This window comes from Caldanaerobacter sp. (assembly GCF_049701115.1).
Classification (GTDB): domain Bacteria; phylum Bacillota; class Thermoanaerobacteria; order Thermoanaerobacterales; family Thermoanaerobacteraceae; genus Thermoanaerobacter.
Genome location: NZ_JBNATX010000014.1, coordinates 1 through 43,213, shown reverse-complemented (window position 1 = coordinate 43,213; position 43,213 = coordinate 1). Strand labels below are relative to the sequence as shown.

Below are 43,213 nucleotides of genomic sequence, written 5' to 3'. Positions count from 1 at the left end.
TTTAGTTACCGCTTTGACAACAAGTCGCATTTACACACAAAATGCCACTTCTTTAAGTTTGTCAACAGCCTGAAGCGCGCTAAAAAGCGCACTTTAAAAGGCTACAAATTTTTCTTTTGGCACTCCGCAGATAGGACATTTTTCTGGAAGCACGTCTACTGATGTATATCCACATACAGGACATATGTACACTTTAGAAATTTTTAAGTCTTCCCCTTTTAATGCTGCCTCTTTTGCCTCAGCATAAAGTTTTGCATGTATCTTTTCTGCCTCAATAGCATAATGAATGCTTTTTTTGGCCCCCGACTCCTGCTGAAGTTCTGCAACAGCGTTATACGCAGGATACATCTCTTCAACTTCAAAAGTCTCCCCTTCAATTGCCTTATCCAGGTTCTTTACTGTATCTCCTACTTCCCCCAGCGCCTTATAGTGATTGGTAGCATGTACTAGCTCTGCATAGGAAATAGCCCGAAAAAGTTTGGCAATATTAGGCTTACCTTCCTTTTCTGCCACATCAGCAAAAATTTGATATCTCATGTGAGCCTGACTTTCTCCTGCGTAAGCATCCAGTAAGTTTCTTTTTGTCATCTCTCTCATAAAAATTCCCCCTTGCAAAAATTTATCATCAAAAAATGGATTTCTAAAAAATATTATACTACTTTCATCTTCGAAGTCAATGAGCCAAAATAAAAAAGACCTTAAAAGGTCTCACAAAATAAAAAATGGTGGAGGGAGATGGATTTGAACCATCGAAGGCATACGCCAGCAGATTTACAGTCTGCCCCCTTTGGCCGCTTGGGTATCCCTCCACGCTTCTATTTAGTTTAGAAATGGTGGTCGCGATAGGACTCGAACCTATGACCCCCTGCTTGTAAGGCAGGTGCTCTCCCAGCTGAGCTACACGACCACACTGGTCGGGATGGGGGGACTTGAACCCCCGACCCCATGCTCCCAAAGCACGTGCGCTACCAGCTGCGCTACATCCCGACCGCAGTAGCAAAATAAATTATAATAAAAAATTCGAATTTAAACAACAGGTATAAAACCTGAAAAATAGCTGTTTTCTTCGGTTATACTCGTTTATTCTCCGTATTTTTAAAGAATGCGCCAAATTTAATTAAATCTTAATATTTGTGTAACACGGCTGTAATATAGTCGTGGTATAATCCTCCTGTAAAAGAAAATATAATCAACAAAGGAGGAAGAAAATTGAAATTGTCTTCAAAAAGATTAGCCGCTTTTTTCGCATTTTTATTAATATTTTTTGTATCTTTAGCAGAAGTTACAAATGCCGCCTACAAAATTCTGGATCAAAAACAAGAAACAGAGGTAATTTCACGAGGAGTTACTCATACACATCTTCTTTACTTTACAGACGAAGGTTTTATAAACATAAATGTTTTAAAAATTGACTTAGAAAACCCTTACGTGGACCTTTCCACCATTTTTAGCCCTTTCGGCATAAAAGAGAGAATGTCTATACGGGAACTGGCAAACTCTTATGGAGCCGTTGCCGCCATAAACGGAGATTTCTTTGATCCAAAAACAGGATTTGTCATAGGAGCTACGGTCAAAGATGGAAATCTAATAACCGATCCTGCTTCAAATGGAAAAATGGCAACTTTTTATATTGACAAAACAGGCACACCCTATATAGATTACTGGGCAAAAAATATGTCAATAACTTTGCCTGATGGAACCACTATACCCATCGCCGCGATAAATAAAATAAGCAGTACTTTTCAGTACATGGTAATGTATACCAGAGACTGGTATGGATTTTCTCCAGGTGCTAACGAAAATGTGCCACAGCTTGTAGAGGTAGTATTAGATCAAAGCGATACCGTGTTAGAGGTTCGTCTGGGACAGCCTCCCAGTGAAATACCTGAAGGAGGATATATTCTAGCTGCATCAGGTGATATAGGTAATCTCCTTCTTAAACTCAATCCGGGAGACAAAATTCAAAAAAACATAACAACTAATCCTCCCTTTCAGGACATAAAAATGGCTGTAAGCGGTGGAACAATACTGTTAAAAGAGGGAAAAATATACCCTTTTACTCACGAGATAAAGGGATATGCCGCCAGAACATCAATCGGTTATACAAAGGACAAAAAGTATATATTTATGGTTACAGTGGATGGTCCTCCTTACAGAGGTATGACTCAAGAGGAACTGGCAAACCTAATGCTTTCATTAGGAGCACATGAAGCTTTAAACTTAGATGGAGGCGGTTCTACACAGATGGCTATAAGACCCCTAGGAGAATCAAAAACTGTACTTTACAATTACTCTCCTAATTCTTATGAAAGAAAGGTTCCAAATGGAATTGCTGTTTTAAACACGGCACCTCCAGGAAATCTTTACGGGATCAAATTAGAGGTAGAAGATGAAAAAATATTCAAGGGACTTCATCGGTTAATAAAAGTAAAAGGATATGATGAAAACCTCAATCCTGTGACTTTAGACCCAAATGAAATCCAATTTTCTGTAACAGGAATTGACGGAAAATTTGAAGGAAACTATTTCCTTCCATTGAACGCAGGAAAAGGGTTTATTACTGCAAGAATAGGCGCTATATCTTCTACTTTGGAAGTAAATGTTTTAGAAAATCCTGTTATATTAGAATTTGAACCCTCTACAATAGAGATAGACAAGAGCCAAAAAACTAAGATAAAACTTTTCGGCAAAGATGCAAAAGGATATAGAGCTCTGATAGACCCTATAGATATAGAATACCAAATCTATGGTAATGCAGGCACTATAAATACGCTAGGCACCTTTACATCTGCCAATTTTGATTCAAGCGGTGCAATAATGGCAAAAGTTCTGGATAAAATTGCTTTTCTTACCGTCAAAGTAGGAGAAGGATCTTATTTTGATTATTCTACTTTAAAGCCTCAGGAGGAGTTTTCTCAATACGATCCAGCCAACAGAGAAATTACTGTTAATGACACGGATAATTCTTTTAGATTCATGGTCTTTGGTGACACTAAGTATAATACCCTTTTAAAACTTCAAATCTCTCTAAAAGCTGTTGAAATCGCCAACAAAGAATATAAATTAGCGGTATTTCTGGGAGACATAAACGAAAGGGCCCTGGCTAACCTGAAAACAAAATACATTGCTGTAGGAGAAAAATATCAAAGATACGATTACGGAAACTCCACGTTCATAGTCTTAAACAACAAAAATGGGACTTTTGTAAAACCAGATCCAGACCAATGGGTATGGTTTAAAGATCAACTTAATAAAATACAAAAAGACAATCTTTTTATACTATTACCTAGACCTATATGGGGAGAGGAAGGACTTAACGATAAAAAAGAAGCAAAGCTATTTGAAGAGACTTTAAAAGAATTTTACAGGAATACAAGTAAAAATATATGGATAATATCAAATGGAAATAAAAAATTTTACACCATTTTGGAAGATGGTATAAGATATACAGAAACATATGGAGTGAATGCCATCGGTACTGATATATACAATGATTTTGGGTTTCTTTCTGTAATGGTAAACGGAAAAGAAATATATTACAAATTTAAACCTGTCATAAATCCCCCTTCCAATTGAGGGGGGATTTGTTATTTAACTGCAAAGTATTTTTTAGCCAGCTTCAATATATATTCTATCTCATCATGCCCCAGCTTTTCACTTAAAATCGCCAATATTTTACCCTTTCCTTTCTCATCCATTTCCTTTTCTATAATTTCGGATATCTCTTTTATCTTATCGTCCCCTAACTTATTTAGAATACTTTCTACCTTTTTTCTATCTTCCAAATCAAGGTTTTTTAAAATCCCCTCCAGCTCATATATTTTTACGTCTTTTTTAGCAATCTGCCTTGCCGTTAGTTCTTTTTTTATCAAAGCAACTTCTTCTATTTCCCAATCTCTCTCTGAAGGGAAAAATTTCGCCTCTTCTTTATGTACCGAAATATTCTCTTCAATATTCTCTTCCTTTTTCAAATTCTCCGGTTCTTTAAAAGGTTTTTCCCACATAAATATTGTAATAGCAATCAAAAGAGACAGCATAAAAGCCCATACTACCGCTTTTTTAAAGAAAACCATCGAAATACCTCCCGAATCTTTTGGATATATCTATTATTCCCCGCTATTTTAATATTAATTCAAAGTAAAGGAGGAAATGGATGGAGGAATTAAGAATTAAATATGATGAAGAGAGAGCACCTATTCAAATAGCGGATTTTCTCTCTCACCACCTTATCCCGGAATCAATTTTTTTATGCATAGGTACAGACAGGTTTATAACCGATTCTTTAGGCCCTATAGTTGGAAGCCTAATATTAAAAGCACTTCCTCCCATTTACTACGTATATGGCACTCTAAAAAATCCCGTACACGCTGCAAATCTTGAAGAAAATTTACAATACATAAAAAAGAAGCATCCTTACAGCAAAATAATTGCCGTGGACGCTTCTTTAGGAGAGAAAGAAAACATAGGGAAAATACTCATAAAACCTTCTCCTATATATCCTGGAAAAGGGGTGGGAAAAAACCTTCCTCCTGTAGGCAATCTTTCTATAGTAGGAATAGTAGAGAGCTTGACATCTAGAAGACTTAATTCCGCAAGGTTAGGATTTATATATGAAATTGCAGAGACCATAGCTACAGGAATAATAATGGCTTCCCACAAAAAAATGTTATTTTAAAGTAACAGGTATAGATACAAGGTTTTGAATCGATCCATCCTGTGGACTTATTGAAAACACCTGTAAAAGGCCATTCCTTGGTTCTCCTAAGGGTTTATAAGTAATAACAGCTTCAAAATCTCCCCAAGAAGGAGCTGCATTGTTTGCCTGAACAAAACTCTCATTGAGCACATTTCCTCTGCTATCTACAAGCCTTATATTTACTCCTCCTTCGGTTACCCTGGCTTTCCCTATCACTTTAAAAGGGCTCGACAAAACATCATTTTTCGATGGAGAAAGAACTTTTATATTGGGTTCATAAGGAATTGGACTTATATCAAATATTATTACGGCTCTAGCTTCTTTATCCTTAGTAAGTATTATCCCAAGTTCATCCCCTACTTTGATTTTATTTATTCCGACATCTCTTTCGGCATACTTTACACCAGAATCAGGGTTATAACTCACTTTAGCCATAAAATGAATCACTGCATCTGGCAGAATTTTTATATCCGGGCCGACTTCATTCCTCAAATCTTGTGCATCTTGATATTCCCTTTCTATTGTAACTATACGGGCTTCATAATCGATATTCTTTACTTTGCCGTATATGAAGGACTCTCCCCTCGTAGGGTCTGCCTCCTTAATAGGGGTAAAAAGAGGCAAAACTCTATCGATAACCCAGATATAATTACTGCCTTTGCCAAAAGGCTGTACAAGGTTTACCTGATATACCTTACCATCATGAATAACTTCTGCAACAGCCGTACCCGAAAATTCTTCTTTCAAGGTTATTTCATCCTGAGGCCCAATGCCAACGATTCCTCCCTCTCTTCTCAGCACTTGGAGAGGGTCGAACCTCCAGGCTTCCTTTCCAAAATCGGCCCTTTCCTGCATCTTTTTTATTTTCTCTGGACTGTAGTATACCTCTCCTACTATCATCGTCCTTTTAAGAGGATCAAGACCTATCTTGTACTTTCCTATCTGATCCACTTTATTGCCTTCGACAAGTATCTGTACATTGTTTACCCCAGGAATCTCTGTTAAAGTATTAACTAATGCCGCTACCCTTAATTTGTCTATTTTTTCCTCCGATCCTTCCTGCAAAAATTCCTTAGAAAAATTCACGAATACCGTATCTGCCTGCATATCTATGGACAAAAGCTTTGTACCTGTTGGAAACACTGGAGAAGCGTATTCTTCACTCGGCCCCTTTAAAATTTCAATCACAATCTGTTTCAGCACATCTGCATCTTTGGGTATAAACCGTTTTTCCATCGTAAGACTATTCTGTTTATCATTTAAAAAGTAAAGAGTCACTTCCCTGCCGTGGACATTTGCAACCTCCTGTTCTAAAGGCTTAGGATTTATAGGCGGATTATCATCTTTAGCACTTAAACTTTTAGTACATCCAGTAACTGATAAAATTAAAAACAACAATAAAACGCCTAAAAAAAATTTCTTCACCCTTCCCCACCTCTTTTATATCTTTTCCCTCTCTCTTTAACTATATATTAACACTTTTTGAAACAAAAAATATTAAAAAAACATAAACAATTTCTTAAAAAAAGTTAATATCTTTTACCTTTGCTTTTTGGAAGTTCTATCTCAAAAGTAGTTCCCTCCCCTACTTTGCTTTTGACATTTACCCTTCCTTCGTGCATGTCTATTATTTCCTTGGCAATGGCAAGGCCTAATCCAAAACCTCCGCTCTTTTTGGACCTTGCTGTATCTCCTCTAGCAAATCTGTCAAAAATCTTCGGAAGGACTTCATCGCTTATTCCAATTCCATTATCGCTTATAGTAAGGTATACTTTTTCTTCATCCTCATACAGCCCAACAATCACGTATCCCCCTTCATGAGTATACTTTATCCCATTTTCTACAATATTGTACACCATTCTGTAAAACCTATCAGGGTCAATTTCTGCGAAAATTCTCCCTTTACCATTAAAAGAAAGGTTTACCCCCTTTGAACGAGCAAGAGGCACAAGGCTTTCCACTACCTCTTCAATAATTTCAGAGACTTCCACTTTTTTTATGCGGGGCGACTTTATCTTGTCGAGCCGCGCAAGCTCTAGGAGGTCATTTACAAGCTTGGTCATCCTGTCTATTTCCCCATTAACGTCCTTTAAAATCTCCTTATAGAAAGAAATATCCTGATTTCTGCTATTTATAAGGGATTCAATTAAAGCTTTTACAGAAGCAAGAGGTGTTTTTAATTCATGAGAAGCATCTGATACAAATCTCTTCCTCTCTTCGTCCAGCTTCATGAGGCTAAAGCTCATCTTATTGAAGGCATTTGCCAATTTTCCAATCTCATCTTTGCTTTTTACATCCACTTTATAGTCCAGTTTACCCTGCGACAAAATGTTGGCAGCCTCTGTCAACCTTTTCAACGGATTTGTTATAAAAGAAGCAATCCCAAGGCTTACGATGCCTATAAGCACTCCAATTGCCGAAAAAGTGTATATCATTCTATACTTTATGGAATCTAAAAGTTCAATAACATTGTCTATAGAAGAAGAAATTAGTATAGCACCTACTATCTTGTTTTTCGAAGTGACAGGTACAGCAGCATACATCGCCCATCCCACGCCGTTTATGTTATGAATACTTGTGGAACTCTTACCGTTCAAGGCCTCTTTTATATCTGGATAAGACAACAAATTCTTTCCCTCAAAATCTTTAGAAGGAGCTGAGTCAACAATAACCTTTCCATCAGTATTTGTGAATAGAATCCGGGCATTTATCTGTTTTGCATATTCTGATATAGTAGGTTCAATGAGATATGAAGAGGGAGTCCCAACAAACCGTGAAACAAAATTAGAGACCATATTAGCCTGCACTAAATTATTTATTTTCACATTATCTAAATAACTTTTTTCTATATAACTGTAAAGATAAAATCCCGTAACGGCTAGAGAAGTCACCATCACTATGAGGTATAGATAAAAAATCTTCCACCTTAAGCTCATTATATCACCTATTTCATGTAATATCCTGCTCCCCACTTGGTGAAGATATACTGGGGATTAGCAGGGTCTTCTTCTAACTTCTCTCTAATCTTTCTTATATGAACAGCGACTGTGTTAGCATCACCGTAAAAATCATCTCCCCAAACAAGGTCTAAAAGCTCATCCTTTTTATAGACCTTTCCGGGATTGGAAGCCAAAAGGACAAGAAGTTCAAATTCCTTATTTGTCAGTTCTATCTTTTTACCCTTTTTATAAACCGCCCTTTGAGGTACGTTTATATATAAGTCACCTCTTCTTATCTCCTCCTTTTTTTTCACATAGGGATTTGAAGCTCTCCTTAACAGGGCTTTTATTCTAGCAATAAGCTCCCGAGTATTAAAGGGTTTTGCCAGGTAGTCATCTGCACCTATCTCTATTCCAACAATCCTATCTATATCGTCTCCCCTTGCAGTGAGCATTATTATTGGGATGTTTGAAAATCTCCTGATTTCTCTGCAAACAGTAAAACCGTCTATCTTGGGAAGCATTATGTCCAAAATCACAAGGTCATAATTTCCTTCCCTGACTTTTTCAAGGCCTTCTTCTCCATCGTAAGCCGCATCTACTAAAAATCCTTCTTCTTCTAAAGAAAGTTTTAGCCCCTTAACAAACATCTCCTCATCATCTACAATTAGCAATCTCTCCATGAATTTCACCTCCCAACTTTTACTATACCATAAAATTGGATAAAAAAAATAGCCTCATCGGCTACTTGCTTCTTTAAATCCTGTAGATTCCCTTACAATAAGCTGATGAGGCAGTATAACATGCATTTCATCTATAGGCTCTTTACCCAAAAGCTTTGTCAAAAGCCTCATGGCCACAGCTCCTATGTCGTAAGCCGGCTGCAGTATTGTGGTTATTGTGGGTCTGAATATGGTGGAAATATAGGTATTGTCAAATCCAACCACATGTATGTCATCAGGCACTTTTAAATTTGAATCGAATATCGCGTTGATAGCAGCAGCAGCCATATCATCTGAAGCTGCAAATACAGCCGTCACATTGTGCTCTAAAAGTTTAAGCATTGCAAGATATGCTTTCCTTGTCTTAAATTCTCCCTCTACCACTAACTCAGGGTCATACTTTATGCCATGTTCCTCTAAAGCCCTCTTATAGCCCTCTATCCTTTGAAGGCCTGCTATCGGGTCCTGCATCGAACCCGCAATCATTCCTATTCTCTTGTGTCCAAGAGAAATTAAGTATTTTACTGCATCATAAGCTGCTTTTTCATTGTCAATCATTACACTTGGAAATCTTTTCTCTTTGTCCTGCGTCCCCGCCAACACTACAGGCACTTTAAACTCGTTAAAAACCTGAATAACACTGTCCCTTACCATATCCCCCATGAATATGATGCCATCTACTTGTTTCTCACCAAGAATTTCTATATATTTTATCTCTTTGTCTTCCTTCTGATCTGTATTGCAGAGAAAGATATTATAATTATACATAGCTGCCACATCTTCTATCCCCCTCACTACCTCGGGATAGAAGGTGCTCGATATGTCAGGTATGATAAGACCAATAGTGTGAGTTTTTTGAATCTTTAGGCTCCTTGCAAGAGCATTAGGTTTATATCCTGTCTTTTTTATTGCTTCTAAAACCCTCTGCCGCGTCTCTTCAGTCACAACAGCACTGTTATTTAAGACTCTTGAAACAGTGGCAATGGAAACTTTCGCCTCTCTCGCTACATCCTTTATAGTCGCACCCATTCTTATCACTCCCAAGTTTAATCGTTTTCGCCTTTATGTTATTTTACTTGTTCTTAGAGATTTTGTCAATAGATTTTTCAATTTTTTTCATTCATTTTCATGAATTTTTTTGAAGGTTCTTCGTACAAAGAAGAATTCAAATCTAAAAAAATAGGTAAAAAAGAAAGCATGCAGTATAACACCCCAACAAATATTATTGTCAAATAAATAAATTTTATAACCATATCTTCCATAATTTATCACCCAAGGATAAAAAAATATATTACCGCCCTGCGGTAATATATCATATTCCATGGATAAAGTTTTTGTTACTGTACGGCTACTGTTTTCCTGTTAAGAAAAAACTTATCTATGACATGAGCTACTCCATCCTCATCGTTTGAAAAAGTGACAAAAGAAGCCTTTATTTTGACTATATCAGGTGCGTTACCCATTGCAACCCCCAACCCAGCATATTCTATCATAGAAAGGTCATTCAAATTGTCACCAATAGCTACTACCTCTTCTCTCTTTATGTTGTACATATTCGCAAGAGTTTTTAAAGCATTTCCTTTGCTTACTCCCTTGGCATTTATCTCTAAATGACCGCCTCCGGAAGTAGAAATTGTAAGCTTTTTTGCAATTTCATCATACATTTTAGTATTAAGAGAAATTGGATCTTTTAAGTCATTTAGGGCATATATCTTGGCTGTCACACTACAAGTATCCAAGAGAAACTCCACTAGATCTCCTACAGGATTAACTTTTATGTTGTTATTAAAAGAGATATACCATTCAACTCTATCGGTAATCTCTTCTACATAAAGTTCATCGTCAATATAAAGATTAACGTGGTATCCATTTTCTTTTAAAAGCTTTATAGCAAAGACAGCATCTTCTGAAGGAATGGGATTGTAATAGTACACCTTCTTCGTGTACACATCTTTTATAAGAGCACCATTATATGAAATAACAGGAGCATTTATTTTAAGCTCCAAAGCGTAGGGCAAGATAGAGGAAAACATACGACCTGTAGCTATTGTAAAAATGACTCCCCTCGATATCACCTCTCTCACAACTTCTTTAGTTCGATCAGAAATCTCAGAATTGCTGTTTAGCAAACTTCCATCTGCATCACTGACAAGAAGTTTGTACATCCCTCTTCAACCCCTATTCTTTTATCTATCCCTCATCTATATTATAACAGTTTGTAAATTTACATTCTATATCATAATTTGTTATAAAACGTTACCACTGAAAATTTTACATTGCGAAAAAAATTTTAACGAATTTTCTTACCATAAAATGAAGTAAATGTAAGTGAATATTTCTGAAAAATGCCATAAATACTATATATGAAAAGGAGGAAAGGGTGAAAACATGCTGATTCTTTTTTTCCGCACATTAATCTTATATGCTCTAGTGGTAATATTTATGAGAATTTCTGGAAAACAACAGATAGGGCAGCTTCAGCCTTATGAACTTGTAGTTGCGATAATGATAGCAGATTTAGTAGCAATACCAATGCAAAACAAAGGAATTCCTCTTGTCGCTGGTATAATACCTGTACTCACCCTTTTAATATCCCAACTCATCCTATCTTATATTTCTATGAAGAGCCTAAGAGCTAGAGCTATAATATGTGGCACGCCTACAATTCTGATTGAAAAAGGCAAAATTTTAACTTCTCAGCTCCAAAAAGAAAGGTATAGCATAAATGACTTACTGGAAGAACTAAGGATAAAAGGATATCCAAATGTGGCAGATGTAGAATATGCTATCTTAGAAACAAATGGAAGTTTAAGTGTAATACCGAAAAGCGATAAGAGACCTGTAACACCAAAAGATTTGAATATAACCCCCCAATATGAGGGACTCCCCCTTCCCATAATAATAGATGGCAGAATCATGCATCAAAACATGCAAAAGGCAGGTATTGACCTTCCATGGCTTGAGGACCAACTCAAAATATGGAATATAAAAGATTTAAAAGAAGTATTATTTGCATCCATTGATCCCAATGGAATACTGTCAGTGTATAAAAAGGAGGGATAGGATGCGGTATGTAATTCCACTTGTGATATTTCTTTTGATGTTTATAATTTTTTTAGACATAATGTCAATTAAATATTTAGAAAGCACTTCACAGAAAATTGAACGGATTCTCGCAATGGCTGAAGAAAGTATAAAAAAGGGAGACTGGGAAAAAGCAAAACTTTTAGTAGAAAAAAGCGAAAGCGAATGGAAAAAAATAGATAAAAAGTGGGCTCTCTTAGTAGAACACAGGGAAATAGATGAAATTGAAATAAACATGGAAAAGCTCAAAAGCTTTGTGGAATCTAAAAATAAAGACCACAGTATGGCACAACTTAAAACAGTGAAAATGCTTCTTAAATACGTACCAGAAAATGAAAAGCCCACTCTCGAGAATATATTCTAATTATATTTTATGTTATAATATAAACATGCAACCCTTTGAAGAAATAAGGGGGGAAAAACGTGACATCAGTACACAACAAGCGCATCATAATTGGCCCTGGCAATTTTAAAAAAGTAATAGACATAACCTCATCCGGAAAAGTGGGCCTCCCAAAAGGGCAGGTAGACATTAACTTTTTAGCCACTCTTACACCCGGCACAAGCTTTGAAATTCAAGGCGAAAAATACTACATCCTGGAATGCGATACTTTTGATTATATCATGTACTCTTTAAAAAGACACACCCAAATTGTATATCCAAAAGAAGGAAGCTATATCGCCATGCGACTAGATATCTTCCCGGGCAAAAGAGTTGGAGAAGCTGGAACCGGTTCCGGTGCTTTTACCGTTTATCTCTCAAGGCTGGTAGGTCCTCATGGAAGAGTCTATACCTATGAACAAAGAGAGGAATTTTTTAATCTCGCTCGAAAAAACATAGAGGAATTCTCTGAATTTGACAATGTGGTAATGCACAATAAATCCATAAATGAAGGTATAGAAGAAAGAGAACTAGACGCATTTTTTTTAGATGTTAGAAAACCTTGGGAAGTGTTAGAACAAATAAGCGTAGCTTTAAAGCTTGGCGGGCATTTAGGAATATTAGTCCCGACCACAAATCAAGTTTCAGAAGCGCTTGTAGCATTAGAAAAAAGCGGATTTTATACCATTGAAGTCAGTGAAATCTTACTTAGAAAGTACAAAATAAACCCTGAAAGGCTAAGGCCAGAAGACCTCATGATAGGGCACACAGGATATTTAATCTTCGCAAGAAAAATATCAGACATAGGGGACGGTTCCTCTCATCTGATTTAAAAAATAGGTACCCCGTTGGTGAGGTACCTCAGTTTGTTGATAAATTTTTCTTAACTTAAAGGGGCATTTCGTGTTAATGCTTATAAGGTGTATTTACACACGAAATGCCCCTTTCTCTCTTTTTTAATAAATTAATTAGCAAAACACCTATTTTGTCCTGTTCTTGCTCTTTACATAATTTATCATTCCACCTGCAATGAGGATTTCTCGATTTCTATCAGAAACTTCCAGTTTAACCTCAAAGCTTTTTCCTTTAGTCAAATTCTTTACAATGATGTTTCCCCCACTTCTCACCTGCTCCACTGCATTCTCTATCTTTAGTACATCTCCCATATCAATATCTTCATAGTCCTCTTCCCTTACAAAAGTAAGAGGAAGAATCCCGCTGTTTATCAGGTTTGCCTTGTGTATCCTTGCAAAAGACTTGGCTATGACCGCCTTAACCCCCAAGTAAAGAGGCGCCAAAGCTGCATGTTCGCGGCTTGAACCCTGACCATAGTTATGCCCTCCTACAATTATCCCCCCACCCCATTCAACCGCTCTTTTTGAGAAATTTTCGTCTATTATTTCAAAACAATGTTTCGAAAGCTCTGGTATATTAGACCTCAAAGGAAGGAGTCTAGCATTTGAAGGCATTATGTGGTCTGTTGTAATGTCATCTCCTACCTTTATCAACACCTTCTTTTCTATATCGGAAAGGGGCGTATTCAATGGGAATGGCTTTATATTTGGCCCTTTTATCACTTCTACGTTTTTCCCATCCTCTGGCGGCTTTACAATCATATTGTCATTTACTTCAAATCTCTCAACAAGTGGCACATAAGGTGGTTCTCCCAGTTCTCTAGGGTCAATGAGATACCCTGTAAGCGCGGCTGCCGCCGCTACTTCCGGACTTGCCAAATAAACATACGCAGATTTTGTACCACTTCTTCCATAGAAATTTCTATTAAAAGTCCTCACAGAAACGGCGCCTGTAGCAGGAGCTTGCCCCATTCCTATGCAGGGCCCACAAGCACTTTCAAGTATTCTCGCTCCAGCCGCTATAAGGTCTGCTAAAGCACCATTCTTCGCAAGCATAGTCAAAACCTGCCTAGAACCTGGTGCAATTACAAGGCTCACATGTTCTGGTATAGTTTTCCCTTTTAAAATAGAAGCGACTTTCATCAAATCCATATAAGAAGAATTGGTGCAGGACCCTATCGCCACCTGATCTACCCTGGGCCTTCCAGCATCTTTCACTTTGACCACATTGTCCGGGCTGTGAGGAAGTGCCACCATGGGCTCCAATTCAGAAAGGTCTATTTCTATGACTTCATCATATTCCGCATCTTCATCCGCACTCAAAGGCACAAATACATTTTCTCTACCCTGAGCCTTTAAAAATTCGTAAGTCCTTTCATCAGAAGGAAAAATGGATGTAGTCGCTCCCAATTCTGCACCCATATTCGCTATTGTAGCCCTTTCTGGCACTGAGAGAGTCTTTACTCCATCCCCTGAATATTCAAAGATTTTACCTATGCCTCCTTTTACAGTAAGCCTTCTTAAAAGCTCTAGTATCACATCTTTTGCCGAAACCCATGGACTTAATTTACCTTTAAGCCTCACATTTACAATAGCAGGCATTATAATTCTATAAGGCTCTCCTGCCATTGCCAAAGCCACATCGAGTCCTCCTGCTCCTATCGCCAGCATCCCCAACCCACCAGCAGTGGGCGTATGACTGTCTGAACCCAAAAGGGTTTTCCCTGGCACTCCAAATCTTTCAAGGTGAACCTGGTGACATATTCCATTTCCCGGCCTTGAAAAGTATATTCCGTACCTTGCAGCAACTGTCTGTAGGTATTTGTGGTCGTCAGCATTTTCCGGCCCCTGCTGCAAAGTATTGTGGTCAACATAAGAGACAGAAAGTTCTGTCTTTACTCTATCTATTCCCAAAGCCTCAAGCTGAAGGTAAGCCATTGTTCCAGTAGAGTCCTGTGTAAGAGTTTGGTCTATTTTTATCGCTATTTCTTCTCCTTTTGCTATTTTTCCTTCCACAAGATGCGCTAAAAGTATTTTCTGCGTCAAATTCATCCTCTTCACTCCTATTTTTAGATTGCTTTGGCTTTCCCTTTCACAATCACATCTTCATAAAGGTACATTAGCTCCTTATCAAATAAAGGCCTCTTTAATTGAATCGCCATTTTTCTAACATGAGGGAGCAGCAAATTAGCCTCCTCTTCAGTTAAAACTCTCCCGTACTCTTTAAACTTGTTTATTAAAGCCGCAGTGCCAGAATGTTTTCCTATCACTATCTGCCTCTCAAGGCCTACTTCATGAGGGTCAAACACTTCATAAGTATAGGGATTCTTAAGAGCTCCATCCACGTGAATTCCTGACTCATGGGCAAACACGTTTTTACCTACAATAGCCTTAGAAGGAGGTAGTGGTCTACCTGATGCTAAAGCTACATACTCGGATATCTCTCTAAAGCGGCTGGTGTCAATACCTAAATCCATTTTGTACACATACTTTAACGCCATGACTACCTCTTCTAAAGCCGCATTTCCAGCTCTCTCCCCTAGTCCATTAACTGTAACCCCCACAAATTTAGCTCCAGCCTTAACTCCTGCAAGAGCGTTTGCCGTAGCCATACCAAAATCATTATGGGTATGCATTTCAATCTCAATATCTACTGCATCTTTAATGGCTTTTACCATTTCATAGGTTTTGAAAGGATCCAAAAAACCTACAGTGTCGCAAAATCTTAATCTATCTGCCCCTGCTTGTTTTGCACACCTTGCAAACTCAATCAAAAAGTCCATATCACTCCTGGAAGCGTCTTCCGCATTAACAGAAACATAAACGCCTTCTTTTTTAGCAAATCTCACCGCTTCTGTCATGCTGTCCAATACCCATTGCCTTGTCTTTTTCAACTTGTGCTCTATGTGAATGTCTGATGTAGAAATAGAAATGGCCACTGCATCTACACCGCACTCAAGAGATTCCTGAACGTCTTTTACAACCGCTCTGTTCCATGCCATTATACTAGCCTTTAATCCTAATTTTGCAATCTTAGCTACCGTTTCCTTTTCATCTCCTCCCATCGTGGGAATGCCAACTTCCAGCTGGTCTATGCCAATCTCATCTAACATTTGCGCAATTCTGATTTTTTCGTTATTTGCAAATACAACACCTGCAGTTTGCTCACCATCCCTTAAAGTAGTGTCAACAATGTAAACAGGTTTGTCTTTTTTGAAAGCCATATATGATCCCCCTTCAAATACTCTTTTACATCCTATTTTACAAAGAAGCTTTATCAAAGTCAATAGCATTTTGCAATTTTTATTATAAAAAATTGCAGCTCCCAAACTATTTTTTCAGTTTGGGAGCAAACGTTGAATATGAATTGCAAGATAACCTTTTTCTTCTTCCGGAACTTCTTTCCCCAGTTCCTTTTCAATTTCATTAGCCACTTCTTCAGCAATCCTATAAGCTTTCTTGAATTTCCTCTTTATTGTGGGAAGAAGTTCATTTGCAACCTCCATCCCTTTGGCTACTCTATCCACAGCAAACCTCAAGTGAGTAACCAGCCTCAGGTAATCCAGAGAATCTCTGTCTATTTTCCTTGAGAGATTTTTCTCTATTATTGATACCAACAAAGAAACCAATCTAGTGTTTTTTAATGTCACAGAAAGTCCTGCATTTTCTACAGCGGCATGGAGGTGCAACGCTATAAAGCCTGCCTCATCCTCTGGCAGATAAACTCCTAACCTTTCTCTCACCATTTCTAAAGCTTTTTCAGCAACAGCAAAGTCTTCTTTGTACAAAGCTTTTATTTCGGCTATAAACGGATTCTTAATGTCTATACCCATGCCTATTCTCTCGATAGCAAAAGCAAGGTGATCAGCTAAAGCGATGTGAACATGTTCGTTTAATTTTTTGCCTTTTATTTTTTCCGCCATCGCAATTATTTCTTCAGAAATACCAACAACATCAGTTCTTACTTTTTCCATCAAGTCAGAAAACTTAATTTTATTTTCTGTATCTTTTACATAAAACACTTTTTCTACGCTTTCTTCCTTTATTAAATCTCCTTGCCTTTTCGCAAATCCAATCCCCTTTCCGACCAGTATGCACTCAACACCATTTTTGTCATGGGCCATGCACACATTATTATTAAGCACCTTAACTACCCTATACATCCCCATACCCCTCTTTTTTCTATTTAAGGTACACTCTCATCACTCTGCTTTCTCCCGCTTTAACCTCTTTTAAGTCTTCCACTTTTTCAATTTTATCAACTATATCGCCGTTAGTAATTATAACAGGCGAAGTCAACGGATGTTTTTCCTTTACCTTTTCTATGTCAAAAGCTATCAATTTATCACCTATTTTTACTCTATCTCCTTCTGACACAAAACTTTCAAAACCATCCCCCTTCATCTCTACTGTGTCCATACCTATGTGGATGAGTATTTCCAAACCTTCCTTTGTTTTGATTCCCAAAGCATGTTTTGTTGGAAAAAGCTGTATAATGGTACCTTCTACCGGTGAGAGAACTTCTCCTTTCATAGGTTCTATCGCAATGCCATCCCCCACCATTTTTTCTGCAAAAACAGGATCTGGTACTTCTTCAATTTTTACTAACTTTCCATCCATAGGTGAATACACATCTACATATTTTTTCTTTTTAAAGAGTCCAAACATCACTACCATCCCTTTCTCCATTTTCTAAAACTTTGATGGCGGCCCCCATCGGCCGCCAGAATTGTCATTAAGATTTTTTCTTCATGTACTTTTTCATTTCTTGAGCAATCAAATCCGCTTTAGTACCCACAATAACTTGAAGGGCGTTTTTGCCCATTCTCATTACACCAGTTGCACCTAATTTCTTTAACTTTTCGTCATCTATTATTGTATCGTCTTTTACAGCAAGACGCAACCTGGTAATGCAGGCTTCTAAAGATTCTATATTATCAGATCCCCCCAATACCTCCACATACTGTGCTGCTACATCACTTATTTCTGATTTAGACATGTCTTTGTATTGGTCTTGGGCCTCTTCCTCTAGTCTTCCAGGTGTTGGTAAATTGAATCTGGTTATGGCATAGTAGAATATCACATAGTACAAACCTCCATAAATAACACCTATTGCCAAAAGGAGTAAGGGTTTTGTAGCTATTCCATAGCTTAAAATGTAGTCAATGAGTCCTGCTGAAAAGCCAAATCCATCTTTTATCCCGAGCACGTAAGTTATAGCGAGTGAAAGACCCGTTAAAAGGGCATGTATCACATAAAGTACGGGCGCTAAAAACATGAAAGAAAATTCAATGGGTTCTGTAATACCTGTTAAGAAAGATGTCAAAGCGGCACTTATGAAAACTCCTGACACAGCTTTCTTCTGGTCTGGTTTAGCCGCCGCCCACATAGCCAATGCTGCTGCCGGGAGTCCAAACATCATTATCGGGTAAAAGCCTGCCATAAAAATTCCTGCCGTTGGATCTCCTGCAAAGAATCTGTTTAAATCGCCTGTCACAATTTTACCAGCAGGCGTCTTAAAGGTCCCAAACACAAACCACACAAGGCTGTTTATAACGTGATGCAGTCCAAAAGGAATCAGCAATCTGTTCAATACTCCATATACGAATACTCCCAAAGCTCCTGCTCCTATAATCCATTCACCTACGGCATAGATGCCATTCTGTATAGGCGGCCATACATATCCCATTATGAGAGCTAGTATAATAGCTGCAAATGCTGTGACAATAGGTACAAACCTTTTTCCACCAAAAAATCCTAAGAAATCCGGTAACTTTGTATCATGGTACCTATTATAAAGGTATCCAGCTATTATACCCATTAAGATACCGCCTAAAACTCCCATGTTTATATCTTTGTTTATTGTAGTAGCTCCTTTTGTCAATACGAAATACCCTACAGCTGCTGCTAAAGCCGCTACTCCATCGCCTTCTGCAAAACCTATAGCAATACCAACAGCAAATATTAAAGGCAAATTATCAAATACCGCTGCACCTGCCTGCATGATGAATGGAATATTAAAAACATCAGGCGCACCAAGTCTTAAAAGCAAAGCTGCTGCAGGCAATACAGCCACTGGAAGCATTAACGCTTTACCTAGTTTCTGAAGGCTTCCCAGCCATTTCATATAATACCCTCCTTTTAATTTATTTTCAGGCATTAAAACAAAAGAGCCGGCAAGGCCCTCTTGACCTTTACCGGCTCATGCCTGCTTACGCAGTAACACGCCGCATAGTATTCGTTTTCGCTTTTATTATACCCTTTGTATTAAACTTTGTCAATAACCGTTTTTTTGCATTTAAAAGACTTTTTTAAAACCAGGTAAAAAGGTCTTCACTTGTTCAGTGAATAAGCCATTCTCCTGTAAGTATGCCTTACCCCTCTTATAGCTATGGAAAGAGCCATTATATTTTCTGGAAACGCAACTCCTGAATACCCTGCATCGCCTATGTGCTGTATATCTGCCCCTGCCATTTTAGATTGAATAGCTATATACTCTATTACGCTTTTTTGAGCTCCCTCCTGGGAGGTACCTATGGCAGTCATTGCCAGTGCACCTTCTTCATGGATGGCATCAATCTGCTTTTTAGCGAGATCTAAATCAATACCAGGAACAGTACCAGGAGCTGGAATTAGCACGCAATCTGCACCGGCCTTTACAAAATCTCTTAAAACTTTGTCATCGTATATATTGCCTGAACCTGCCCCATGCATTTTTCCCGCCACAATCATCAATTTGTCTCCTAAAATTTTTTTGGCTAGTTCTATCCCCTGTATTACAGTAGTCTCATTGACACCTGTATTAGGATTTCCTGTAATTACTACATAGTCAAAACCGTATTCTTCCGCCCTCTCCAGATTCTCTCTTGTAAGCTTCCTGCCTTCAACATATTTTATTCCTTCAGGCACTGGTTCTAAATTAACCCCAATAAACCTTCCCACAATCTTCTTTAACTTTTTTACATATTCTTTGTCCTCAGCATTTTTCAAGGCGATTTCTTCCATCATACTTAAAACACTAACTCCCTCCGAAAGATTTATTCCGATATCGTCTATGCCGAAGATAAAAGGTCTTTGGAAATCAAAAAGATTTAATGTAATCATGTCGCTTCCAAAAGCTGCAGCTAATTCCAAATTAGAAACCCCGTAAATAAGCGGTGGAACTGTCACTACAGTTTCGGCCATTACCGTCCTTCCTTCTGAACTTTTAATTGTTTCGATTAGAGTATTTTTCCCCATACCCTCAATATCTTTTAATGTAAGCTCAAAGATTCTTTTCACAATCCCCACTCCCTTTTATTTAAATTAAAAGCTGGCAAGGATCTCCCTGCCAGCTCATGCCCTTTTTAAGGTAACACGCTGTCTAATAAAATTTTAACCTATGTGTATAATAAATGTCAACTTTAAAGCTGCAAAGCAATGTTGGAAATTTTTTGCATGTTTTCTTCCTGGGTCTTCGCATATCTTACTTGCTCTTTTATGCTTTCAAGATTTTTTAAATTATTCTCATTTACTTCATTTATTTCTGAAAGCAGCTGTTCTGAGGAAGCAAGTAGTTCTTCCACCTGTCCAGAAATGTTTTGAGAGGCTTCCATCACGCTTTTTACAGCTTCCAATGCCTGATTAGAGCTTAAAGCCGTCTCCTCTGCAGCAACAGATATCTCACTTATAATATCAGCCATTTGTTCAAACCCTTCTTTTGTACTTTCAAAAATTTCTAATACCCTATTAACATCCTGTGAAGCCTTTACAGATTCGTTTATGTTTTCTATGACATTTTCTACCGTTTCTTTTGTAAACAAAGTTAAAGGCTCGATTATCTCACTTATCTTGTCAACACTTTCCCTCGATTGAGAAGCCAATTTTCTTATCTCCTCCGCTACAACCGCGAATCCTCTTCCATTCTCGCCAGCCCTTGCTGCCTCGATCGCTGCATTCAATGCTAAAAGATTCGTCTGTTCAGCTATATTAGAAATTGAGTAAAGTATATTTTTAATTCCACTCATTTTCTCTTCCAACTCATTAAGTTGCCATGACACCTGTTTAGAAATCTCGAGCTTTGTCTCAAGCCCTTTAATCAACTGTTTTATTTCTTCTCCCTGTTTTGATACTGTACCCTCCATTTCCTTTATCTTTGTCATGGCTTCATTCATGTCCTTCATCAACTTATCCGAAACCCTTGACAAAGATTCGCTTACTTCGGAAACTTTATTCATGGAATCAGCTACGTCAGTTACACTTTCAGCAATCACATTTATTCCATTCACAAGCTCCTCTAAACCTTTCCTGGAAGAATCTATATTCCTCGCGCTCTCCTCAGATTTTTCTTGAACATAAGAAGCGTACCTCACAACTTCTTCCGAATGTTTTTCAGCATTCAAAATTTCCGAATTGATAAACTCAGCATATTTCTTCAATTTCCTTATAATTGAAATAGCGTATACAAAAAGTATGAGTAAAATAACTCCACTTATAGCAAGTGACACATAAAAATTTTTCTTGTTATCCTGTATTATTTTATTAAAATATGGCAAAAAACCCTGAGAATATGTAGAACTAAAGTCATTCAAAGCACTTTGAAGATGATTAAGATGATAGCTCACCATTGTAATTTTATCGCTGTCCTCAGCAGGATTATACTTTTCCGGAAGATCTGATATAACTTTTTTTAAGTCTTCGACTGCTTGTTTTATGTTTGATAGATTCTTGTTTAGCGAATCGTACACTTTAGTATTTTTATAATCGCTCAAACTGTTCTGAATATTATTCACATACGTCTCAATAGAAGTTAAAGGAGAACCAACAGAAAAGTTTGTAACATTGCCATTTATATACTCATTTAGGGTTTCTTGAATGTTTCCGCTTAATACAGCTATTTGCACCTGGGCACTTGACACATTGATAACCTGATTTACTACATAGGTTCTCAGCCTTTCAATACTGTTAAGGGTATTTATAAGACCTAAATTCACTATAAAAGATAAAAACAGCATCAACATACCAATTACCACAAAAGATCGTACTATCTGTGCTCTGATGGTTTTTCCCATTAAGCTCTCTCCCCTTTATGTAGAGTCTTTCAAAAGTTCCTATTTATTTATCGGTTTAAACCGAAAAATTTTTAATAAAAAATGAGGGGATTATGCCCCCCAACTTATTCGTATATTAAAACTGGTCTTTCTACTGGTTCATCTGAAAGCAAAATGTATTTCTTTATCTCTTCAAGTGCCCAGTCCGCCTTGCTTTCGTCATTAGCGTATATAGTAGCAATAGGTTCACCTTTTTTAACTATTTCTCCAACTTTTCCGCCCAGCATTATTCCAACTGCTAAATCGATCTTGTCTTCTTTTTTCTCCCTTCCTGCTCCCAATTTCATTGCCAAGAGCCCCAAATCCAGTGCCATCTGGTCTTTTATATATACATCCCTGTCAGCAAGCCACGGCCTCACATATTTAGCCTGTGGTAAAAGGGACGGATCATCTACTACTCTGTCGTCCCCTCCTTGTGCTCTTATGAACTCTTTAAATTTCTGAAGTGCTTTACCACTTTCTAGGGCATCTTTTAATTTGGCTCTCGCTTCGCTATCATCTTTGGCAATCCCCGCAATCTGCAGCATATCCGAACCTAATAACATGCAGACCTCCAGAAGGTCTTGCGACCCATGACCTTTTAATACCTGTATGGCCTCCAAAACTTCAAGAGCGTTACCTATAGCAAGTCCAAGAGGGTAATCCATATTAGTAACATGGGCTACCGTCTTCCTACCAACGGAATTTCCAATATCAACCATTAGCTTGGCAAGCTTCTTGGCGCTATCTAGATCTTTCATAAATGCTCCTCTTCCTACTTTCACGTCAAGTACGATTCCGTCAGCTCCTGCCGCAATTTTTTTACTCATGATAGAACTTGCTATAAGAGGAATAGAATCTACAGTTGCAGTAACATCTCTTAAAGCGTACAATTTTTTGTCGGCAGGAGTCAAATTTTTTGTCTGACCGATAATTGCAATTCCGTATTTATTCACATTATCAATAAATTCCTCTTCAGAAAGCTCTACTCTCATTCCAGGTATGGATTCCAGCTTATCTATCGTTCCTCCAGTATGCCCTAAACCTCTTCCCGACATCTTGGCAACAGGCGCTCCGCAAGCAGCTACCATGGGGGCCAACACTAAAGTAGTAGTATCCGCCACTCCACCAGTTGAATGTTTATCCACTTTTATTCCTTTTATTCTAGATAAATCAAGTACATCGCCAGAGTAAGCCATTGCCATTGTAAGGTCGGCAGTCTCCTCAGGAGTCATTCCTCTAAAATATATGGCCATCAAAAGAGCGCTTATCTGATAGTCAGGAATGTAGTCTTTTGTGTAGCCCGAGATTATAAAATCTATTTCCTCTTTGGTGAGTATACCGCCATCCCTCTTTTTCAGTATAAGGTCGTACATCCTCATGGATTTATACCCCCACTTTCAAAGGTAATTCCTTTAAAAAAGATGTCCCTGTATTAATAGCGCCAACACCAAAAAGCTCCGCTATTGTTGCTGCTACATCAGCATATGTTTCTCTTAGTCCAAGGTTTACACCCTTTTCCATAGAAGGACTATAGACTAAAAGAGGTACATATTCTCTCGTATGGTCTGTTCCCGGAGTTGTGGGATCGCAGCCATGGTCAGCAGTTATGATTAGTAAGTCCGTTTCTTTTAATTTTGCGATTATCTCGGGAAGTCTATCATCAAAATGTTTTAGAGCCTTTGCATATCCCTCGATATCATTTCTATGGCCATAGAGCATGTCAAAATCTACTAGATTGGTGAAAATGATTCCCTTTTTCACTATATCCATTGCATCGAGCGTAGCCGTAATACCTTCATCGTTATTTGCAGTATGGACACTTTCCGTAATACCCTGTCCTGCAAATATATCTTCTATCTTCCCTATAGCATAGACTGTATACCCCGCTTCTTTTAATATATCAAGTAAAGTAGCCCCAAAAGGTTTCAAGGAAAAATCCTTTCTATTGGGCGTCCTCACAAAATTGCCCGGCTCCCCTTTAAAAGGCCTTGCAATAACACGCCCTACGGCATGGTCTCCCTTTAATATTTCCCTGGCAATTTCACACATCCTGTAAAGTTCTTCTAAAGGTATCACTTCTTCGTGAGCAGCAATTTGAAAAACACTGTCAGCTGAAGTATAGACAATGGGATAGCCTGTCTTCATGTGCTCTTCCCCAAGTTCTTTTATTATCTCTGTGCCTGAAGCTGGTTTATTGCCTAAAACTTTTCTTCCAATTCTTCTTTCAAATTCTTCGATGATTTCCTCTGGAAAACCTTCAGGATAAACAGGAAAGGGCTTTTTTAGTATAAGCCCAGCAATCTCCCAGTGCCCCGTCGTAGTGTCCTTCCCAGCCGATTTTTCTGCCATTTTACCATAGGCACCTATAGCCTTGGGATTTGGCCTTACTGTCTTCAAAGGAATGATATTACCTAATCCCAATTTTTCCATCGTAGGAAGTTCAACTCCGGTCCTTTCTACCACATGCCCCAGAGTATTAGTCCCTTCGTCACCAAACTTGTATGCGTCTGGAAGCGCTCCTACTCCAACGCTATCCAGGACTATAAGTATAACTCTTTGCAGCATCTTATCACCTCTTTTGTTAGTATAGAATTATTATTAATTTTCCATATCTTTAGACGTGAAAGCTCCTGGCAATAAATCTTTTACAGTCATTATAGCATGGTCACCCTTCATATTGCTTAATATAACGACCATATCTTCTCCGCCGAGTTCCATCATAACTTGCCTGCAAGCACCACAAGGAGACACAGGTCCATCAGTATCAGCCACAACAGCAATAGCTTTAAGCTTCCTCTCTCCTGCACTGTAGGCATTGAACATGGCAACCCTCTCTGCGCATACGGTAAGGCCAAAAGATGCATTTTCAATGTTACACCCTTTATATATATTTCCATCTTCTGTGATTACGCAAGCCCCTACTTTAAAATTAGAGTAAGGAGCATAAGCATTTTCTCTTGCTTCTTTCGCAATTTCTATTAATTTTTGGTAATCTTTGTACTCCATTTTTTCACCTACTTTCACACTGTTCTTTTTCTAACTATATAAAAATCGAATTTAGAGGCATTAAAATAGTTTGATGACAGAAGAATAGGTGTGTTATTTTCGTCATAATGGACCTGCTCTAAAAGGAGGATAGAATCATTTTTGTCCATCATAAGCTTTTTCTCTACTACAGGGTCATGTTTTATAACCCTGATATTAGAAATGGCATAAGTAATCCTTATAGAATGCTCTGCCTCAAGGTAAGCAAAGATTGACTGTTCAAATCCTGTAAACGACTCTCCCACAATGCTTTCCGGCAATCTATCGATGCAGTAGACAACAGGGACATTATCGGCTGTTCTGATTCTTTCCACCTTGTATATCACATCTCCAGGCTTTATTCTCAAATGTTTTGCTTCATTCTCGGTTGCAGGAAGTTTATACACCGTAAAATCTTTTGTTCCTGGTACCATTCCCTGCCTTTCAATCAAAGTTGTAACACTAAAGAGTTCTTCCAAACCGCTTTTTATAAGGGGTTTTCTTCTCACAAAAGTGCCTACACCTTGCTGTTTTACAATTAGCCCTTCCTCTTCCAAAATTCTCATGGCCTCTCTTAAGGTAGCTCTGCTTATCCCAAACTGTTTTGCAAGTTGGGACTCAGAAGGAAGCTTGCTACCTTCCTTCCATTGTCCCGTCCTTATAAGTTCTTCCATCTTCTTCAAAGCAAGTTCGTAAAGCGGCTTCTTTTCAGGCAATAACATCGTTAAACGCTCCTTTATACCTACTTTTTAGGTGTGTAAGGCACACCATCGGCAGCAGGTGGTACACTCTTGCCTCCAATCCCTACTAATGCAAGGATTGTCAAAGCATAAGGTAACATCATTATCAAGTTCTTAGAAAAAGCTGTGTTCTGCAGTTGCATGCTAAGAGCAGTAGCAAATCCAAAAAGAAGAGCTGCACCAAATGAACCAAATGGCGTCCATTTCCCAAATATCATAGCTGCCAAAGCTATATAACCTCTTCCGCTTGTCATGTCTGGGTTAAAACTATTAAGCGCTCCTATAGAAAGATATGCACCCCCCAGTGCAGAGAGAAAGCCGCTCATAGCAACACCTAAATATCTCAATTTAATCACATCTATTCCAGCTGTCTCTGCAGCCTCTGGATTTTCACCGACAGCTCTCAATCTCAAACCCAAATTAGTATGAAAGAGGAAATAATCTGCAAGGAATAAAAGCACTATCATAATATATACTATAACACTATGACCACTTAAAACGTGTCCTATAAAAGGGATATCTTTCACAAAAGGTATCTCTACGGTTGGAAGCATTGGAGTATCAACAGGTGTACCGGTAAAACCGTATATAGTATTTAGAAGATATGCAGTAAAACCAGAAGCAAATATATTTATAGCCATACCCAGGATTATCTGGTTTGCCGTCAAACTAACAGCTGCCCAAGCAAATATAATTGCAACTATTATCCCTACTATTATAGCACCCAATAGTCCTATCCAAGCATTACCCGTCATTGCAGAAAACATTACGGCAAAAAAAGCCGCAATCAACATTATTCCTTCCATAGCTATGTTTACAACACCTGACCTCTCAGAGAAAGTACCGCCAAGGGCTGGCAAAGCCAGTGGTGTTGCCATAGCAATGGTAGCTGCCCAAAGCTGTGGGTTTAAAAATATCTCCTTCATGCTTTTACCTCCTTTTTCTGCCTCCTAGACAGCATGTCTTTTATCACTTCTGCTATTCTGTGAGCTGCAACGAAAAACACAATTAATCCCGTGATAACATCTGCCATCTGTCCAGGAACTTGCGCATTAAGCTGCATATACTGTGACCCTGTCCCTAAAGCAGCGAAAAGTATAGCAGCAAATATAACACCTATAGGATGGTTGTTTGCTAGCAAAGCCACAACTATCGCAGTATAACCATATCCAGAAGTAAAACTGTCATAAAGCCTGTGCTGAACTCCCAACATCTGAACAGCTCCCGCAAGGCCTGCAAAAGCACCACTCAATCCCAACGCAAATACCATATTAAGAGGAACATTCATTCCGGCATATTTTGCTGCCCTCTGATTATAACCAACTGCTCTCATTTCAAATCCCCAGATAGTCTTAAACATAAACCAGTAAACAAATATCGCTGCAGCTAAAGCTATAAAAATTCCATAAGAAAGCTGGGTATTTTTTACCAAAAACGGTATAACTGCACTATCCTTTATCAAAGGAGACTGAGGAATTGTACCGCCCTTTTCCATCATGGGACCAAATTCTAGTAAAAAATGGCTAAAATATATGGCAATATAGCTCATCATCATCGTGGTTATAACCTCATTGGCCCCTGTATATGCCTTTGCAAGACCAGGTACAACTCCCGCCCAAAGTCCTCCCGCTATCATGGCAGCTATAAGAGCTAGAGGAATGTGTAAATACCACGGAAGAGAAAAACTATATCCAATCCAAACCCCCACAATGGCGCCTATCCAGTATTGACCTTCCGCTCCTATATTGAAAAGACCAGCCTTGAAGGAAATTGCTACACCTAATCCAGTCAATATTAAAGGTACTGCATTTGCTAAAGTATTAGCAGTATTATTTAAATTCCCAAAAGCACCTATGAAAAGAGACACATATGCTTTTACAGGGTCAAATCCTGTAGCTAGCATTATTATGGAACCAATAATAATTGCTACTAATACAGCCACAACTGGTATATAAAGTTCTTTCCACAGATTTTTCATTATCTCGCCTCCAATGTCGTCTTATCAAAACGAGAACCTGCCATGAGTAACCCAATTTGCTCTCTTGTTGCTGTCTTGCCATCTAAAATATCCATAAGCTGTCCTTTGTATATTACGCCAATTTTATCTGATAATGACATTATTTCTTCTAGTTCTAAAGAAACCAAAAATATAGCCGCACCTTTATCTCTTAATTCCAATATCCTCTTGTGGATATACTCTATTGCTCCTACGTCCATCCCTCTTGTTGGTTGAACAGCAATTAAAAGCTTAGGATTATAACCCACTTCTCTCGCCAAAATCACCTTTTGCTGATTACCTCCTGATAAATTCCGGGCCTTTAGCATGTACTCAGGAGGTCTTACGTCAAATTCTTTTACTTTCTTTGCTGCATTCTCGTATACCTGTTTATACTGGATTACTCCTTTCCTAGAATAGGGTGCATATCTGTATTCCCTCAGAATCAGGTTTTCTGCAATTGTAAAATCTAAAACTAATCCTTCTGCTTGCCTATCTTGAGGTATATAGGAAATCCCTTCTTTATATAAATCTCTTGTAGAAAAATTCGTTACATCTTTCCCATAGAAAAATATTTTTCCTTCTTTTTTAGGCCTTAGTCCCATTATAGCCTCTACCAATTCCAGCTGGCCATTTCCGTCTATCCCAGCCAAACCAAATATTTCTCCTTCTCTAATTTCAAAGCTTACATTATTAACTCTTGTAACATTTTGCTGGTCTATCACAGTCAAATTATCCACCTTTAAAACCACATCTCCAGGTTTATATTCACTTTTTTCGATTCTGAGCACAACTTCTCTACCCACCATCAAATTAGCCAATTCTTGTTCATTTGTTTCCTTTGTCTTTAAAGTTCCAACTGTTTTCCCTCTTCTCATAACCGTAACTCTATCGGATATCTCTAACACTTCTTCCAGCTTATGGCTTATAAATATAATGGACATACCTCGGTTTTTAAGTTCCCTCATTATTTCAAACAATTTCTGCGTCTCCTGAGGAGTAAGCATTGCCGTCGGCTCGTCCAGTATAAGAAGCTTTGCTTTTCTATAAAAGGCTTTTAAAATTTCTACCCTCTGTTGCAACCCAACAGAAAGGTCTTTTACTTTTGCATCAGGATCTATTTCTAAATGATACTTTTGCGATATTTCTCTTATAAGCTCATTAGCCTTTTTTCTATCATAAGTTATCCCTTTAGGCTCTGCTCCAAGCACTATATTTTCTGCAACAGTGAAAACCGGAATGAGCATAAAGTGCTGGTGTACCATTCCTATTCCTTTTTCGATCGCTTCATGAGGCCCGCTTAAATTAAGTTCTTCCCCATCAAAGATAAGTTGCCCGGAATCTGGTTTGTAAAGTCCGTATATAATGTTCATAAGAGTTGATTTTCCTGCACCGTTTTCACCAAGTATTGCATGTATTTCTCCTCTTTCAACAGTCAAATTTACATTATCATTAGCTACAACCTTAGGAAATCTCTTTGTTATATTTCTTACTTCAAGTATAGCGCTCATCTACCTCTACCTCCAAAAGGGGGCTCAAAGCCTGAGCCCCCGATTTTTGTATTTCCGATGGATTACTTGGATATTTTATCAGATACTTGAATCTTGCCATCTATAATGTCTTTTGCTAATTGATTGACCTGGTCTATTATAGACTGCGGCACATCTTTATTAATCTTACCCAATCCTACACCATCATTTTTCAAACCGAAATACATTATTCCACTCTTAAAGTTACCATTTAACGCATCTTTTATTACATCATAAACGGCAACATCCACTCTTTTAACTGCAGAAGTTAAAACATTGTCAGGAGCTAAGTAGCTTTGATCTGCGTCAACACCGATTGCATACAGGTTTTTCTCTTGAGCTGCCTTAATTACTCCTTCACCAGTTCCTCCAGCAACCTGGAATATGATTTCCGCACCTTGGCTTATCTGTGTTAAAGCCATTTGCTTTCCTGCAGCTGGGTCATTAAAGTTGTTAGTATAATTGATGAGAATCTTTATATCAGGATTTACTGCCTTTGCACCCTGTTGATAACCTGCAATAAAACGGTCAACAGGAGGTATTTGCATTCCGCCAACTGCACCTATTATGTTTGTTCCTTTAACTTTTCCAACTTTTTCTTTTTCAACCAGTCCTGCCAATGCACCTGCTAAATAACCAACTTCCTGTTCTTTGAACATAGCAGAAGCAACGTTTGGTCTGTCAGTAATCTCAGAATCTATGATCAAAAACTTCGTATTGGGGAATTTCTGTGATACCTCTTCTGTAGCATCGTGCATCATAAAACCAACTGCAATAACTAAGTCATATCCTTGCTGTGCGAAATTTGTCAAGTTTGGCACGTAGTCTGTCATTTGTTTTGACTGAATTACATTTACTGTAACGCCCAATTCTTTCGCAGCTCTTTGAAGTCCTTCATAAGCCATCTGGTTAAAGCTGCGGTCATTAATGCCTCCAACGTCTGTAACCAATCCTACTTTAAAGTTCTTGTTCTTATTTGCCTCAGTCGTCTGCTGTGGCTGTGTGCTCTCTTGTTTAGTTTTTGAAGAACAACCTGACAAAACTACTGAAAGAGCCAGCACTAAAACTAGCAAAGATGCTAAAACAACACGCCACCTTCTCATCATCTAACCTCCTAAGAAAAATTTTGTTACCGTTTACTGAGTTTGTACTCAGTAAACATGTAAGCTTGTCTGACATCTAACATCATTATAACTTCTTACAGACTTATAAACAACTTTCAAATACTTCTGTTTTCCTTTACAACTTATATATTTTCTCTAAAAATCGCCTCCTCTCTTTAGATATCTTCCACAATTATTTTTTAGTATTCACCAGAGATTTTATTTAATACATTATTTACAATCTCGTCTCTTATACTTCTGTATTTATCTAGCAATTCATTGCACTCTCTTTCGGCTTCTTCTGCAAGTTTCTTATCCTTGATATAAGGTAGATTGACCTTTACATTCAAAACTGCTCCTTCCATAGCTGCATATAATAGTATTGCACCAACAGCTGCATCTGATACAGCATTGGGATTGCCATACTCAGCAATTAAAGCAGTAGGGGTAAATCCTTCTCCACAAAGTCTTGCAAGTTTTAAAGGAACATTCATTGCATTTATGTATGCCTTTTGCAATGCCTCACTTCTTATCTTCTTTTCTTCCTCCGTATTTTTTGGCATTTTTAAAGCTTTCATAACTTCATCATAAGCAGCTGTATCCTCATCGATAAGCCTCATATATTCATCTAAAAGCTTGTTGCAGATATTAAGTCCTTCTTGAATCTCTTCTTTTATGTCCTCCGAATACTCCTCATAAAACTTTCTTCCAATAGTCAAATCGTAAACCATTTTTGACAATGCAATCCCAAGACTTGCAGCCGTTGCCGAAACACTCCCACCCCCTGGCGTAGGTGAAGCCGAAGCAACCTTTTCAACATACTCTTTTAAAGAATCATTGATTAGCATGACACCATCTCCCTTCTCAAATGTTTTCACACAATTATTATATCAATAAATGCATATTTTGTAATGAAAACAGCGGATTTTCCATTTAGTTCTTTATAAATTAAAATTTCATGTTGGTTTGACGTAGTCAACTTACAGAATTTTTTCCCTATATTCTTTGGGGGTAAAACCTGTAATGCTCTTAAAAACCTTGCTAAAATAATGTTGATCAAAATAGCCTACTTCTTCTGCCACTTCAAATATCTTTTTTCTTGGATCTTTCAAAAGTTCCTTCGCTTTTTCTACCCTGAAATTTGTTAAGTAATCTGAAAAGTTAATTCCTACTTCACTCTTAAATAGCATGCTCAAATATGTAGGAGTTATATATAAATGGTTTGCCACACTGCTTAACGATAAATCGGGATTTTTATAATTTTCATGTATCAATTCGAGAGCTTTTTCTATGATTTTTCTATTTTTATAACTACGGGTTAGATTTACATATTCGCATACAACTTCAATTAAATTTTTCATCCATCTATATATCTCTTCCAATGTAGGTAATTTGCAAATTTCCTTCCAAGGATCTGTCTCTTTAAACAAAACATCTGCACTTTCCCCTATTTCTATAATCGAGCGTGTAATTACAGCAACTAGCTCTATACCCCACCTTTTAATAAAGTCTTCAGTGTAACGCTTATTTTCAAACTCTTCCCATATTTTATTAAAAATATCAATCGCAGCTTTAGTTTCTCCTCGCTTTATAGCCTTAGATAACTCTTCTTCCAATTTTAATGGGTATTTATAATATTCGGCCTTAAAAAACTTTAAATCTTCTTTTTTTAACTGGGGAATTTCTTTACTACAGGCATCTAACAATTCTATCCTTTTCTCAATACCCCTCATCACTATTTCTTTTAATGTATTAACGTCAACAGGCTTAAGAATGTAATCAAAAGCACCAAGTCTTATCGCTTCCTGAGCATACTTAAAATCATCATAGGCACTTAGCAATATAACAACAATTATTGGATCAAGCTTCTTCACTTCTTGTGTCAACTCTAATCCATTCATAAAAGGCATTCGTATATCTGTGAGTAATATATCCGGTTTAAATTCGCTAAAAACCTGAAGAGCACTTCTCCCATCAGAAGCACATTCCACTTCCTCAAATCCCATTTCACTCCAATCTATTCCAATTTTTAAACCTTCTCTTACCATAGGCTCATCGTCAACTATCAGAATCTTCATAAAACTCCCCCTTTACTTCACAGCAGGGATTTTAATCCTTGCAATTGTAACTCCCTCTTTAACTTCATAAAAAAGCCCATATTCACTTCCATAATACAGTTTAATTCTTTCGTTTACATTTTGAATTCCATAACTTTTTTCATCATTCGTTGGTGAAGAAAGTAACTTATTTACAAAATCTAAATCTATAGGTTTACCATTATTGGCAATTTCAAATACGACTGTCCCATCTTCAAAATATCCCTTAATCAAAATTTCTCCTTTGCCCTCATAATCTTCCAAACCATGCACTATTGCATTTTCTACTATTGGTTGAAGAATTAATTTTATTATCTTATAACTCAAAATTTCCTCCTCTATATCAAAATAAACTTCAAACCGGTCTTTAAATCTCATTTTTTGGATTGTTATATAATCTTTTACATATTTTAATTCATTTTCAATCGTAGTAACACTATTGCCTTTATCAATGCTGTATCTCAAAATGGAAGCCAAAGCATTTGTAATCTTGCTTATCTCAGGAATCCCATTTATCACCGCTAACCAATTTATAGAATCCAAAGTATTATACAAAAAATGCGGATTTATTTGGGCTTGCAAAGCCTTCAACTCCGCTTCTTTTTCCCTCAGCTTAGATAGATACACTTCCTGTATGAGTTCTTTTATTCTTCTTATCATGTAATTAAAGCTAGCATACAAGACACCTATTTCTCCATTCCATTTCTCATCTATTTCCATATCGAGATTCCCTTTTTCAATTTCCTTCATCCTATTTGAAAGCCTTATTATAGGTTGTGAAATAGTATATGAGAAATATAAAGAAAGTAAAATAGCACTAAAAAGACTTATAAACGCTACTAATTGAATAAAGTTTTTTAACCTGTTTGCTTTTTCGTTCAACTCCTCAAGTGAGAAAACCCCAACTAGTTTCCATCCACTTGGAGAAATCGTATTATAGACTAACATCACTTGCTTTCCATTTAACTTAATAAAACGAAAACCAGAGTTATTCTTATAGACATCTTTTAAAGGGCTGATTCTAAAATTCTCATCCTCTTCTTGAGAATATACCAGTTCCCCTTTATCATCAATTAAATAAATCTTATTATTTTTACCTAACTTAATGTCGCTTAAAACGGTATCTATTTTAGAAACTTCTACATCAACTGAAACGACCGCAATAGGTTTTTTGAAATTTTTTACATCATATACTAACCGCGATACAGAAATTAGATTTTCGCCATAGATTCTATTTACATACCAATACAATTTGCCATTTAGTTCTACTGTTTTTTTAAACCAATCTTGATTCACGACTATTTTCGCAGACATCACATTGTTTCTTTCAAGCCGTAAAGGATAATATTCCTTATTTAAAGCAAAAATTTCAACTGAAGAATAATTATCATTAAATATACCTGGGTACAAAATTCCATTGCGAACAGATGTCACTTCTCTATTTATCTGGAAAGTAGAAACGCTTTCCTCAAGAGATAAGTTATGCTGGAGCTCCCTATTCATAGAAATATAAAGAAGTGCATTTTTCATATTGTCAAACATTTTAGATAAATTTTTGTTTGCTTGATTTAAAGTTTGAAAAGCTGTTTGTTTCATCTCTTCATTCAGATACTTAAAGGTTACAGTACTGATTACAATGCCTACAGCTATCAATGGAATTATGATAATCAAAATATATGAAAATATCAATTTTTTGTACAGCACTCAACTTCACCTCAATTAATTTATTTCAACATCTACATGAACTTACCTTCTTACCAATTAAAACTTTATAAAAAACTACACAAAATCATAAAAAAATCCATTATTTTTGCAACCGATTTCACTTATAATTAATTATAACCGAAATCTTTAAAAGGAGGAATGGGAAATGAGTAGTAAAAAACTGTTAGTTTTATTTATCACACTTTTACTAACCGTCAGTTTAATAACCAGTTGTAGTTCTAACAATACCTCTTCAACTAGTCAAACCCCATCCAAGAATGAAGTAGTTACAATCACCTATTCCACAGGTAAAGATTCTACTCCTGCTACAAAAAAACTAGTGGAAGCTTTTGAAAAAAAATATCCTAATATCAAAGTCAAGGTGCAAGAATTGCCTAATTCTACTGACGAACAACATAATACTTATGTAACAGCTTTATCAGCAGGTGATTCTAGTATCGATGTTTTAGCAATGGATGTTATATGGACCCCCGAATTTGCAGCTGCAAATTGGTTGCTACCTCTGGATGATAAATTTACAAAAGAAATGAGATCTAAAATGCTCCCTGGCCCTGTTGAAGCAGTTACATATAACGGGCATGTGTGGGCTGTACCAAGATTTACAGATGCTGGTGTACTTTATTACAGAAAAGATATAATCTCTACTCCACCTCAGACTTGGGACGAACTAATTCAAATGGCAAAAGAAAATGTCGGGAAAGAAGGTACAAAATACGGAATAGTGTTCCAGGGAAATCAATATGAAGGCTTGGTATGCGATGCACTAGAGCTCATATATAGCAATGGAGGAAGCGTTATCGAAGGCAACAAAGTCACAATTGACACTCCACAAGCAATAGCAGGACTTCAATATTTGATTGATCTAGTTAAAATTGCTCCTCCTGGAGTAACAACATATCAAGAAGAGGATGCAAGAAATGTTTTCCAGCAAGGTGAAGCTATCTTCATGAGAAATTGGCCATATGCATGGTCTTTACTTAATTCAGACGATTCACCTGTGAAAGGTAAAGTAGGAATAGCTCCTATTCCTAGAGGAAAAGATGGAAAAGAAGGTAGTCCTGTATTAGGTGGATGGAACTTAGGCATAAATAAATATTCAAAACACCCAGAAGAAGCATGGAAATTCATAGAGTTTGTTACAAGTGAAGAAGGTCAGAAAATCACAGCTTTAGAAGGTGGTAATTTACCAACATTGAAATCTTTATATCAAGATAAAGAAGTACTCGCCAAAAATCCTTATTGGGCAGATTTTTACGACGTATTTATAACAGCAAAACCGAGACCAGTTTCTCCATTCTATCCTCAAATGTCTGATTCAATGCAAATCAATTTCCATAAGGCTTTAACTGGAGAAATAACTGCAGAACAGGCTATTAAAAATGTAGCAAAAGACCTGAGTGAAATACTTGCAAAAAGCGGAAAATAGTACTTCTTCATACAAATCTTCTAGTGGCAGCTTTTGCTGCCACTCATTCTAAAAAGAGGTGAGAGTATTGTATAAAGAAAAAAATTTGCCACTACATCATCCCCGAAAAATTTATTTAAACGAACAACTACTGGGATACTTTTTAGTATCGCCCGCATTGACATGTATAGTCTTGGTAGCGTTATATCCCGTATTAAATACCTTTAAACTAAGTTTATACAACATGCAACTGCAACTCATTGGATTAATGCATTTCGTCGGACTTCAAAATTATATTTCTCTATTTCATGACTCAAGATTTTGGTCTGCTACTTTTAATACCATTGTGTTTACTATAGTGTCTGTTTCACTCGAATTAATATTGGGGATGATTATGGCTCTTTTAATGAATAAAAGTTTCAGAGGAACAGGATTAGTAAGAGCTGCCGTGTTAATTCCATGGGCAATTCCAACTGTAGTCTCTGCTCTCATGTGGAAATTCATCTATAATGATCAGTTTGGCATATTAAATGATATATTAATGAAAATGGGGTTAATAGACCATTATAAGGCATGGCTGGGAACTCCATCTCTAGCCTTGGGAGCCGCTATATTTGCTGATGTATGGAAAACAGCTCCATTTATGGGTTTATTGCTCTTAGCAGGGCTTCAAAATATCCCTAATGAATTGTATGAAGCAGCTACAGTAGACGGTGCAGGGAGTATAAGACAATTCTTTACTATAACATTGCCTCTTTTAAAATCTACTATTTTAGTTGCTTTGATTTTCAGAACACTAGATGCTTTCAGGGTTTTTGATCTAATTTTTGTGTTAACAGGTGGCGGTCCTGGTAATTCTACAGAAGTCCTCTCTATATATGCTTATAAAACACTTTTCAGAAATTTAGATTTCGGTATGGGTTCAGCAATTGCAGTGATAATATTCATTTTCGTATTTATTTTTGCAATGTTTTATATACGACTTTTAGACAAAAGCATTTTTGAATAATGAGGTGGAAAAATGAAGCTAAAACATACAATTATAAATCAAATATTATTTTATCTGTTTTTAATCTTGTTTTTAACTTATATCATCTTCCCTTTTGTGTGGCAATTTATTACTTCTTTTAAACCACCTAAAGAGTTGTTTTCTATTCCACCCACCTGGATTCCTAGTAAAATATACACTGGATACTATATAAATGTTTTTACAAAACGTCCCTTTTTAACGTATCTAAAAAATAGTTTTATTGTAGCTTCCTCTACAACTATATTTAGTTTAATTGTTTCTTCATTCGCAGCTTATGCTCTAGCAAGGCTTAAATTTAAAGGGAAAGCTATTATACTTTCACTAGTATTGTCTGTTTCTATGTTTCCAGGAATAGCAATAGTAAGCCCTTTATTTCTTTTCCTTAGAAGTGTAAATCTTTTAAACAGTTATTTAGGTTTGATACTCACTTACACGACATTTGCAATCCCACTCTCACTCTGGATTTTAACAGCATTTTTTAAGGAAATTCCTTCCGAACTTGAAGAAGCAGCAAAAGTAGATGGAGCAACTCCCATGCAAGCATTTTTAAAAATAATCATGCCCCTTGCTGTTCCTGGACTATTTACCACAGCTATACTCACATTTATAGCCGCGTGGAATGAATTCCTTTTTGCACTTGTTTTTAATACTAAGGATTCCATGAGAACTGTACCTGTTGGGATAGCAATGTTTCCCGGAGAACATGACCTGCCTTGGGGAGATATAGCAGCAGCTTCAGTTGTAGTAACTGTTCCTCTAATTATAATGGTACTTATTTTCCAAAAAAGGATAATCTCTGGTTTAACTGCTGGAGCAATAAAAGGATAAAAAATTTTGTGAGGGGAGTGTTTTTAATGCCAGCTGTAAAAATAGGTATTATAGGTGCAGGAAGCGCCATATTTTCCTTGCGTTTGGTAAGTGATTTGTGTAAAACACCTTCTCTATATGGAAGTTCAGTAGTCCTTATGGACATTGATGAAGAGAGATTAGAAGCTGTATACACTCTTGCAACAAAATATGTTGAAGAAGTCGGGGGAGATCTCAAATTTGAAAAAACAAAAAACTTAGAAGACGCTATAAAAGAGGCAGACTTCGTAATAAACACAGCAATGGTAGGAGGCCACAGTTATCTAGAAAAAGTCAGACAGATTAGCGAAAAATATGGTTATTACAGAGGAATAGATGCACAGGAATTTAACATGGTTTCAGACTACTACACTTTTTCAAATTATAATCAACTAAAATATTTTGTCGAAATTGCTAGGAAAATAGAACAATTGTCTCCAAGGGCATGGTACTTGCAAGCTGCCAATCCCGTGTTTGAAGGGACAACCCTTGTCACCCGAACTACTTCTATAAAGGCAGTGGGATTCTGCCATGGACACCTTGCATTAAAAGAAGTATTTGATACATTAAAACTTGAACACGATAAGGTGGATTGGCAAGTAGCAGGCGTAAATCATGGAATATGGTTAAATAGATTCTTATATGAAGAAAAAAATTCCTATGAAAAACTCGATAATTGGATAAAAGAAAAATCTCACGACTGGAAACCACTTCATCCATTTAATGACCAGCTCTCACCGGCAGCCATTGATATGTATAAATTTTATGGAGTTTTACCCGTTGGTGATACTGTAAGGAACTCTTCCTGGCGATACCATAAGAATCTTGAAACAAAGAAAAAATGGTATGGAGAACCCTGGGGTGGCGCAGATTCAGAAATAGGATGGAAATGGTACCAAGAAACCTTGGGTCAAATTACTGATATTACCAAAAAAATCGCCCAATTTTTCATAAATAATCCAAAAGCTAAATTTAGTGATGTAAAAGGCATTTTCAGCCAAGAAATGCAAGGCAATGAATTGTTACAGGAAATGGAAAAGATACTGGACCCTGAGCAGAAAAGCGAAGAACAACATATCCCATTTATAGAATCTATTGTTAGTGGCAAAAAAGAAAGATTTGTAGTAAACATACCCAATAAAGGTATAATCCCAGAAATAGAAGATAATGTTGTCGTGGAAGTACCTGCTATAGTTGATAATGAAGGAATACATCCTGAAAAAATAGAACCTAAACTTCCAGAAAAAGTAATAAAATATTATCTAAGACCAAGAATTATGAGAATGGAAATGGCAGTAGAAGCATTTTTAACAGGGGACATAAACATAATAAAAGAACTTCTTTACAGAGACCCAAGAACTCAAAATGATGAGCAGGTAGAAAAAGTTTTAGAAGAAATTCTATCATTGCCCGAAAACGAAGATATGAGAAAACATTATTTAAAATAGTAAGGCTAAATTTAACCAATAAGGTGCCATTTGCAAAATCTTTGCATACAAATGGCACCTTTTCTTTTACTATTCCCTCAACACCTTATCTTTTATCTCTGAAACAAATTCTTCTATATACACTCCTCATCACATTTTTCAATCTTCTTCCAGCACCTCTTCAATATATTCATCGCACATATATTTGAAATCTGCTGCTCTTCTTAAAATCTGCATTTCATAACTATCTCTAAACTCTTCAGAGTAGTAATATACGCATATACCTTTCAAAGCTTTTAGCCGGAATATGGAATGAATTTTTTAATGTCTGGCAAAGTGTCTTCTATAACTACCTTTTCACCTTGCAGCAATTTTAATGCATTTTCTTTTTGTGAACCAAACAGGTACACCAAGCCTATTTTATATTTTACACATATTTCTGATAACTTCTGAGATACAACAAACATTCTTCTTCACCCATTTTCATTGTAACATAAAAACTATTTTATTCCAATAACAACCACATCATTCCCCTTTGATTTTATAACTGTATTTACATGATTAATTCCAAAGTGATAGAATATATAATCCAGATTTGGAGCATCTATCAGGACGATATCAGCTCTTTTACCTTCCTCTATAGTCCCTATTTCACCCCCTCTATCAATCGCACAAGCAGCATTTAATGTAACAGCTGTTAGGATTTCTTCTGCTTTCATTTTCATTTTAATATAGGCAAATGACATTATAAGCTGTAAATTCTCGGTTGGGCTTGTACCTGGATTGTAATCCGTACCTAATGCAACAGGCAATCCCCTCTCAATTAATCGCCTCGCATCAGCATAAGGTCTATTCAAAAAGAAAGAAACTCCCGGCAAAAGGACTGCCACGGTACCTGCTTTTTTCATTAGCTCTATTCCTTCGTCAGAGACTTCTTCTAAATGGTCAGCACTTACAGCGCCTAATATTCCAGCCAGCTCTCCACCTTTACTGTGTGTAAGTTCATCTGCATGAATTTTTAGTTTAAACCCTAGTTTTTTAGCTTCTTCTAATATTTTCTTTGACTGCTCATAATCAAAAGCCCCTTCCTCACAGAATACATCGCAAAACTCTGCAAGGTCTTCCTCTTTTACCTTAGGAAGCATCTCATTTATTACTTTCTCCACATACTCCCAAGGGTTCTCTTCAAACTCCTGTGGAATAGCATGGGCTCCTAGAAAAGTAGACACAATATCCACAACAGAAAGTTCTTTTAATTGATTTATAAGTCTTAAAAGCCGTATCTCCTGGTCTGTATTAAGGCCATATCCACTTTTTACCTCTACAGTAGTCACTCCATGAGAAAGCATGATTTCAAGGCTTTTTAAAGCCTTTTGAAGCAACGCCTCATCAGATGCCTCTCTAGTCGCTCTTACTGTAGAATGAATACCTCCGCCCTGTTTTAAAATATCAATATAAGAATAACCTTTAAGCTTTAAAGCCATTTCATTTTCCCGGGAACCATAATGCATCACATGGGTATGGGGATCTACAAACCCTGGAAGTGCAATCATGCCTTTTGCATCAATTTCCCTCTTTGCAGAAATTGCGGCAGGAGATTCACCTGCCGCCAAAATTTTCCCATCCTTTACTGCTATGTAAGCATTCTCTATCACTTCTATCTTCCCCATATCTCTTCCACAAAGAGGTTTCGTTCCAGCCGGTGTAAAAATTTTACCTATATTGTATATCAATAAATCTGCGCTCATATTAACACCTCATTCGTAAATCCTATTCTCCAGGATTATATCCATGGAAAAATTTTCTAATCGTAAATAATAATCAGCAACATCTAGCAAGGCTTTTGACGGTACAAGCCCTATTATTTCACTTCCCACTACGTTTACACCATACCTTGAAGCTTCCGCCTTAATTGTCTCAAAAACTCTGTAGATTGGTGTTTTGTTAAAGTCCGTAAGGTTCATTGAAACTTGCACAATTCCTCTTTCTTTTAACTCAACTCCCATAGCCTTTACATATCTATAACCACCGCTTGAAAATCTAATGGCTTTGGCGATCTTATTGGCTATTTCAATGTCATTTGTGCCAAGGTTTACATTAAAAGCAATTAAAAAGTTTCTTGCTCCAATTACTGTTGCACCGCTTTTAGGATTCATCTCGGAAGGCCCAAAATCGGGCTTCCACTCTGGCTGTTTTATCTTTTCAAAAAAGCCTTCATATTCCCCTCGCCTTATATTCTCTAAATTTTTTCTCTCAGGAGTTGTAGCCGCTTCTTCGTAGAGATAGACAGGTATATTAAGCTCATTTCCCACTCTTTCTCCCAATTCTCTTGCAACCTGCACGCATTCTTCCATTGTAACATTTTTTACCGGAATAAAAGGAACTACGTCCACAGCTCCAATTCTGGGGTGTTCCCCTTTGTGATATCTCATGTCAATTATCTCCGAAGCCTTTTTTATGAGTTTAAAAGCCGCTTCTTTTACTCCCTCTTTATCCCCCACAAAGGTTATAACTGTCCTATTGTGGTCTTTATCTGAAGAATAGTCCAAAAGTTTTACTCCTTCTGTTGAAACCACTTCTTTTATAAGCTCAGAAATCTTTCCTTGATCTCTTCCTTCGCTCACATTAGGCACACATTCAATTATCTGATTCATCCTTCTCCCACACCCTTTCAAATTCATTTAAGCATAGGCATTTTTATTCCTTTCTCTTTTGCAGTCTTAATTGCTATTTCATATCCAGCATCGGCGTGCCTTACTATTCCAAGACCTGGATCCCCTGTCAGAACCCTTTCAATTCTCAAATCTGTCTCCTTTGTCCCATCAGCACACACAACTACTCCTGCGTGGATGGAATAACCTATTCCTACTCCTCCTCCGTGGTGTACAGAAACCCATGTTGCTCCTGATGCAGTGTTTAAAAGTGCATTTAGTATTGGCCAGTCTGCTATAGCATCGCTTCCATCCTTCATAGCCTCTGTCTCTCTGTAGGGTGATGCCACAGAACCTGTGTCATGGTGGTCTCTTCCTATTACAATTGGCGCTTTAAGCTCCCCTTTTCTTACCATCTCGTTTATAGCAAGGCCAAATTCTGCCCTCTGCCCGTATCCTAGCCAGCAAATCCTCGCAGGAAGTCCCTGGAATTTTACTTTTTCTCTGGCCAGCCTAATCCACCTATTGAGGATTGGGTCATCAGGAAAAAGTTCCAATACCTTCTGGTCTGTCTTGTAAATATCTTCAGGATCGCCGGACAAGGCCACCCAGCGGAAAGGCCCTTTACCCTCGCAGAACAGATCCCTTATATACTCGGGAACATAGCTTGGGATGTTGAAGGCGTCTTTCACTCCTTCGTCATAGGCCATTCTCCTTATGTTATTACCGTAATCAAAAACTATGGCTCCTCTTTTCTGCATCTCAAGCATAGCCAAAACGTGTTCTGCCATCGCCTTTTTAGCTCTCTTTACGTATTCCTCAGGATTGGATTTTCTAAGTGCTATAGCTTCATCTAAAGTCATACCATTTGGAACATATCCATTTAATGGGTCATGAGCCGAAGTCTGGTCTGTAACCACATCCGGTATTATACCTCTTCTTACGAGTTCAGGATGAATATCAGCTGCATTACCTACTAAACCAACTGATAAGGCTTTCCCTTCTTCTTTTGCTTTAAGCACCATCTTTAGTGCTTCATCTAAGTCCTCAACCATTACATCCAAATACTTGGTATCTAACCTTTTCTTTATCCTGTTTTTATCTACCTCTACTATTAGACAGGCTCCATCTAGCATGGTAATTGCCAGCGGTTGAGCACCGCTCATTCCTCCCAAACCTGCCGAAAGAACAAATTTGCCCTTTAAGGTTCCGTCAAAGTGTTTTTTTGCTAAAGCAGCAAAAGTTTCAAAAGTACCTTCTACAATGCCCTGGGAGCCTATATATATCCAGCTTCCTGCTGTCATCTGGCCATACATTGTAAGCCCCCTTGCTTCAAGGTCCCAAAAAGTCTCCCAGTTGGCCCATGCAGGCACCAGCATAGCATTGGAGATCAAAACTCTCGGAGCCATTTCATGGGTCTTAAAAATTCCCACGGGTTTCCCTGACTGTACAAGCAGTGTCTCGTCCTCTTCAAGTTTTTCAAGGCTTTCCACTATTTTATCAAAAGCTTCCCAATTTCTTGCAGCTTTACCTGCTCCCCCATACACTATTAAGTTTGCAGGATCCTCAGCTACTTCTGGATCTAGGTTGTTCATAATCATCCTGTAAGGAGCCTCTATCTGCCAGTTTTTGCAGTGAAGCTCTGTCCCTCGAGGTGCTCTTACAACTCTTGACATCAAAATCCCCCCATGATTTTGTAAGGTTTACATACTATTAAGTATTATTCTCCCAAGACCATTAAAAATCCTGCTAATATTTATACAAAAATACTAAAATAAAAAAATTCGTTAAAAAAGCGGGGAGATACCCCGCTTCAGTTTGTTAACAAAGTCCTTCTTATTTAAGTGGCATTTTGTGTCAATGCTCCGGAGTTGCAAAGCGACTAAACTAAGG

Annotated in this window: 39 protein-coding genes and 3 tRNA genes; 9 read left to right on the top strand and 33 right to left on the bottom strand. The window is 37.4% G+C overall.

What is annotated here, in order from left to right:
• Positions 1-93 precede the first annotated feature (93 nt).
• The 4 genes from ACPLVE_RS05945 to ACPLVE_RS05930 all read right to left on the bottom strand — a co-directional run bounded on the left by ACPLVE_RS05945 (position 94) and on the right by ACPLVE_RS05930 (position 987).
• Positions 94-597, bottom strand: coding sequence for a rubrerythrin family protein (locus tag ACPLVE_RS05945; protein WP_424610663.1), 504 nt, complete (start codon positions 595-597; stop codon positions 94-96).
• A gap of 126 nt (positions 598-723) precedes the next feature.
• Positions 724-809, bottom strand: a tRNA-Tyr gene (locus ACPLVE_RS05940).
• A gap of 22 nt (positions 810-831) precedes the next feature.
• Positions 832-907: transfer RNA gene (locus ACPLVE_RS05935), tRNA-Val, on the bottom strand.
• Positions 908-911: 4 nt separating this feature from the next.
• A tRNA-Pro gene (locus ACPLVE_RS05930) sits at positions 912-987 on the bottom strand.
• Between the two features lie 222 nt (positions 988-1,209).
• Between ACPLVE_RS05930 and ACPLVE_RS05925 the strand changes: the two genes are divergently transcribed.
• Positions 1,210-3,576, top strand: a complete 2,367-nt coding sequence (locus ACPLVE_RS05925) for a phosphodiester glycosidase family protein (RefSeq protein ID WP_424610662.1) — start codon at positions 1,210-1,212, stop codon at positions 3,574-3,576.
• Positions 3,577-3,587: 11 nt separating this feature from the next.
• Here ACPLVE_RS05925 and ACPLVE_RS05920 read toward each other — a convergent pair whose 3' ends face one another.
• Positions 3,588-4,073, bottom strand: a complete 486-nt coding sequence (locus ACPLVE_RS05920) for a hypothetical protein (protein ID WP_424610661.1) — start codon at positions 4,071-4,073, stop codon at positions 3,588-3,590.
• 80 nt (positions 4,074-4,153) lie between these two features.
• Between ACPLVE_RS05920 and yyaC the strand changes: the two genes are divergently transcribed.
• Positions 4,154-4,675 carry a spore protease YyaC gene (gene yyaC / locus ACPLVE_RS05915; protein ID WP_424610660.1) on the top strand — a complete coding sequence of 174 codons (522 nt, stop codon included), beginning with the start codon at positions 4,154-4,156 and terminating at the stop codon, positions 4,673-4,675.
• On the opposite strand, the gene ACPLVE_RS05910 is transcribed toward yyaC, so the two are convergent.
• The 5 genes from ACPLVE_RS05910 to ACPLVE_RS05890 form a co-directional block, all read right to left on the bottom strand.
• Positions 4,667-6,121: a Gmad2 immunoglobulin-like domain-containing protein gene (locus ACPLVE_RS05910; protein ID WP_424610659.1), complete on the bottom strand. Its 1,455-nt coding sequence runs from the start codon at positions 6,119-6,121 to the stop codon at positions 4,667-4,669. The two genes, yyaC and ACPLVE_RS05910, sit on opposite strands and share 9 nt — an antisense overlap.
• Before the next feature lie 104 nt (positions 6,122-6,225).
• Positions 6,226-7,632 (bottom strand): ATP-binding protein, encoded by a 1,407-nt coding sequence (locus ACPLVE_RS05905; protein WP_424610658.1) that lies wholly within the window; start codon positions 7,630-7,632, stop codon positions 6,226-6,228.
• An 8-nt stretch (positions 7,633-7,640) separates the two neighbouring features.
• A complete protein-coding gene (locus tag ACPLVE_RS05900) occupies positions 7,641-8,318 on the bottom strand; it encodes a response regulator transcription factor (protein ID WP_424610657.1) in 678 nt (225 codons plus the stop codon).
• A gap of 54 nt (positions 8,319-8,372) precedes the next feature.
• A complete protein-coding gene (locus ACPLVE_RS05895; protein WP_424610656.1) occupies positions 8,373-9,386 on the bottom strand; it encodes a LacI family DNA-binding transcriptional regulator in 1,014 nt (337 codons plus the stop codon).
• Between the two features lie 308 nt (positions 9,387-9,694).
• Positions 9,695-10,522: an HAD family hydrolase gene (locus ACPLVE_RS05890; protein WP_424610655.1), complete on the bottom strand. Its 828-nt coding sequence runs from the start codon at positions 10,520-10,522 to the stop codon at positions 9,695-9,697.
• 223 nt (positions 10,523-10,745) lie between these two features.
• Between ACPLVE_RS05890 and ACPLVE_RS05885 the strand changes: the two genes are divergently transcribed.
• From ACPLVE_RS05885 to ACPLVE_RS05875, 3 genes are read left to right on the top strand one after another with little or no spacing between them, the layout of a single operon-like run.
• Positions 10,746-11,420 carry a DUF421 domain-containing protein gene (locus tag ACPLVE_RS05885; protein WP_424610654.1) on the top strand — a complete coding sequence of 225 codons (675 nt, stop codon included), beginning with the start codon at positions 10,746-10,748 and terminating at the stop codon, positions 11,418-11,420.
• Position 11,421: 1 nt separating this feature from the next.
• Positions 11,422-11,805, top strand: a complete 384-nt coding sequence (locus ACPLVE_RS05880; protein WP_424610653.1) for a DUF4363 family protein — start codon at positions 11,422-11,424, stop codon at positions 11,803-11,805.
• Between the two features lie 59 nt (positions 11,806-11,864).
• A complete protein-coding gene (locus tag ACPLVE_RS05875; protein ID WP_424610652.1) occupies positions 11,865-12,656 on the top strand; it encodes a tRNA (adenine-N1)-methyltransferase in 792 nt (263 codons plus the stop codon).
• A gap of 147 nt (positions 12,657-12,803) precedes the next feature.
• Here ACPLVE_RS05875 and ACPLVE_RS05870 read toward each other — a convergent pair whose 3' ends face one another.
• The 18 genes from ACPLVE_RS05870 to ACPLVE_RS05785 form a co-directional block, all read right to left on the bottom strand.
• A complete protein-coding gene (locus tag ACPLVE_RS05870) occupies positions 12,804-14,729 on the bottom strand; it encodes an aconitate hydratase (RefSeq protein WP_424610651.1) in 1,926 nt (641 codons plus the stop codon).
• 17 nt (positions 14,730-14,746) lie between these two features.
• A complete protein-coding gene (nifV, locus tag ACPLVE_RS05865; protein WP_424610650.1) occupies positions 14,747-15,901 on the bottom strand; it encodes a homocitrate synthase in 1,155 nt (384 codons plus the stop codon).
• Between the two features lie 114 nt (positions 15,902-16,015).
• Entirely contained in the window at positions 16,016-16,840 is an 825-nt protein-coding gene (gene glcT, locus ACPLVE_RS05860; RefSeq protein ID WP_424610649.1) for a glucose PTS transporter transcription antiterminator GlcT, read from the bottom strand.
• Positions 16,841-16,859: 19 nt separating this feature from the next.
• Positions 16,860-17,345, bottom strand: coding sequence for a PTS sugar transporter subunit IIA (locus ACPLVE_RS05855; RefSeq protein WP_424610664.1), 486 nt, complete (start codon positions 17,343-17,345; stop codon positions 16,860-16,862).
• 67 nt (positions 17,346-17,412) lie between these two features.
• Positions 17,413-18,804 (bottom strand): N-acetylglucosamine-specific PTS transporter subunit IIBC, encoded by a 1,392-nt coding sequence (gene nagE / locus ACPLVE_RS05850; protein WP_424610648.1) that lies wholly within the window; start codon positions 18,802-18,804, stop codon positions 17,413-17,415.
• A 206-nt stretch (positions 18,805-19,010) separates the two neighbouring features.
• Entirely contained in the window at positions 19,011-19,958 is a 948-nt protein-coding gene (locus tag ACPLVE_RS05845) for a hypothetical protein (protein ID WP_424610647.1), read from the bottom strand.
• A gap of 122 nt (positions 19,959-20,080) precedes the next feature.
• Positions 20,081-21,727: a methyl-accepting chemotaxis protein gene (locus ACPLVE_RS05840; RefSeq protein ID WP_424610646.1), complete on the bottom strand. Its 1,647-nt coding sequence runs from the start codon at positions 21,725-21,727 to the stop codon at positions 20,081-20,083.
• Positions 21,728-21,831: 104 nt separating this feature from the next.
• Positions 21,832-23,127, bottom strand: a complete 1,296-nt coding sequence (locus tag ACPLVE_RS05835; protein WP_424610645.1) for a pyrimidine-nucleoside phosphorylase — start codon at positions 23,125-23,127, stop codon at positions 21,832-21,834.
• A 4-nt stretch (positions 23,128-23,131) separates the two neighbouring features.
• On the bottom strand, positions 23,132-24,313 hold the full coding sequence (locus ACPLVE_RS05830) for a phosphopentomutase (protein ID WP_424610644.1): 1,182 nt from the start codon (positions 24,311-24,313) through the stop codon (positions 23,132-23,134).
• Between the two features lie 33 nt (positions 24,314-24,346).
• Positions 24,347-24,754, bottom strand: a complete 408-nt coding sequence (locus tag ACPLVE_RS05825) for a cytidine deaminase (RefSeq protein ID WP_424610643.1) — start codon at positions 24,752-24,754, stop codon at positions 24,347-24,349.
• A 14-nt stretch (positions 24,755-24,768) separates the two neighbouring features.
• A complete protein-coding gene (locus ACPLVE_RS05820; RefSeq protein WP_424610642.1) occupies positions 24,769-25,494 on the bottom strand; it encodes a GntR family transcriptional regulator in 726 nt (241 codons plus the stop codon).
• Between the two features lie 20 nt (positions 25,495-25,514).
• Positions 25,515-26,438: an ABC transporter permease gene (locus ACPLVE_RS05815; protein ID WP_424610641.1), complete on the bottom strand. Its 924-nt coding sequence runs from the start codon at positions 26,436-26,438 to the stop codon at positions 25,515-25,517.
• Positions 26,435-27,490: an ABC transporter permease gene (locus ACPLVE_RS05810; protein ID WP_424610640.1), complete on the bottom strand. Its 1,056-nt coding sequence runs from the start codon at positions 27,488-27,490 to the stop codon at positions 26,435-26,437. The genes ACPLVE_RS05815 and ACPLVE_RS05810 overlap by 4 nt, the downstream gene beginning before the upstream one ends.
• Entirely contained in the window at positions 27,490-29,019 is a 1,530-nt protein-coding gene (locus tag ACPLVE_RS05805) for an ABC transporter ATP-binding protein (protein ID WP_424610639.1), read from the bottom strand. The genes ACPLVE_RS05810 and ACPLVE_RS05805 overlap by 1 nt, the downstream gene beginning before the upstream one ends.
• Positions 29,020-29,081: 62 nt before the next feature.
• Positions 29,082-30,140: a BMP family lipoprotein gene (locus tag ACPLVE_RS05800; protein ID WP_424610638.1), complete on the bottom strand. Its 1,059-nt coding sequence runs from the start codon at positions 30,138-30,140 to the stop codon at positions 29,082-29,084.
• Positions 30,141-30,340: 200 nt separating this feature from the next.
• Complete coding sequence (locus ACPLVE_RS05795) at positions 30,341-30,988, bottom strand: cyclodeaminase/cyclohydrolase family protein (protein ID WP_424610636.1); 648 nt, start codon at positions 30,986-30,988, stop codon at positions 30,341-30,343.
• Positions 30,989-31,120: 132 nt separating this feature from the next.
• Complete coding sequence (locus tag ACPLVE_RS05790; protein WP_424610634.1) at positions 31,121-32,218, bottom strand: response regulator transcription factor; 1,098 nt, start codon at positions 32,216-32,218, stop codon at positions 31,121-31,123.
• Between the two features lie 12 nt (positions 32,219-32,230).
• The gene (locus ACPLVE_RS05785) at positions 32,231-33,940 is read right to left on the bottom strand and encodes a sensor histidine kinase (RefSeq protein WP_424610632.1); all 1,710 of its coding nucleotides are present in this window, start codon (positions 33,938-33,940) and stop codon (positions 32,231-32,233) included.
• 166 nt (positions 33,941-34,106) lie between these two features.
• On the opposite strand from ACPLVE_RS05785, the gene ACPLVE_RS05780 reads away from it, so the two are divergent.
• The 4 genes from ACPLVE_RS05780 (at position 34,107) to aglA (ending at position 38,690) form a co-directional block, all read left to right on the top strand.
• Positions 34,107-35,387, top strand: coding sequence for an ABC transporter substrate-binding protein (locus tag ACPLVE_RS05780; RefSeq protein ID WP_424610630.1), 1,281 nt, complete (start codon positions 34,107-34,109; stop codon positions 35,385-35,387).
• A 67-nt stretch (positions 35,388-35,454) separates the two neighbouring features.
• Positions 35,455-36,375, top strand: coding sequence for a carbohydrate ABC transporter permease (locus ACPLVE_RS05775; protein ID WP_424610628.1), 921 nt, complete (start codon positions 35,455-35,457; stop codon positions 36,373-36,375).
• Between the two features lie 12 nt (positions 36,376-36,387).
• Positions 36,388-37,224: a carbohydrate ABC transporter permease gene (locus tag ACPLVE_RS05770; RefSeq protein ID WP_424610626.1), complete on the top strand. Its 837-nt coding sequence runs from the start codon at positions 36,388-36,390 to the stop codon at positions 37,222-37,224.
• Positions 37,225-37,250: 26 nt separating this feature from the next.
• The gene (gene aglA / locus ACPLVE_RS05765) at positions 37,251-38,690 is read left to right on the top strand and encodes an alpha-glucosidase AglA (protein ID WP_424610624.1); all 1,440 of its coding nucleotides are present in this window, start codon (positions 37,251-37,253) and stop codon (positions 38,688-38,690) included.
• 138 nt (positions 38,691-38,828) lie between these two features.
• Here the strand turns inward: aglA and ACPLVE_RS05760 are convergent, their stop codons facing one another.
• The 5 genes from ACPLVE_RS05760 to hutU are packed head-to-tail and all read right to left on the bottom strand — an operon-like array spanning position 38,829 to position 42,996.
• Positions 38,829-38,960 (bottom strand): hypothetical protein, encoded by a 132-nt coding sequence (locus tag ACPLVE_RS05760; protein ID WP_424610622.1) that lies wholly within the window; start codon positions 38,958-38,960, stop codon positions 38,829-38,831.
• Between the two features lie 5 nt (positions 38,961-38,965).
• Positions 38,966-39,136, bottom strand: a complete 171-nt coding sequence (locus ACPLVE_RS05755) for a hypothetical protein (protein ID WP_424610620.1) — start codon at positions 39,134-39,136, stop codon at positions 38,966-38,968.
• 33 nt (positions 39,137-39,169) lie between these two features.
• A complete protein-coding gene (gene hutI, locus ACPLVE_RS05750; RefSeq protein WP_424610618.1) occupies positions 39,170-40,417 on the bottom strand; it encodes an imidazolonepropionase in 1,248 nt (415 codons plus the stop codon).
• A 9-nt stretch (positions 40,418-40,426) separates the two neighbouring features.
• Entirely contained in the window at positions 40,427-41,323 is an 897-nt protein-coding gene (ftcD, locus tag ACPLVE_RS05745; protein WP_424610616.1) for a glutamate formimidoyltransferase, read from the bottom strand.
• Between the two features lie 23 nt (positions 41,324-41,346).
• Positions 41,347-42,996, bottom strand: coding sequence for a urocanate hydratase (gene hutU, locus ACPLVE_RS05740; RefSeq protein WP_424610614.1), 1,650 nt, complete (start codon positions 42,994-42,996; stop codon positions 41,347-41,349).
• Positions 42,997-43,213 lie beyond the last annotated feature (217 nt).

What these genes read in the sequence shown, in the direction of transcription:
- ACPLVE_RS05945 (WP_424610663.1), bottom strand. Translation starts at nt 597, where the DNA reads ATGAGAGAGATGACAAAAAGAAACTTACTGGATGCTTACGCAGGAGAA.
- ACPLVE_RS05920 (WP_424610661.1), bottom strand. Translation starts at nt 4,073, where the DNA reads ATGGTTTTCTTTAAAAAAGCGGTAGTATGGGCTTTTATGCTGTCTCTT.
- yyaC (WP_424610660.1), top strand. Translation starts at nt 4,154, where the DNA reads ATGGAGGAATTAAGAATTAAATATGATGAAGAGAGAGCACCTATTCAA.
- ACPLVE_RS05905 (WP_424610658.1), bottom strand. Translation starts at nt 7,632, where the DNA reads ATGAGCTTAAGGTGGAAGATTTTTTATCTATACCTCATAGTGATGGTG.
- ACPLVE_RS05900 (WP_424610657.1), bottom strand. Translation starts at nt 8,318, where the DNA reads ATGGAGAGATTGCTAATTGTAGATGATGAGGAGATGTTTGTTAAGGGG.
- ACPLVE_RS05895 (WP_424610656.1), bottom strand. Translation starts at nt 9,386, where the DNA reads ATGGGTGCGACTATAAAGGATGTAGCGAGAGAGGCGAAAGTTTCCATT.
- ACPLVE_RS05890 (WP_424610655.1), bottom strand. Translation starts at nt 10,522, where the DNA reads ATGTACAAACTTCTTGTCAGTGATGCAGATGGAAGTTTGCTAAACAGC.
- ACPLVE_RS05885 (WP_424610654.1), top strand. Translation starts at nt 10,746, where the DNA reads ATGCTGATTCTTTTTTTCCGCACATTAATCTTATATGCTCTAGTGGTA.
- ACPLVE_RS05880 (WP_424610653.1), top strand. Translation starts at nt 11,422, where the DNA reads ATGCGGTATGTAATTCCACTTGTGATATTTCTTTTGATGTTTATAATT.
- ACPLVE_RS05870 (WP_424610651.1), bottom strand. Translation starts at nt 14,729, where the DNA reads ATGAATTTGACGCAGAAAATACTTTTAGCGCATCTTGTGGAAGGAAAA.
- nifV (WP_424610650.1), bottom strand. Translation starts at nt 15,901, where the DNA reads ATGGCTTTCAAAAAAGACAAACCTGTTTACATTGTTGACACTACTTTA.
- glcT (WP_424610649.1), bottom strand. Translation starts at nt 16,840, where the DNA reads ATGTATAGGGTAGTTAAGGTGCTTAATAATAATGTGTGCATGGCCCAT.
- ACPLVE_RS05855 (WP_424610664.1), bottom strand. Translation starts at nt 17,345, where the DNA reads ATGTTTGGACTCTTTAAAAAGAAAAAATATGTAGATGTGTATTCACCT.
- nagE (WP_424610648.1), bottom strand. Translation starts at nt 18,804, where the DNA reads ATGAAATGGCTGGGAAGCCTTCAGAAACTAGGTAAAGCGTTAATGCTT.
- ACPLVE_RS05840 (WP_424610646.1), bottom strand. Translation starts at nt 21,727, where the DNA reads ATGGGAAAAACCATCAGAGCACAGATAGTACGATCTTTTGTGGTAATT.
- ACPLVE_RS05835 (WP_424610645.1), bottom strand. Translation starts at nt 23,127, where the DNA reads ATGAGGATGTACGACCTTATACTGAAAAAGAGGGATGGCGGTATACTC.
- ACPLVE_RS05830 (WP_424610644.1), bottom strand. Translation starts at nt 24,313, where the DNA reads ATGCTGCAAAGAGTTATACTTATAGTCCTGGATAGCGTTGGAGTAGGA.
- ACPLVE_RS05825 (WP_424610643.1), bottom strand. Translation starts at nt 24,754, where the DNA reads ATGGAGTACAAAGATTACCAAAAATTAATAGAAATTGCGAAAGAAGCA.
- ACPLVE_RS05820 (WP_424610642.1), bottom strand. Translation starts at nt 25,494, where the DNA reads ATGTTATTGCCTGAAAAGAAGCCGCTTTACGAACTTGCTTTGAAGAAG.
- ACPLVE_RS05815 (WP_424610641.1), bottom strand. Translation starts at nt 26,438, where the DNA reads ATGAAGGAGATATTTTTAAACCCACAGCTTTGGGCAGCTACCATTGCT.
- ACPLVE_RS05810 (WP_424610640.1), bottom strand. Translation starts at nt 27,490, where the DNA reads ATGAAAAATCTGTGGAAAGAACTTTATATACCAGTTGTGGCTGTATTA.
- ACPLVE_RS05805 (WP_424610639.1), bottom strand. Translation starts at nt 29,019, where the DNA reads ATGAGCGCTATACTTGAAGTAAGAAATATAACAAAGAGATTTCCTAAG.
- ACPLVE_RS05800 (WP_424610638.1), bottom strand. Translation starts at nt 30,140, where the DNA reads ATGAGAAGGTGGCGTGTTGTTTTAGCATCTTTGCTAGTTTTAGTGCTG.
- ACPLVE_RS05795 (WP_424610636.1), bottom strand. Translation starts at nt 30,988, where the DNA reads ATGCTAATCAATGATTCTTTAAAAGAGTATGTTGAAAAGGTTGCTTCG.
- ACPLVE_RS05790 (WP_424610634.1), bottom strand. Translation starts at nt 32,218, where the DNA reads ATGAAGATTCTGATAGTTGACGATGAGCCTATGGTAAGAGAAGGTTTA.
- ACPLVE_RS05780 (WP_424610630.1), top strand. Translation starts at nt 34,107, where the DNA reads ATGAGTAGTAAAAAACTGTTAGTTTTATTTATCACACTTTTACTAACC.
- ACPLVE_RS05770 (WP_424610626.1), top strand. Translation starts at nt 36,388, where the DNA reads ATGAAGCTAAAACATACAATTATAAATCAAATATTATTTTATCTGTTT.
- aglA (WP_424610624.1), top strand. Translation starts at nt 37,251, where the DNA reads ATGCCAGCTGTAAAAATAGGTATTATAGGTGCAGGAAGCGCCATATTT.
- ACPLVE_RS05755 (WP_424610620.1), bottom strand. Translation starts at nt 39,136, where the DNA reads ATGTTTGTTGTATCTCAGAAGTTATCAGAAATATGTGTAAAATATAAA.
- hutI (WP_424610618.1), bottom strand. Translation starts at nt 40,417, where the DNA reads ATGAGCGCAGATTTATTGATATACAATATAGGTAAAATTTTTACACCG.
- ftcD (WP_424610616.1), bottom strand. Translation starts at nt 41,323, where the DNA reads ATGAATCAGATAATTGAATGTGTGCCTAATGTGAGCGAAGGAAGAGAT.
- hutU (WP_424610614.1), bottom strand. Translation starts at nt 42,996, where the DNA reads ATGTCAAGAGTTGTAAGAGCACCTCGAGGGACAGAGCTTCACTGCAAA.